The organism is Pseudomonas sp. 14A (genome assembly GCF_018132745.1).
In the GTDB taxonomy this organism is placed as follows: Bacteria; Pseudomonadota; Gammaproteobacteria; order Pseudomonadales; family Pseudomonadaceae; genus Aquipseudomonas; species Aquipseudomonas mercuritolerans.
On sequence record NZ_JAGRQJ010000007.1, the window covers coordinates 1 to 57,671 of the forward strand.

51 protein-coding genes are annotated in these 57,671 nt (G+C 58.7%); 12 read left to right on the top strand and 39 right to left on the bottom strand.

The genetic code is table 11. The features are described 5' to 3' along the window. Both PS14A_RS07480 and PS14A_RS07485 read left to right on the top strand, forming a co-directional pair. On the top strand, positions 1-679 hold a 679-nt coding region (locus PS14A_RS07480; protein WP_212615641.1), incomplete at its 5' end, for an RHS repeat-associated core domain-containing protein. Further along, the gene (locus PS14A_RS07485; protein ID WP_249121205.1) at positions 676-1,035 is read left to right on the top strand and encodes a hypothetical protein; all 360 of its coding nucleotides are present in this window, start codon (positions 676-678) and stop codon (positions 1,033-1,035) included. The genes PS14A_RS07480 and PS14A_RS07485, both read left to right, overlap by 4 nt. A 57-nt stretch (positions 1,036-1,092) precedes the next feature. Here the strand turns inward: PS14A_RS07485 and PS14A_RS07490 are convergent, their stop codons facing one another. Then, positions 1,093-2,871, bottom strand: a complete 1,779-nt coding sequence (locus PS14A_RS07490) for a bifunctional diguanylate cyclase/phosphodiesterase (protein ID WP_212615642.1) — start codon at positions 2,869-2,871, stop codon at positions 1,093-1,095. Positions 2,872-2,989: 118 nt separating this feature from the next. Beyond that, positions 2,990-5,074 (bottom strand): carboxy terminal-processing peptidase, encoded by a 2,085-nt coding sequence (locus PS14A_RS07495; RefSeq protein ID WP_161806099.1) that lies wholly within the window; start codon positions 5,072-5,074, stop codon positions 2,990-2,992. Positions 5,075-5,212: 138 nt separating this feature from the next. Between PS14A_RS07495 and PS14A_RS07500 the strand changes: the two genes are divergently transcribed. Beyond that, positions 5,213-6,175: a zinc-binding dehydrogenase gene (locus tag PS14A_RS07500; protein ID WP_212615643.1), complete on the top strand. Its 963-nt coding sequence runs from the start codon at positions 5,213-5,215 to the stop codon at positions 6,173-6,175. Between the two features lie 96 nt (positions 6,176-6,271). On the opposite strand, the gene PS14A_RS07505 is transcribed toward PS14A_RS07500, so the two are convergent. From PS14A_RS07505 to PS14A_RS07530, 6 genes are all read right to left on the bottom strand, one after another. Beyond that, positions 6,272-6,925 (bottom strand): HAD family hydrolase, encoded by a 654-nt coding sequence (locus PS14A_RS07505; protein WP_130888605.1) that lies wholly within the window; start codon positions 6,923-6,925, stop codon positions 6,272-6,274. Positions 6,926-7,036: 111 nt separating this feature from the next. Next, complete coding sequence (locus PS14A_RS07510) at positions 7,037-8,026, bottom strand: ABC transporter ATP-binding protein (protein ID WP_212615644.1); 990 nt, start codon at positions 8,024-8,026, stop codon at positions 7,037-7,039. Then, entirely contained in the window at positions 8,023-8,823 is an 801-nt protein-coding gene (locus PS14A_RS07515) for an ABC transporter permease (protein ID WP_123443861.1), read from the bottom strand. Before PS14A_RS07515 ends, PS14A_RS07510 begins: the two co-directional genes overlap by 4 nt. Then, positions 8,810-9,646, bottom strand: a complete 837-nt coding sequence (locus PS14A_RS07520) for an ABC transporter permease subunit (protein ID WP_212615708.1) — start codon at positions 9,644-9,646, stop codon at positions 8,810-8,812. The genes PS14A_RS07515 and PS14A_RS07520 overlap by 14 nt, the downstream gene beginning before the upstream one ends. A gap of 5 nt (positions 9,647-9,651) precedes the next feature. Further along, positions 9,652-10,458, bottom strand: a complete 807-nt coding sequence (locus PS14A_RS07525; protein WP_212615645.1) for an alkaline phosphatase family protein — start codon at positions 10,456-10,458, stop codon at positions 9,652-9,654. 132 nt (positions 10,459-10,590) lie between these two features. Beyond that, the gene (locus PS14A_RS07530; RefSeq protein WP_212615646.1) at positions 10,591-11,658 is read right to left on the bottom strand and encodes an ABC transporter substrate-binding protein; all 1,068 of its coding nucleotides are present in this window, start codon (positions 11,656-11,658) and stop codon (positions 10,591-10,593) included. Positions 11,659-12,009: 351 nt separating this feature from the next. Between PS14A_RS07530 and phnR the strand changes: the two genes are divergently transcribed. After that, on the top strand, positions 12,010-12,723 hold the full coding sequence (gene phnR, locus PS14A_RS07535) for a phosphonate utilization transcriptional regulator PhnR (protein ID WP_016773745.1): 714 nt from the start codon (positions 12,010-12,012) through the stop codon (positions 12,721-12,723). Between the two features lie 450 nt (positions 12,724-13,173). Here the strand turns inward: phnR and PS14A_RS07540 are convergent, their stop codons facing one another. The 10 genes from PS14A_RS07540 to minC all read right to left on the bottom strand — a co-directional run bounded on the left by PS14A_RS07540 (position 13,174) and on the right by minC (position 23,549). Further along, entirely contained in the window at positions 13,174-14,508 is a 1,335-nt protein-coding gene (locus PS14A_RS07540; RefSeq protein WP_212615647.1) for an amidohydrolase, read from the bottom strand. 63 nt (positions 14,509-14,571) lie between these two features. Continuing rightward, positions 14,572-16,725, bottom strand: a complete 2,154-nt coding sequence (locus PS14A_RS07545) for a mechanosensitive ion channel domain-containing protein (RefSeq protein WP_212615648.1) — start codon at positions 16,723-16,725, stop codon at positions 14,572-14,574. Between the two features lie 74 nt (positions 16,726-16,799). Next, the gene (locus PS14A_RS07550) at positions 16,800-16,976 is read right to left on the bottom strand and encodes a hypothetical protein (protein ID WP_016773747.1); all 177 of its coding nucleotides are present in this window, start codon (positions 16,974-16,976) and stop codon (positions 16,800-16,802) included. Between the two features lie 232 nt (positions 16,977-17,208). Then, complete coding sequence (locus PS14A_RS07555) at positions 17,209-18,498, bottom strand: M18 family aminopeptidase (RefSeq protein ID WP_016773748.1); 1,290 nt, start codon at positions 18,496-18,498, stop codon at positions 17,209-17,211. 89 nt (positions 18,499-18,587) lie between these two features. Further along, entirely contained in the window at positions 18,588-19,682 is a 1,095-nt protein-coding gene (locus PS14A_RS07560) for a hypothetical protein (protein ID WP_212615649.1), read from the bottom strand. Positions 19,683-19,775: 93 nt separating this feature from the next. Then, entirely contained in the window at positions 19,776-20,618 is an 843-nt protein-coding gene (locus PS14A_RS07565) for a hypothetical protein (RefSeq protein WP_212615650.1), read from the bottom strand. A gap of 152 nt (positions 20,619-20,770) precedes the next feature. Continuing rightward, on the bottom strand, positions 20,771-21,406 hold the full coding sequence (locus PS14A_RS07570) for an RluA family pseudouridine synthase (RefSeq protein WP_130911751.1): 636 nt from the start codon (positions 21,404-21,406) through the stop codon (positions 20,771-20,773). 169 nt (positions 21,407-21,575) lie between these two features. Next, complete coding sequence (gene minE / locus PS14A_RS07575) at positions 21,576-21,830, bottom strand: cell division topological specificity factor MinE (protein ID WP_003223146.1); 255 nt, start codon at positions 21,828-21,830, stop codon at positions 21,576-21,578. Further along, positions 21,830-22,642, bottom strand: coding sequence for a septum site-determining protein MinD (gene minD / locus PS14A_RS07580; protein ID WP_007913953.1), 813 nt, complete (start codon positions 22,640-22,642; stop codon positions 21,830-21,832). The genes minE and minD overlap by 1 nt, the downstream gene beginning before the upstream one ends. A 169-nt stretch (positions 22,643-22,811) precedes the next feature. Further along, complete coding sequence (gene minC, locus PS14A_RS07585) at positions 22,812-23,549, bottom strand: septum site-determining protein MinC (RefSeq protein WP_024012205.1); 738 nt, start codon at positions 23,547-23,549, stop codon at positions 22,812-22,814. Positions 23,550-23,666: 117 nt separating this feature from the next. On the opposite strand from minC, the gene PS14A_RS07590 reads away from it, so the two are divergent. Further along, complete coding sequence (locus PS14A_RS07590) at positions 23,667-24,599, top strand: lipid A biosynthesis lauroyl acyltransferase (RefSeq protein ID WP_041479319.1); 933 nt, start codon at positions 23,667-23,669, stop codon at positions 24,597-24,599. A gap of 35 nt (positions 24,600-24,634) precedes the next feature. Further along, positions 24,635-25,807, top strand: coding sequence for a patatin-like phospholipase family protein (locus PS14A_RS07595; RefSeq protein ID WP_212615651.1), 1,173 nt, complete (start codon positions 24,635-24,637; stop codon positions 25,805-25,807). Between the two features lie 91 nt (positions 25,808-25,898). Here the strand turns inward: PS14A_RS07595 and PS14A_RS07600 are convergent, their stop codons facing one another. The 8 genes from PS14A_RS07600 to puuE form a co-directional block, all read right to left on the bottom strand. Next, positions 25,899-26,684, bottom strand: a complete 786-nt coding sequence (locus PS14A_RS07600; protein WP_056784020.1) for an outer membrane protein OmpK — start codon at positions 26,682-26,684, stop codon at positions 25,899-25,901. Positions 26,685-27,055: 371 nt separating this feature from the next. Next, positions 27,056-27,841 (bottom strand): outer membrane protein OmpK, encoded by a 786-nt coding sequence (locus tag PS14A_RS07605; RefSeq protein WP_039763797.1) that lies wholly within the window; start codon positions 27,839-27,841, stop codon positions 27,056-27,058. 161 nt (positions 27,842-28,002) lie between these two features. Beyond that, a complete protein-coding gene (locus tag PS14A_RS07610; RefSeq protein WP_137216195.1) occupies positions 28,003-29,355 on the bottom strand; it encodes a nucleobase:cation symporter-2 family protein in 1,353 nt (450 codons plus the stop codon). A 171-nt stretch (positions 29,356-29,526) separates the two neighbouring features. After that, positions 29,527-30,840 carry a urate hydroxylase PuuD gene (locus PS14A_RS07615; protein WP_212615652.1) on the bottom strand — a complete coding sequence of 438 codons (1,314 nt, stop codon included), beginning with the start codon at positions 30,838-30,840 and terminating at the stop codon, positions 29,527-29,529. A 51-nt stretch (positions 30,841-30,891) separates the two neighbouring features. Next, a complete protein-coding gene (locus PS14A_RS07620) occupies positions 30,892-31,395 on the bottom strand; it encodes an ureidoglycolate lyase (protein WP_016773758.1) in 504 nt (167 codons plus the stop codon). A gap of 119 nt (positions 31,396-31,514) precedes the next feature. After that, on the bottom strand, positions 31,515-32,510 hold the full coding sequence (gene alc, locus PS14A_RS07625; protein WP_016773759.1) for an allantoicase: 996 nt from the start codon (positions 32,508-32,510) through the stop codon (positions 31,515-31,517). Between the two features lie 87 nt (positions 32,511-32,597). Further along, positions 32,598-33,113 carry a 2-oxo-4-hydroxy-4-carboxy-5-ureidoimidazoline decarboxylase gene (gene uraD / locus PS14A_RS07630; protein ID WP_212615653.1) on the bottom strand — a complete coding sequence of 172 codons (516 nt, stop codon included), beginning with the start codon at positions 33,111-33,113 and terminating at the stop codon, positions 32,598-32,600. Then, positions 33,110-34,036, bottom strand: coding sequence for an allantoinase PuuE (puuE, locus tag PS14A_RS07635; protein ID WP_024012213.1), 927 nt, complete (start codon positions 34,034-34,036; stop codon positions 33,110-33,112). The genes uraD and puuE overlap by 4 nt, the downstream gene beginning before the upstream one ends. Positions 34,037-34,456: 420 nt before the next feature. Between puuE and uraH the strand changes: the two genes are divergently transcribed. Further along, the gene (gene uraH, locus PS14A_RS07640) at positions 34,457-34,810 is read left to right on the top strand and encodes a hydroxyisourate hydrolase (RefSeq protein ID WP_137216198.1); all 354 of its coding nucleotides are present in this window, start codon (positions 34,457-34,459) and stop codon (positions 34,808-34,810) included. 152 nt (positions 34,811-34,962) lie between these two features. On the opposite strand, the gene PS14A_RS07645 is transcribed toward uraH, so the two are convergent. From PS14A_RS07645 to PS14A_RS07665, 5 genes are all read right to left on the bottom strand, one after another. Further along, complete coding sequence (locus PS14A_RS07645) at positions 34,963-36,831, bottom strand: hypothetical protein (protein WP_212615654.1); 1,869 nt, start codon at positions 36,829-36,831, stop codon at positions 34,963-34,965. 134 nt (positions 36,832-36,965) lie between these two features. Beyond that, a complete protein-coding gene (locus PS14A_RS07650) occupies positions 36,966-40,484 on the bottom strand; it encodes a calcium-binding protein (protein ID WP_212615655.1) in 3,519 nt (1,172 codons plus the stop codon). A 200-nt stretch (positions 40,485-40,684) separates the two neighbouring features. After that, positions 40,685-41,314: a LysE family translocator gene (locus tag PS14A_RS07655; RefSeq protein ID WP_212615656.1), complete on the bottom strand. Its 630-nt coding sequence runs from the start codon at positions 41,312-41,314 to the stop codon at positions 40,685-40,687. Between the two features lie 85 nt (positions 41,315-41,399). After that, a complete protein-coding gene (locus tag PS14A_RS07660; RefSeq protein ID WP_024012217.1) occupies positions 41,400-42,749 on the bottom strand; it encodes an NCS2 family permease in 1,350 nt (449 codons plus the stop codon). A gap of 298 nt (positions 42,750-43,047) precedes the next feature. Continuing rightward, entirely contained in the window at positions 43,048-43,494 is a 447-nt protein-coding gene (locus tag PS14A_RS07665) for a MarR family transcriptional regulator (RefSeq protein WP_130910490.1), read from the bottom strand. A gap of 81 nt (positions 43,495-43,575) precedes the next feature. On the opposite strand from PS14A_RS07665, the gene PS14A_RS07670 reads away from it, so the two are divergent. Beyond that, positions 43,576-44,742, top strand: coding sequence for a PLP-dependent aminotransferase family protein (locus PS14A_RS07670; protein WP_212615657.1), 1,167 nt, complete (start codon positions 43,576-43,578; stop codon positions 44,740-44,742). 58 nt (positions 44,743-44,800) lie between these two features. Here PS14A_RS07670 and PS14A_RS07675 read toward each other — a convergent pair whose 3' ends face one another. The 6 genes from PS14A_RS07675 to PS14A_RS07700 all read right to left on the bottom strand — a co-directional run bounded on the left by PS14A_RS07675 (position 44,801) and on the right by PS14A_RS07700 (position 51,535). Continuing rightward, the gene (locus tag PS14A_RS07675; RefSeq protein ID WP_249121206.1) at positions 44,801-48,346 is read right to left on the bottom strand and encodes a calcium-binding protein; all 3,546 of its coding nucleotides are present in this window, start codon (positions 48,344-48,346) and stop codon (positions 44,801-44,803) included. Positions 48,347-48,763: 417 nt separating this feature from the next. After that, positions 48,764-49,135 carry a glutathione S-transferase N-terminal domain-containing protein gene (locus tag PS14A_RS07680; protein ID WP_130910492.1) on the bottom strand — a complete coding sequence of 124 codons (372 nt, stop codon included), beginning with the start codon at positions 49,133-49,135 and terminating at the stop codon, positions 48,764-48,766. A 102-nt stretch (positions 49,136-49,237) separates the two neighbouring features. Next, positions 49,238-49,783: a GTP cyclohydrolase I FolE gene (folE, locus tag PS14A_RS07685; RefSeq protein WP_011062625.1), complete on the bottom strand. Its 546-nt coding sequence runs from the start codon at positions 49,781-49,783 to the stop codon at positions 49,238-49,240. 77 nt (positions 49,784-49,860) lie between these two features. Beyond that, positions 49,861-50,418, bottom strand: coding sequence for a Smr/MutS family protein (locus tag PS14A_RS07690; protein WP_016773770.1), 558 nt, complete (start codon positions 50,416-50,418; stop codon positions 49,861-49,863). A gap of 74 nt (positions 50,419-50,492) precedes the next feature. Next, a complete protein-coding gene (locus tag PS14A_RS07695; protein WP_130910493.1) occupies positions 50,493-50,813 on the bottom strand; it encodes a hypothetical protein in 321 nt (106 codons plus the stop codon). A gap of 131 nt (positions 50,814-50,944) precedes the next feature. Then, positions 50,945-51,535, bottom strand: coding sequence for a cysteine hydrolase family protein (locus tag PS14A_RS07700; RefSeq protein ID WP_016773772.1), 591 nt, complete (start codon positions 51,533-51,535; stop codon positions 50,945-50,947). 239 nt (positions 51,536-51,774) lie between these two features. Here PS14A_RS07700 and prmB point away from each other — a divergent pair, with 239 nt between their 5' ends. Next, positions 51,775-52,683: a 50S ribosomal protein L3 N(5)-glutamine methyltransferase gene (prmB, locus tag PS14A_RS07705; RefSeq protein ID WP_212615658.1), complete on the top strand. Its 909-nt coding sequence runs from the start codon at positions 51,775-51,777 to the stop codon at positions 52,681-52,683. Positions 52,684-52,775: 92 nt separating this feature from the next. Here the strand turns inward: prmB and PS14A_RS07710 are convergent, their stop codons facing one another. Together PS14A_RS07710 and PS14A_RS07715 are read right to left on the bottom strand one after the other, a co-directional pair. Next, positions 52,776-53,567, bottom strand: coding sequence for a hypothetical protein (locus tag PS14A_RS07710; protein WP_212615659.1), 792 nt, complete (start codon positions 53,565-53,567; stop codon positions 52,776-52,778). Between the two features lie 99 nt (positions 53,568-53,666). Beyond that, entirely contained in the window at positions 53,667-54,620 is a 954-nt protein-coding gene (locus PS14A_RS07715) for an alpha/beta fold hydrolase (RefSeq protein ID WP_212615660.1), read from the bottom strand. Positions 54,621-54,750: 130 nt separating this feature from the next. Between PS14A_RS07715 and aroC the strand changes: the two genes are divergently transcribed. The 3 genes from aroC to PS14A_RS07730 are packed head-to-tail and all read left to right on the top strand — an operon-like array spanning position 54,751 to position 57,645. Then, positions 54,751-55,842 (top strand): chorismate synthase, encoded by a 1,092-nt coding sequence (aroC, locus tag PS14A_RS07720; protein WP_024012223.1) that lies wholly within the window; start codon positions 54,751-54,753, stop codon positions 55,840-55,842. Between the two features lie 34 nt (positions 55,843-55,876). After that, positions 55,877-57,022 (top strand): MFS transporter, encoded by a 1,146-nt coding sequence (locus PS14A_RS07725; RefSeq protein ID WP_212615661.1) that lies wholly within the window; start codon positions 55,877-55,879, stop codon positions 57,020-57,022. Next, positions 57,019-57,645: a methylthioribulose 1-phosphate dehydratase gene (locus PS14A_RS07730; RefSeq protein ID WP_212615662.1), complete on the top strand. Its 627-nt coding sequence runs from the start codon at positions 57,019-57,021 to the stop codon at positions 57,643-57,645. Before PS14A_RS07725 ends, PS14A_RS07730 begins: the two co-directional genes overlap by 4 nt. The last annotated feature ends 26 nt before the right edge of the window (positions 57,646-57,671 follow it).

Below are 57,671 nucleotides of genomic sequence, written 5' to 3' on the forward strand. Positions count from 1 at the left end.
GCATCGGTATTACGACCCGAGATTGGGGCGGTATCTGACCCCGGACCCGGTGAAGCTCGCGGGTGGGTTGAATCAGTACCAGTACGTGCCGAATCCGACGGGATGGGTGGATCCGTTGGGGTTGACGTCCAATTGCCCGCCGCCGAATAAGCCTGGGTGTGAGGTTCCGGGTGGGATTGGTGGGGCTAAAGTGGATGATGGTGAACCTGCGCTGCCGAAGATGACGGCTCAGGAGCGTCGGGCGAGGATTGATGAATTAGCTGAAGAAAACGCATACCGACGTTTGCATGAAATGGAGAATCCACAAAATGGAGAGCATTTTCTGGAAAAGCACGGCGCCCAAACAACACTACGGTCGCAATTTGAAAGGATCATGACAGGAAAAAATCCAACGACTGGCGTTATAGAGACCTACACCGGTGGATCGCACCATGGAGAACCTAAAATTCCAAGCGCGGCTACTCATTTTTTCAGCCATAGAGATCAGCTGAACGCTATCTATAGAGCAAAACTTATATTCAGTCAGACTAATCTTCAAACATCTAGAAGGCCTATGGATATGGGAAAGATAATTGGGGAAGGTTATACCAGAGACGGCATTTATGGGCAGCAGAGGAAAGCCGTGGTTATTCTGAGAGCTAATGGCGATACCGTGACTTCATATGCGGATTTTGAATGATGAAAAAAACGTATGAAATTGTGGATATAAAAAACTTATTGTTTGTTTTTGATATAGAGAATACTACTGATGTCGAGAGGGAACGATTAATAGTTGAAAAAAATGTAAACGATTCGCGTCAGTTAAAAGAGCTTTTCGATACTGTGTTAAGGCATGAATTTTGTGAATACTCAGATGCAGAACAAGAATCGCTAATAAATACTGTCGAACATTTTTTGGAGAGAAACGACAATTTCGACCGTGTATTTAATCGAATGACAACTTATTTTGACGAAGAAATTACCGATAGGTCTAGTTTTATGAGACTTCTATTGGAGTGCTTAACAAAGTATCGGGATGAAACGGGCTGTGGCTAAAAATCTGCATTCTGGAGTGGCGCCTGGCAAGTAAGCACGCACTCTACTACGTCGAGCTTAACCGACTAACTGTGATGCCTTTGGAGACGCCGTAGGATCGAGCAAATACACACTAAACCCCACAACCCCCTTCGCATGATGCTTAGCCTGCGAGGCCATCTCCGCAAGCTGGCTGGCATCAAGCGCTGCACAAGCCTCAGGTCGCAGATGCACCACCCCGATCGATAACGACAACAACGCAAACTCCTGCCGCACTCCCTGTCTGTTCGGCGCTACAAAACAACCGGCTTCCAGATGCTCGGGCCGATAGAAGCGGCGGCATTGGCTCTGGAAGTCGTCGAGCAGTTGGTTGAGGCGTTTGCGCCAGTCTTCGGGGCCGAGGACGAGAAGGAAGTCGTCGCCGCCGATGTGGCCGACGAAGTCGCGGGTGGGGTCGATGCGTTCGTTGAGGCATTGGGCCAGGCAGAGCAGGACTTCGTCGCCACGGCCGTAGCCGTAGATGTCGTTGAAGGGTTTGAAGCTGTCGATGTCGACGTAGCAGATAATGGACTCGCGGGCCTGTTGCAGCAGGCGCGTGAGGCATTGCTGGATCGGTACGTTGCCCGGGAGCAGGGTGAGGGGGTTGGCGTAGCGTGCCTGCTGGATTTTCAGTTCGGTGATCAGCTTCAGCACGTCGATGACCCGGCCGAGGCCTAGATAGCCGCCGTTGAGGGTGATGATGAAGTCTTCTTCGATGCGCTGGCGGGCGCGGCTGGTGATCAGGCGGCTGACTTGCTGCAGTGACTGGCTTATTTCCACGGCGAGGAAATCATCGTTCATCAGACGGCTGATCGGTTTGCGCGCAAACAGGTCGGTGGCAAACGGTTTGAGCAGCGCGTCCGACAGCGAGTGGCGATGGACGATGCCGCAGGGCTGGCCTTGTTCGTCGAGTACCGCGAGCGAATTGAGGTTGGCCTGGCGGCGGAAGGCTTCCAGTACCGTCGCGGTGGGCGTATCGCGTTGCACGGCGGGCTGGTCGTTGAGCAGGGCGCTGAGGTCGCTGCCTTCGTCATTCAGCGCGACAGCGCTGCTATCGTGTTTGGGCATCAAGGCGCGAGCGTCGCGGGACGGATGTTCCTGAGGGCGGCCGAGCAGGTAGCCCTGCACCAGGTCGACGCCCATTTCAGTCAGCACCGCGAGTTCTTCCGGCAACTCGATCCCCTCGGCAATCACCTGCGCGCGGGACGCTTTGGCGATTTGCAGAATCGAACCGACAAACTCTCTTTTCAATGCATCCTGATGAATACCGTCGATGAAGTGCCGGTCGATCTTCACGTAATCCGGACGCAATTCCGACCACAGGCGCAGGCTCGAATACCCCGCGCCCAAGTCGTCCAGCGCAATGGAAAAGCCCATCGCCCGGTAGTGATGCAGAGCGGTTTGCAGCAACTGAAAGTCATCGATCGGGGTCTGCTCGGTGAGCTCGATTACCACTTGGCTCGGCGCAATGCCCAAGTCCTGCAACAGCTGCAACGTTCGTCCGGGTTGGTGCGCGGCCTCAAGCAAGGATTCCGGCGAAACGTTGAGGAACAGTTTGCCCGGCAACTGCTGCTCATTGAACCGGCGACAGGCGCTTTGTCGGCAGGCGATCTCCAGTTCGCTCAATCGGCCAGCCTGTCGCGCCACGGCGAACAGGGCAATCGGCGAGTGAAGAGGGCTGTTGGACGGGCCACGGGTCAGGGCTTCGTAGCCGAGAATACGTCGCTCGGAGAGGCAGATGATCGGCTGGAACAGGCTGTGTAAACCGCTTTGAGTCAGGATCGAGCTCAAGGCGCTCAGCTGTTCGGTCGTGGTCATGGCAGTCTCTGGCGATAAAAAAAGGACCGGGAGCGCTTGCTCCCGGTCCTTTATTGCACGACAGAATGATGACTGCTTGATGACGATCCGGGGATCGTCAGCACTAAATTGCCATCACTTACTTCTTGGCCACCTGATTGCTCAGTTTCAGGTAATCCAGCAGCACGCGCCCGGTTTCGCTCAGATAGGCATCGTCTTCCGGTTTGACCTTGTCCGGCTCGGCAGCGGCCAGTGCGTCTTCGTCTTCTTTCTTCAGCTCTTTGAGCGGTTCTTCGCCTTTGGCCTTGCGACGGATGTTCTCCATCGCCAGTTGCTTGGCGTCGATGTCGGCGTGCTGGGCGCGACGATCGGCTTCGTTGAGGCTGACGGTTTTTTCTTCCATCAGTTTCTGCGCCAGGGCCAGCTTGTCGCGGATGAACACGAACTCGGCATCCTTGTTGGTGCGCGCGTCATGTTCGGACTTCAGCTGGGCGAGGAACGGCTTGAACGGATCGGCCGCCGGTTTGATCGCCGCGCGTATGGTGTCCCACGGCATGGCTTCCGGCAGAGCGCTCTCGCCGATTTCCTTGGTGTCGATCAGCGATGGGTAGTCGATGTCCGGCAGCACGCCCTGATGCTGGGTGCTCTGCCCGGAGACACGGTAGAACTTGGCCAGAGTCAGTTTCAGTTCGCCATGGTTCAGCGGCTGAATGGTCTGCACGGTGCCTTTGCCGAAGGTCTGGCCACCGATGATCAGCGCGCGGTGGTAGTCCTGCATGGCGCCGGCGAAGATCTCCGAGGCCGAGGCGGACAGGCGGTTGACCAGCAGCGCCATCGGGCCTTTGTAGAACGCGCCCGGGTTTTCATCTTCGAGCACGTCGACACGGCCGTCGGCGTTACGCACGAGTACGGTCGGACCTTTGTCGATAAACAGGCTGGTCAGCTCGGTGGCTTCCTGCAGGGAGCCGCCGCCGTTGTTACGCAGGTCGATGACTACGCCGTCGACTTTGTCCTTCTGCAACTCGGTGAGCAGCTTCTTGACGTCGCGAGTGGTGCTCTTGTAATCCGGATCGCCGGCACGGAATGCCTTGAAGTCGAGGTAGAAGGCCGGGATCTCGATCACGCCAAGTTTGTAGTCCTTGCCGTCCTGTTTCAGGCTGAGGATCGACTTCTTCACGGCCTGGTCTTCGAGCTTCACCGCTTCACGGGTGATCGGCACGATCTTGGTGGTCTGGTCGTTCGGCGCATTGCTCGCCGGGATCACTTCCAGACGCACCACGGTACCTTTCGGACCGCGAATCAATTTGACCACTTCGTCCAGGCGCCAGCCGACCACGTCGACCATCTCTTTATTGCCTTGGGCAACGCCGATGATCTTGTCGGCCGGAGCGACCTGCTTGGTCTTGTCCGCCGGGCCTGCCGGCACCAGACGCACGACTTTCACTTGATCGTTGTCGCTCTGCAACACGGCGCCGATGCCCTCGAGGGACAGGCTCATGTTGATGTCGAAGTTTTCCGCGTTATCCGGCGACAGATAGTTGGTGTGCGGGTCGTAGGACATGGCGAAGGTGTTGATGTACGCCTGGAAGATGTCCTCGGCACGGGTCTGGTCCAGACGCGCCAACTGATTCTTGTAGCGCTTGGTCAGGGTTTCCTGGATCTGCTTCGGCTCTTTGCCGGCGATCTTCTGGCGCAGCACTTCGTCCTTGACGCGTTTGCGCCACAGGTCGTCGAGTTCCGCGGTGGACTTGAGCCAAGGCGCGTCCTTGCGATCGATCAGCAAGGTCTCCTTGGTGTTGAAGTCCATTTTGTCGACGCCTTTGTTCAGCTCGGCAAGGGCGAAGTCCAGACGCGCTTTCACGCGGTCCAGGTAGCGCTTGTAGATGGTGAACCCGGCGTTGAGGTCGCCGCTTTTGAGGAAGTCGTCGAACTGCGTCTTCCACTTGTCGAATTCGGCGATATCGCTGGCCATGAAATAGCTGCGCGATGGGTCGAGCAGCTTGATGTAGCTGTCGTAGATGATCACCGAGCGCGCATCGTCGAGCGGCGGCTTGCTGTAGTGGTGACGCTTGAGCAACTCGACGACGTTCAGGCTGGCGATGACTTCATCGCGATCAGGCTGCAACTTGTCCCAGCTGTTGGCTGCGAATGTGGTGCCCGACACCGGCAACAGGCCGATACCGATGAAAAGAGCGAGGGCGGTGCTGGGGAGCAGATGCTTCATGCTGATTCGACGCGGGGACAATTGATAACGCATATTAGGCCGTCTTTGAAGTCGCCGGTTCTTTGAGAGCCGGTCGCATAATGCAAAAAGCCCGGCGCTACAGCTTCGGGCTCAGTCCAGACTCACTATGGAGGCAGTGTGAAGGCATTGCAAGGCGTTGAAGGTCAAGTGGCATGGGTTGAAGAGCCGAGTCCTACCTGCGATGTAGGACAAGTCCGCATCCGGGTGGCGGCAGCCGGCCTCAATCGCGCCGATTTATTACAGAAGGCAGGGCTTTATCCGCCCCCGCCCGGTGCCAGCCACGTGCTCGGTCTTGAGTGCTCCGGGGTGATCAGCGAAGTCGGTGCGGGCTCGTCCTGGCAAGTCGGCGACCGGGTTTGCGCCTTGCTGGCCGGGGGCGGCATGGCTGAAGAGGTGGTCGTCGACGGACGGCACGTGCTGCCGGTGCCCGAAGGTGTTTCGCTGATCGAGGCGGCGGCATTGCCCGAGGTGTACGCCACCGTCTGGCTGAATGTGTTTCAACTTGCAGCGTTGAAACCCGGTGAGAAAATTCTCCTGCACGCCGGCGCAAGTGGAATCGGTTCAGCCGCCATTCAGCTGTGCAAAGCCTTCGGTAACCCGTGCTGGGTCAGCGTCGGTTCCGCCAAGCGCCTGGCTTACTGCGAAGCGTTGGGTGCGCAAGGCGGCGTGGTGCGCACCGATGATCTCGAAAGCCTGCGCGACTTCGGGCCGTTCGATGTCATCCTCGACCCGGTGGGCGGCAATTATTCGGCACTGAACCTCAAGTTGATGGCGCTGGACGGGCGTTGGGTGTTGATCGGTTTGATGGGCGGGCGCGAGGCGAAACTGGATCTGGCGCAGGTGTTGGCCAAGCGTGTGCAACTGCTCGGTTCGACGTTGCGCAGCCGTGACGATCAGTTCAAGGCCGATCTGCTCAGCGATCTGGGCCAGCATGTGTGGCCGCTGTTTGCCGAGGGCCGCTTGCGTCCGCAACTGGCCAAAGCGTTTGCAGTGAAGGATGCCGAGGCGGCGTTTGCCGAACTGGCGAGCAATACGGTGGCGGGCAAGTTGGTGTTGGTGATCAATGAGGGTTTGAGCTGACAGCAAAGCAAGGTCAAAAGATCGCAGCCTCCGGCAGCTCCTACAGAGGCACGCATTGCAAAAGTAGGAGCTGCCGAAGGCTGCGATCTTTTGCTTTTATTTCCAGAGGTGGATCGGCCAGCCGGCCTTTTCGGCGTGCTCAAGCAGCACCGGATCCGGATTGACCACGTGGGGGAAGTCCACTTTAAGCAACAACGGCAGATCGTTGCGCGAATCGGAATAAAAACTCGCGCCTTCGAGGTTTTCTTCTTCGGCGTCCAGCCATTCCAGCAAGCGGGTGATTTTGCCTTCGCGGTAAGTCAGGGTGCCGACGGTTTTACCGCTGTATGCGCCGTGGGCTACTTCCAGTTCGATGGCGAGAACCTCATCAATACCTAATCGTTCGCCGATCGGCTTGACCAGATGGATACCCGACGCCGAGATCACCAGAATCCGGTCACCGGCCTTGCGGTGGGCGGCGATGGTTTTGGTCGCATCGCTGAAGATGATCGGTTCGATGAAATCCTCCACCCACGGGCCAACCAAGTGCTCGATTTCCTCAGGGGTGCGGCCAATCAGCGGTTCGAGACTGAAGGCCATATAGTCTTCCATCGCCAGATGTCCGCGGCCGTAGGCATCCATCAGTTCCTTGTCACGCTGCATGAACGACTCGCCATCGACCCAGCCGAGGCGGACCATCTGCTCACTCCATAGCGAGGAACAGTCACCGTGAATCAACGTTTCGTCCAGATCAAAAATTGCCAAAGCCATCGGTTCTCTCCGAGAACAGCTTCAAGCCATGAGCTTCAAGCTGCAAGAATTGGAATCAAGTACGCCGCAGTCTACAACTTGAAGCTTGTAGCTCGAAGCTCGCAGCTGCTTTTAAGCTACTTCGCACAGGGCGCCCGGATCGATGGAAAGGGCCAGGCGCTGCCCATCTGGATGCAGATCGGCGGCGGAGCGGTTAAGCACATCGACCACCAGTTCCACGCCGCGTGCTTCGACGCGATAGCGAATGACGTTGCCGAGCAGGCTGTGGCTGCGGATCTGTGCGTCGAGTTCGCCGTCGAGGCTCAGTTCGATGGCTTCCGGGCGGATGGCGATGCGGTGGTTGACCGGCCGTTGCAACAGCTTTGAGGCGGCAGCGGCATCGAGCAGGTTGTAGTTGCCGATGAAGCCGGCGGCGAACACATCGACCGGCGCGGTATAGAGGGTTTCGGCGTCGCCGCTCTGGACGATCTTGCCCTGATTCATCAGGAATATCCGGTCCGACATGGTCAGCGCTTCTTCCTGATCGTGGGTGACGAAGATCGTGGTCAGGCCAAGTTCGCGCTGAATCTGGCGAATCTGTTCGCGCAGGTGTTTGCGTATCCGTGCGTCGAGGGCTGACAAAGGCTCATCCAGCAGCAACAAGCGCGGGCGGGTTACCAGTGAGCGGGCGAGGGCGACGCGCTGGCATTGGCCACCTGAAAGCTGATGCGGATAGCGGCTGGCGAAGTCGTGCAGCTCGACCAGTTTCAACACTTCAGAGACGCGCTTGTGGCTGTCATCGGCGTTGACCTTTTGCATACGCAGGCCGAAGGCGACGTTCTGTTCGACGGTCATGTTTGGGAACAGCGCATAGCTTTGAAAGACCATGCCGATTCCGCGTTTCTGCGGACTCAACGGCACGATGTCGACGCCCTCGAGCAGGATCTTGCCGCCGTCCACCGGGGTCAGCCCGGCGATGCAACGCAGCAAGGTCGACTTGCCGCACCCGGACGGGCCGAGGAGGGTGACGAACTCGCCTTTATTGATTTCGCAATCGATGTCGCTGAACACCGTGGTGCCGGCATAACTTTTCTGCAGGTGTTGGACGCTGACGTAGCTCATTCGCTTTTGTCCTTGTTCAAGATGTTGGCGATCCAGGTCAGGACCAGCACGAAAAAGAAATACGAAATGACCAGCGCACTGGTGAAGTGGCCGCTGCTGTTACGCATGTTGTTCAGGTACACCTGCAGTGTTTCGTAGCGGGTGCCGACGAGGATGTTGGCGAACACGAATTCACCGAAGAGGAACGAGAACGACAGCAGCAGCGCCACCATCAGGCCTTTGCGCAGATTCGGCAGCACCACCAGAAACGCCGCTTGAAAGGTGCTGGCGCCGAGCAGTTGCGCGGCGTCCATCAGGTCGCGCAGGTTGATCGCTTGCAGGTTGTTGGTGATCGCGCGGTACATGAACGGCAGCGCCACGGTGAAGTAGCAGCCGATCAGAATCCATGGCGTACCGACCATCGCCATCGGCCCGGAACCGTAGAGCTGCAACAGCCCCACCGAGGACACCACTGGCGGCACCGCGAAGGGCAGCAGGATTAGGATGTTCATCAGTGCATCGAGTTTCGGGAAGTAGTAATGCACGACGAACAGCAGCGGCAGGATCAGCAGCACCGACAGCACCAGCGCGCCGACACAGACAATCAGCGACTGACCGAATGCATGCAGAAAGCGCGGATCGCTCCACAACTGGATGTACCACTTGAAGGTGAAGCCACTCGGCAGAATCGTTGCCGACCAACTGCTGGCGATCGAGTAGACCAGCGTGCCCAGCAGCGGCAACAACAGGATGGCGAACAGCAGATAAACCACGACGCGGTGGTAGAGGCCGGCCGGGCCGGATTCAGCGCGAGACATGGTAGCTCCTCTTCAACAGCAGTTGATGCACGACGGTGACGATGGTCATCAGCGCCACGAGCACCACGGCCAGGGCGCTGGCCAGGTTCGGGTCAAGGGAAATGTCGCCGGAGACCATCGCCGCAATACGGATCGGTAGAACGTTGAAGTTGCCGGTGGTCAGCGCATAAACCGTGGCGTAGGCGCCGAGGGCGTTGGCCAGCAGGATCACGAACGTGCCGAGCAGCGCCGGGGTCAACACCGGCAGGCCGATGTGCCGCCAGAACTGCCAGCCGTTGGCGCCGAGCAGTGCGGCGGACTCGCGCCAGTCTTCCCGCAGAGCGTCGAAAGCCGGGTAGAGCAGCAACACACCGAGCGGGATCTGGAAGTAGGTGTAGAGGATGATCAGGCCGGTTTTCGAGTACAGGTTGAAGTCCTGAATGATCCCCGACTGCTTGAGCATGATGGTAATGCTGCCGTTGAAACCGAGCAGGATGATGAAGGCGAACGCCAGCGGCACGCCGGCAAAATTGCTGGTCATGTTGGCGAAGGCATTCACGAAGTTGCGCAGCTTCGAATCGACGCGGCGTAGTGAATACGCACCCAGCACGGCGATGATGATGCCGAATACGCTCGACCAGAAACTGATCTCCAGGCTGTACTGGATCGCCTGCCGATAGAACTTCGAACCGAAGATCTTGCTGAAGTTGGCCAGGCCCCAGCCGGACTCTTCCGGTTGCAGGCTGTTGATCATCACCCAGACCAGCGGGGCAATTTCGAAGACGATGAAGAACAGCGCGAAGGGCACCAGGCACAGCGCCGCGAGCCATTTACCGCGAGTCATGGCATTCACTTGAACAACTCCCGGCATACAGGTTTGTCATGGGGCACGCCGAGCAGTTCGCAGATCGTGCCGCAGAGCTCGGTCTGCTTCGGTGTGACGTCAGGGTTCAGGCTGAAGACCTCGCCGAGGACGAACAGCGGCACCTGACGTTCTTCCGCCAGCAGGCCGTTGTGCGAACGATCGTTGTTCATGCCGTGGTCGGCGGTCACCAATACCTGATAACCAGCGTCGAGCCAGCTCTGCAGATAATCGGCAAGGATGACGTCAGCCGAACGTGCGCTGTTGCGGTATTGCGAGCTGTCGAGGCCGTGCTTGTGTCCGGCGTCGTCGATGTTCATCGGGTGGATCAGGAGGAAATCCGGCGCGTGGCGCAGGCGCAGGCTTTCGGCGTCGGCGAACAGGTGCGAATCCGGATAATGATCGTTCCAGTAGAAGTGGCCGTACTGGATCGGCAGAGTCGGATCATTGGTGTGGCGGTCGCGCGCAGCCACGAACGGTGAGCGGTTATATAACTCGCTGACCCAGTGATACGCCGCAGCGGCGGTTTTCAACCCGGCATCGCGGGCGTAGTGATAGATGCTGCGCTGGTTGGACAAGCGCGAGACATTGTTATGGACGATGCCGCTGTCGATCGGCGGCACGCCGGTGAGAATACATTCGTAAAGCGGTCGGGACAGCGCCGGCAGTTCGCACTCCAGCTGATAGAGCGCCGCGCGTCCTGCGCCAACATAAGCCTGCAGATGCCCCATGGCGTGACACGCAACCTCGTAGTTGAGGCCGTCGAGCACGACAAGGATGACGGTGTGCTTCATAGGGGCAAGAACTCCGAAAACAAATCTGGAACCAATCTGTGTAGGAGCTGCCGGAGGCTGCGATCTTTTGATGTTGCTTTAAAGGGCAAGATCAAAAGATCGCAGCCTCCGGCAGCTCCTACAGATGAAGGATTACTTCATCTCGACGATGACTTCTTCGTTCCACTGTTGTGGCAGGGCTTTGGAGGTCTTTTCCCACGCATCGGCGTCCTTGACCGGCGTGACCTTCTTGTACTGCTCGTTCGGCAGCAGCTGGGCTTTCACGTCTTCCGGCAGTTGCAGGTGTTCGGCGCGGATCGGCCGGGCGTTGCCGCGGGCGAGGTTGGTCTGGCCGGCGTCGCTGAAGATGTATTCGCGGGTCAGCTTGGCGGCGTTGGGGTTTTTCGCGTACTTGTTGATGATCGTGGTGTAGCCGGAAATCACCGAGCCGTCAGACGGGATCAGCACCACGTAGTCATCCGGATTGGCCATCTTGGCTTTGTAGCTGAGGCCGTTGAAATCCCAGACCACGCCGACTTCGATCTCGCCTTTTTCCATGGTGGCGATGGTCGGGTTGGCCATCGACAGACGACCCTGTTTGGCGAGGTCGGCGAACAGCAGCAGGGCAGGCTTGATGTTTTTCTCGTCACCGCCATTGGCCAGTGCGGCAGCGAGGACACCGTTGGCAGCCTGGGCAGCAGTGCTCACGTCGCCGATGGAGACTTTGTATTTACCGGTTTTCAGGTCAGCCCATTTGGTCGGCACGTCGGAGCCGTTCAGCAGCTTCTTGTTGACGATGAAGGCGATGGTACCGGTGTAGGCCAGCGCCCAGTTGCCGTCCTTGTCCTTGGCCCAGTCCGGAATCTGATCCCAGGTGCTTGGTTTGTACGGTTGCACCACGCCTTGCTTGACCGCGATCGGGCCGAAGGCGGCACCGACGTCGCCGATGTCGGCGGTGGCGTTATCTTTCTCGGCGGCGAACTTGGCGATTTCCTGAGCCGAACTCATGTCGGTGTCGATGTGCTTCAAGCCGTAATTCGCAGCCAGGTCATCCCACGTGCCTTTCCAGTTGGCCCAGTTGTCGGGCATGCCGACGCTGTTGACGGCGCCTTCCGCCTTCGCAGCGGCTTCGAGGGTTTTCAGATCGGTGTCGGCCGCCATGGCGGCGGTGCACATAGCGATGGTCGAGCCTAACAGTGTTGCCAGGAAAAGCTGTTTCATTCCGAAGCTCCTTGGTCGTGTTCAACGCTGCGATTGCGGTTGGTGTTGGTCTAGGTCAGCAATACCTGAGCCAATTTAGGTCGGCTGGATGACATTTTGATGTCGATGGCCTAGTGGCTGATCTTTTATCTGCCATTGTCAGGAAGGTGCCAGACAAGCGTAGACCATGCCCAAAGGCCCGAGGGGTACGGGACTTGGCCGATGTATTGCAAGCCATGAACGCGACCGTTCGGTAGTTTTGTCATCTGTCGGTCATCTGCGCTGCCTAGGCTTGCAACATACGAAAGCGCTTGAATTGGCGTCCGAACTTGCCCCGAAACAGTGCTGGTCTAGTCCAGATAGGTAACGTTGATGCGCGATGAGGCAACGAAAGCGGTGACAGCGATTGGCCAGGTGCTGCAGGAGCAGATCGATCATGGTTTGCTGGCGGCCGGGAGCAAGTTGCCCGCTGAACGCAAGCTCAGCGAGTTGTTCGGGACGACGCGGATCACCGTGCGAGAGGCGTTGTTGCAACTGGAGGCGCAGGGGCAGATTTACCGTGAAGAGCGGCGCGGCTGGTTCGTGTCGCCGCCGCGTCTGGCGTACAACCTGATGCAGCGCAGTCACTTTCACGCGATGGTCAGTGCGCAGGGGCGTGAGCCGTCGACCGAGGTGATTTCGGCGCGGTTGCAGCCGGCTTCGGCGGCGGTGTGCGCGTGGTTGCAGTTGCCGGCCTTGTCGAGCGTGATTCAGATTTGCCGCTCTCGGCGCATTGATGGGCGACTGGTGTTGTATGTGGAGCATTATCTGAATCCGCAGTTTTTTCCGGGGATCCTCGAGTTTGATTTGAATCAGTCGATCACCGAGCTGTATGCGCGGCATTTCGATTTGCACTATGGGCGGGTGAGGTTCGAGATCGTGCCTACGTCTTTATCTGTCGATGCGGCGGCGGCTCTACGGGTGTCGGTGGGGAGTCCGGGACTGAGGATTGCTCGGGTCAATTATGATCAGCATGGGCGGTTGATTGATTGTGATCTGGAGTTTTGGCGGCATGATGCGATTCACGTAGGGGTTGATGTGGTTTGACCTTGGCGGCCTCTGGGCCGACCAGGTTGGTTGGGTTTTGCGTGAATATCCGTTTCTGCGGGTGTTGCTGGTTACGGTTCCGCTCTTACAGCGGGTCACTTTGGCAAACGCCCCAAAGTAACCAAAGGTCTGCGCCCTGACGTTCGGCCCGCTCGCTGGGGCTCGGGGTTCCTTCGCTCCGGGATCGATCCTGGCGCAGCGGCTCCGGTTTGCTTCGCTGCACCTACACTCGCTGTGTACGACTGCGTCGTACGGTCGCTGCGCTCCCACGCCCGGATCAATCCCTCCACTCAGCCTACCGACGGGCTCCGAGATCAAGATCAAAAGCGGTGCTCGAGCTAACGCTCATCGTGTGTAGGAGCTGCCGAAGGCTGCGATCTTTTGCTTTTGCTTTCGCTTTTCTGTGGGAGCGAGCCTGCTCGCGAAAGCGCCCCCACAGTCAACCCCTCTCTACTTGCCCACCCCCGCATTCCCATACAAATAATCCGTCGCCAACGAAGCCAATGTCCTGACTCCAACCACCAACGCCGACTCATCGACAAAGAACCCCGGATTATGATTCGGCGCAGCTTTGCTCATGTCCTGGTCCGTCGGGGTCACCCCGAGAAATACAAACAACCCCGGTGCTTCTTTGGCAAAGAACGAGAAATCTTCCGCCCCACCCACCAGCGGTCCCTGCACCACGTCATCCTTGGCAGCCCACTTCAACGTCGGCAGCATTTTTTCGGTCAGTGCCGGGTTGTTGATGGTCGGGTCGTATTTTTCGATGATGGTGACGTCGGCCTTGGCGCCGCCGCTTTCCGCGATTTTCTCGATGGTCTGGCGCACGTCGCTGTGCAGTTTCTGGCGGATGCCGTAGTCGTAGGAGCGGATCGTGCCGGTCATGTCGAGCGATTCGGGGATGATGTTGTAGCGGGTGCCGCCGTTGATGGTGCCGATGCTGACCACCGACGGGTAAGAGGAAATGTCGGTGCGGCGGCTGACCACGGTTTGCAGGCCGACGATGGTTTGCGCGCCGACGGTGATCGGATCGATGCCGTCCCACGGGCGGCCGGCATGGGTTTGTTTGCCGTGGATCTTGATGCGCAGGTCGTCGGAGCTGGCCAGGGTCGGGCCGGGGCGGTAGGCGATCTGGCCGGCGGGGACGCCGGCCCAGACGTGCAGGCCAAATACCGCGTCGGGTTTCGGCGATTTCATCACGCCTTCCTCGACCATCATCTTCGCGCCCCAGGTGTTTTTGCCGTCGGGAATAAAATCACTCGGACCTTCCTCGGCGGGCTGGAAGTAGAACACTACGGTGCCGGGCAGGGTGTCGCGCATGCCCGTCAGAATTTTCGCTGCGCTGAGCAGGATCGCGGTGTGGGCGTCGTGGCCGCAGGCGTGCATGACGTCGACTTCCTTGTCGAGATACGTGCCTTTGGCTTTCGAAGCGAACGGCAGGTCCGAGACTTCCTTGACCGGCAGCGCATCCATGTCGGCGCGCAGGGCCACGGTCGGGCCGGGCAGGGCGCCTTTGAGCACGGCCACTACGCCGGTGCGGGCGACGCCGGTTTTCACTTCCAGGCCCATGGCTTGCAGCTGTTTGGCGACCAGTTCAGCGGTGCGTTTTTCAGTGTTGCCAAGTTCTGGATGAGCGTGAAGGTCGCGGCGGGTTTCCAGCAGCTCCGGTTCGAGCTTCTGCGCCTGCTCGGCGATGCGCGTGCGGGCGCTGTCCATCGTCGCGGCGCTGGCGTGGCTGGCGACCACGGTGAGCAAAAAGGTCTGGGCAATGCGCGTCAGTTGCATGGGCTTCTCCTTGATTATTGTTGTTGGCTTCCTTGCCTGTGACTGCAACCGTGCTCCTGAGTGCTATTCCTTCGGCTGACCGCCACCGGCAGTAATCACCTGCACACTCATCCGCGGCGTCGCCAGATCCAGCCCCGCCTCATCCAGTTGCCGCTTCAGCGACAAATTGAACGCCCGGGAAACCTCCCACTGTTTGATCGGCGCAGTCTTGAACCGTGCCCGCAGAATCGCGCTGCCGGATTCGAAACTTTCTACACCCTGAATCTCCAGCGGCGACCAGATGTTGCGGCGCTGCAACGGATCGCTGCGCATCTTCTGGCCGACGTCGCGCATCAGTTTGATCGCGTCGTCGATTTCCATGTTGTACGGCACGGCCACGCGGAAGATGGCGTAGCCGAATTCCCGCGAGTAGTTCTTGATGCTTTTGATTTCGCTGAACGGGATGGTGTGGACGATGCCGTCGATATCGCGCAGGCGTACGGTGCGGATGGTCAGGCCTTCGACGGTGCCGAGGTGGCCGCCGACGTCGACGTAGTCGTCGATGGCCAGCGAGTCTTCGATGATGATGAACAGGCCGGTGATCAGGTCAGCGACCAGCGACTGCGCACCGAAACCGATGGCCAGACCGATCACACCGGCACCGGCCAGCAATGGCGTGACGTTCATGCCCATGTTCGCCAGCGCGACGATCAGCGCAATGATGAAAATCGCCACGAACAGCACGTTGCGGATCAGCGGCATCATCGTCTGTGCCCGGGCGTTGGCCAGGCCTTTGCGCGAGCGGGTGAGGGCGTGGTGCACGGCGGTGTCGGCGAGGATCCAGATCAGCCAGGAGAAAATCAGCGTGCCGATCAGGCTGAACAGTTTGACGCTGATGTCATGGCCATCGCCTTCGGCGAACGCGATCAGCGAATGGCCCCAGACGCGCAGGCCCAGTTCGATGAAGATCAGCCACACCAGCAAATGCGTCAGGGTATAGAAGAAGTTTTTCAGTCGCTCCGAGTACAGCGCATGGCGTTTCGGCCCGCGTTGTGGTTTCAGCGAATGACGGCGCACCAGGCCGTTGATGACCATGCACAACACCAGCAGAACCGTGCAGATCAGCGATTGGCGCAGCGCGGTGCTGGTGTCGCCGGCGGAGACGAATGTGGCGAACAGCGAGATGCCGACCAGCACCAGTGCCGGCACGTACCAGAAGGTGCCGAGGATTTCGATGGTGTCGCTGAGGGCGCGGCGGGTCAGGCGGCGTGACAGCGGTTGGTTGCGGATCAGATGCGCGATCGGTCGGCGGAATCGCAGAATGAACAGGCCGGTCGACAGCGCCGCGAGCACATTGGCAGTGGTCGCGGCCGTGTGCGCCAGATGCACGCCCAGGCTCTCGACCAGACGCGGATCGCTCAGCGCTTCGCCAAACGCGGCGAAACTGCCGATCAGCCACAGCGGCCGAAACGCCTGATGACGCAGAATGTACAGCGCGCGATGGCGGTGCGGGCCGTCGAGCAGGGAGAAGGCAATCACGCAGATCGCCGAAAAACAGGTGCCGACCACCAAGGCATAGGCCAGCACCATCGCCAGGCTTTTGCCCAGTGACGACGGCAGCACGTAGCTCATGTACACCGTGATCACCAACGCGATCAGCCACGGTCCAAGCTTGCGCAGGGCAAAACGCAGCATGTCGAGGGCCTTGGGGTGTTGCGGTAATTCTTCGGTGAGGCCAAAGCGCATGCGCACGCGGTGGCCAAGCCAGATCAGCGCGGCGGCGAGCAGGCTCCAGACCATCAGGATCACGGCGAAACCGAAGATGATCGGCAGCCATTCATTGGCCGGCAGCAGCTTGCTGGTCAGTTCGTCCTTGGCCAGATCGAATTCGTTGGACCAGCGGGTAATCGGGCTGTCGGCGCCGGAAAACTGTTTTTCGAAGTTGGCGAGGGTGCCGCCGATCAGGCCCAGCACGCCTTCTTCCGGGGTGGTCTGAGCTTTCTTCGTGGCGTCGCGCAGCTTCTTCAGATCACTGAGCAGTTGCGCGCGTTGCTTGTCGTTTTCCAGCGACTTGATCACTTCGTCCAGCGACTGGCCGAGGGGTTCCACGGCTTCAGGCTGCGGCTTGGAAGTGTTGAGCAGGCCGGGCAGACCGACCGCCTCGGCGGGCGCCAGCGGCAGCAGCGTCATCAGGCAGACAAGCAACAGACCGGGCAAAGCAGAAAGACGAGCAAACACCAGGGGACAACCTCGGAATAGGCGAATGCGCTGGAGTGTACGAGGCCCTTTGGCGCAATGCGAGCCGGGCTCGGTCATTCGTTCAGTTTGGCGAGGATCTTGTAGACCACCGTGGCGAGGATCATCAGCATGCCGATCCACATGGCGAACACACCGGCGTTCTTGTCGCGGAAGTTGAAGCCGATGGCCAGCAGGATCATTCCGCTGAGGATGGGAATGAGCATGGCGTGGAAGGAGGACATCGAGATCATGAAGACTGCCTTGTCTGTAGAGGATTCTTGCAGTCTAGGCGGGTTTTCGAGGCAGGGTGTGATGTAGCTCAGGAATGCAACAGGCCGAGAGGATTCTGCTGTCTGCACAGGCGCTTTCGCGAGCAGGCTCGCTCCCACGGGTTGATTGGCATTCCAAGGGGAGATGACTGGCTCCCACAATGAAATGCAGTTCAATTGTGGGAGCGAGCCTGCTCGCGAAGCTTGTCAGCCGTTACGGCAATTCACGACTGGCATAAAACGCGCTGAGCACTTTGACCAGATGCGCCAGGTCATGGCTGCCGCACAGTTCGCGAATCGAGTGCATGGCAAAGGTCGGCAGGCCGATGTCGACGGTGCGCACGCCCAGATGGCTGGCGGTGATCGGGCCGATGGTCGAGCCGCAGCCCATGTCGCTGCGCACCACGAAGCTTTGCACCGGGACTTCTTCGGCCATGCACAGGTGGCGGAAGAAACCGGCGGTTTCGCTGTTGGTGGCGTAGCGCTGGTTGCTGTTGACCTTGATCACCGGGCCGGCGTTGAGTTTCGGGCCATGGTTGGCATCGTGCTTGTCCGCGTAGTTGGGATGCACGCCGTGGGCGTTGTCGGCCGACACCAGCAGGGATTTCTGAATGGTGCGGACGAACTCGTCACCTTCCGGCAACAGGCGGCGCAGGGTCTGTTCGAGCATCGGGCCGTCGGCACCGCACGCCGAACACGAGCCGACTTCTTCGTGGTCATTACAGACCAGCACACAGGTTTCGTCGGTCTCGGCGGTGAGCAACGCTTGCAGGCCGGCGTAGCAGGACAGCAGGTTATCCAGGCGTGCACCGGCGATGAAATCACCGTTCAAGCCGATCACCGCAGCGCTTTGCGTGTCGTAGAAACTCAGCTCGTAATCCAGCACCACGTCGGCATTCAAGCCGTGTTCGCGGGCCAGTTGATCAGTGAGCACGGCGCGGAAATCGACGCGCTCGTCACCGGCAAATTGCGCCAGAATCGGCGGCAGTTCGGTCTGCGCGTTGATCGCCCAGCCCTGGTTGGCTTCGCGGTTGAGGTGAATGGCCAGGTTGGGAATGATCGCGATCGGTGCCTTGAAGTCGATCAACTGGCTCTCGACCTTGCCGTCACGGCGGAAGGTCACGCGGCCGGCGAGCGACAGATCGCGGTCAAACCACGGCGCCAGCAGCGCGCCGCCGTAGACTTCGACGCCCAGCTGCCAGAAGCCCTGACGCTGCAGTTCCGGTTGCGGCTTGACCCGCAGGCAAGGGCTGTCGGTGTGGGCGCCGACCAGACGGATTCCGTCGTGCAGTGGCGAGTTGCGACCCATCTTGATCGCGACGATCGAGGAGTCGTTACGGGTGACGTAATAGCGGCCGTTGGCCTCGGTGGACCATGGCTCGCGCTCGTCGAGGCGCACATAACCGGCGGCCTCCAGACGCTGAACAAGACTGGCGGTGGCGTGGAACGGGGTAGGGGAGGCCTTGAGAAAGTCGATCAGGCCCTGGTTCAACTCTGCGCGCATAAGAAACTCCAGACAGCAATGGGCGGCAGTTTAACGCATCGCTCAGGCCCGTTGGGCAAGTGCTTTCATTGCTGATCTGTGGAATGACGTCAGGGGTGCTGATCGATGCGCTTGCGCAGGTAGGCAATGATCGCTTGTTGATCATCCTTTCTGGCGGGTTTCGGCAGGTGCTTCGGCCAGCCCTTGCCGCTGCCGAAGAAGGCTTTTTGCGCGACACTGTCCCAGCGAAGGATCTCCCGCGACGCCGATTCCCACCATTCGTGACGGCAGATCTCGTAATACGGGTGGGCAGGTGCAGCGCTGCCGAACAGCAATGCCCGGCCGACTTTCTTCATGCCGCCGCGCTTTTTGCGCAGCTTCCACTTGATGCGCAGGCGCTCCCAGGTCGATGGAACGGGCTTGCTGCGCGGAACCTCGGAGCACAGCGCTGGCAGTTCGGGGTGGAAGGCCTCGCCATGGCGGGCGAAAAAGTGTTTCTGCATGGCGTGGAAGAAATTTTTGTCGGCGAAGTAGTGATAGACGAATTTCTTCGCTTCCTGGATCGGTTGGTCGCGCATGGCGAACGACAGTGCAATCTGTTCGATCGTATGGATGTCGAACGGGTCATGCGTCCACTCATCGATCAGTCGGATCGACTTGTCCAGCAGCGCTGAATCGCCATCGGTGATGCCGCACAAGCCGCTGTTGTAGAGCTTGAAGCTGTTCGTCGACGAGATCCCGTGGACTTGCAGGCAGCGCGCGAGTTTTTCGTAGTCTGCCCGGTTACAGACGTAACTCCAGTCGTATTCGAAGCGGTCCATCACGTAACGCCCGGGCGTGATCATGCTGAACAGCCGGTGCGGTGAACCGAGAAACAGCGTGTCGGTATCGACGAACAGGGTCTTTTCGGCGAGTGTCAGGCCCAGTGCAATGGCGCACGCTTTGCGGCGGTGGTGGTAGCCGTTGTCGCCCTGCCACTGGATCAGGGTCTGCTCGCTCAAAGTGACGGTATCGACCGGCCAGCCGGCATAGTCCTGCGGACGATCGGTCAGCACTCGGATGCACAGTGATTCACTTGGCTGCAGTTGTGCTAGGGCGGTGAGGATGCTGAATTTCGCCTCGCGCCGATAAACGTCTTTGTCACCATAGATCAGGTAGAGCAACTGGTGCGGTACTTTTTCCATGGGGGGGAAGGCTTCGCGCATAAGCGGCTCCATACGGCGGGGGCGCGAGTTTACCGTATTGCTCCGCTGATTTGCAGGCCAGACACTTGCTTCGAAGTGTTGCCGGAGAGGGTATCAACCGACGATCAATCTGCCCGTGAGGAAGACTTCACGCCGCTGCTTGCGACCGACGTATTCATGTTTGCTCAACTGGTAGACGGTCTCGAACTTGTCTTTCGACAAATCCGGCAGCGCACCGATGTATTGATCGACCAGGCGATCGTAGGCGGCTTCGGTAATGAACTTGTAGATATCCCGACGATAGAAGAAGCCGAGTTGAAAACCGAGTGTTTCACTTGCGTGCGCGGTCGGGCCGGCGAAGCAGTTTTCAAAGTCGATGGCTTTGAGTGGCCTTTGCGTTTGCTCGGGCAGCATGATGTTGCCCACCCAGAAATCCATGTGAGTGATGTTCTTGCTGGCGAGCGAGCTGAGCAGTTGGAACGCGTCGAGGATGAAAGCTTCGATGTTTTCGGGATTGCGTCTGATGCATTCGGCGCCGTCGATATGGCCTTCGAGCAGGTGAGTCAGGAGGAAAAATTCCTCGGTCAGGCCAAGTCGGCTGCGGGTATAGCCATAGCCTTTCAGTGGAGGCATCTCCACGCCCCGGCGCTGAGCTTCGAGGCAATTCATCAGTTCTTCGAGCGGCCAGTCGAAGCGCCCGTTGCGTTGCGGTTTGTTCAGGCTCACCCGCACCTTTGCCTTGAACGTGTCCAGTGGCTGGACTTTGGCGAAAAGTGGTGTTTCACAGTACGACAACGGTGCGCTGGCCCGGGTCAGTTTGCGCGCGCGACGTTTTTTTATCAGTTGCTCGAGGGCTTGGCGGGCCTGGATGCTGGGTGCTTCGCTCAGGTGCAGGGTGGTGTTACCGAATGCGCACACGATGGGGTATTCGGATTGAAGTGTTTTGTTGCAGAACACGGAAGAGGCCTCCTGCCTGATATCGAAGTGCCATGATTTTATATTTGATTACAATTTTATGACAGTTCTTTACGTCAATGTATTGCCGGTGGAATTCTGGCAGGACAAAAAAAGCCCTTCGCAAGGAAGGGCTTTCAAAGTATTCACGCATTTCAGAATGGCGCCGGGCACTCGAAGCGCAGGCGTTCGCCGCTTTGCGGATGAGTGAAACTGAGCATGCTCGCGTGCAGGCACAGACGTGGCCAGGCTGCCAGCGCTTGCTCGTGGGCATAGAGGCCGTCACCGAGCAGCGGGTGGCCGATCGACAACATGTGTACCCGCAGTTGATGCGAGCGGCCGGTGATCGGTGTCAGTTCGACGCGGCACCATTCTCCGCAACGCTCAAGGACTTTCCAGAAGGTCAGCGCGTGCTTGCCGAATTCGTGATCGACCACGTGCCGTGGCTTGGTCGGTGGATCGTAGCGCAGGGGCAGGTCGATGCTGCCACTGTCCAGTTCCGGCTGACCCCACGCCAAAGCGGTGTAGGCCTTTTCGGTTTCGCGGTCATGAAACTGCCGCGACAGTTCGCGATGAGTATCGGCATCACGGGCCAGCAGAATGATGCCGGAGGTTTCCCAGTCCAGGCGATGGACGATGCGCGCTTCCGGGTAGCCGTTTTCCTGCAAGCGGGTAATCAGGCAGTCCTTGTTGTCGTCAGCGCGACCGGGCACCGAGAGCAGCAGGGTCGGTTTGTCGACCACCAGAACGGCGGCGTCCTCATGGATGATGCGGATGTTGGACAGCGGCATTAAAACAGCCTCGTAACAAATGCCAACGGCGGCTCGGAGCTGCTGATAACCCTGTAGGAGCTGCCGAAGGCTGCGATCTTTTGACTTTGAAGATCAAAAGATCGCAGCCTTCGGCGGCTCCTACACGAGCATCAACAGTCCGAGCCGCCGTAGCGACTGCCAAATCGACTCAGCGATCGGGCAGGGTGATGTTGAGTTCCAGAATCGAGCAACTGCCCTGGCTTTCCAGTGCAACATGTACGTCGTCGTTGCCGATGTTGACGTACTTGCGGATCACGTCGACCAGTTCCTTCTGCAAGGCTGGCAGGTAATCCGGCGTGCTGCGCTGGCCGCGCTCATGCGCCACGATGATCTGTAGACGCTCTTTCGCTACCGAGGCGGTACTTGGCTTTTTGTTGGCACGAAAGAAGTCAAAAAGGTTCATTACCTACCTCCAAACAGGCGCTCGAAGAATCCCTTCTTCTCGACATCGAGGAATCGGTGGGCTTTTTCTTTGCCCAGCAGGCGGTCGACGGTATCGCTGTAAGCCTGACCGGCATCGCTCTGGTCGTCGAGGATGACCGGCACGCCCTGGTTGGAAGCCTTGAGCACCGCCTGGGATTCCGGGATGACGCCGAGCAGGGTCACCGAGAGGATTTCCTTGACGTCTTCAACGCCGAGCATCTCGCCCTTTTCAACACGCTCCGGGTGGTAGCGGGTGATCAGCAAGTGTTCCTTGATCGGGTCTTCGCCACGTTCGGCGCGGCGCGATTTGCTTGCCAGCAGGCCGAGCATGCGGTCCGAGTCACGTACCGAGGAGACTTCCGGGTTGGTCACGACGATCGCTTCGTCAGCGAAGTACATGGCCAGGTGTGCACCTTTCTCGATGCCCGCCGGGGAATCGCAGACGACGAACTCGAATTGTTCCTTGAGCTCCATCAGGACTTTTTCCACGCCTTCGACGGTCAGCGCGTCTTTGTCGCGGGTCTGGCTGGCCGCCAGTACGTAGAGGTTTTCCAGGCGCTTGTCTTTGATCAGTGCCTGTTGCAGGTTGGCTTCGCCGTTTACCACGTTGACGAAGTCATACACCACGCGGCGCTCGCAACCCATGATCAGGTCAAGGTTACGCAAGCCCACGTCGAAGTCGACGATTACTGTTTTGTGGCCGCGCAGAGCGAGACCGGTACCGATAGCGGCGCTGGTGGTGGTCTTACCCACACCACCCTTGCCGGATGTAACCACGAGAATCTTGGCCAAGGTGTTTCACCCCTAAGGAAGAAGGACTGTTCAGCCCCTGAAAAACATCTCTTGAAAACTACTGCAGTCGGACAGCCTTGGCTGGAATTTGGCTTTAGGCCTTTTTCCTACTTCGTTTGAGCCGTTTTCGCTACGTTTTAGAGATGCTTGGAAAATGCGGCAGTATCCGTTAAAGCCGAATGATGTTCAACACGTCGCCTGACAGGCTGACCTGGACGCCCGAGCCCCACATCGGATCGCGACGCAAATCCTCGGAGACCTTGTAATGACCGGCGATGGAGATCAGTTCAGCGCTCAATTGCTGACAGAAAATCCGTGCCTTGGTGTCACCTTTGACGCCGGCCAGCGCACGGCCGCGCATCGGGCCGTATACATGGATGTTGCCATCGGCAAGAAGTTCCGCCCCCGGACTGACCGATGAGACCACGACCAGATCGCCACCCTGAGCATATATCTGCTGGCCACCACGTACTGGCGTGGTGATTACGCGGGTCGGTTTGACGCTCGGCTCAGGCGGCTTTTCCGGCTTCTTTTTGACTTCGGCTTCCGGCGTCTCCAGTGGACGCTCGCGGGCACCCGAGGGCGGTAGCACAGGGATGTCGATGGCGATGGCAGCGGCGATGTCTTCGATGCGGCTGGCACGAATGGCCAGGGTACGCAGGCCGTGCTGACGGCAGACGCGCATCAGCCCCGGCAGATCAACCGCGCCCTGGTTCGGCGGCAGTTTGTCCAGCGCCAGGACCAGCGGTGCATTGCTGAAAAAATTCGGCGCCTGGGCGACTTTGGCGGCCAATTGCCGATCGAGGCTTTCGAGGTCGTTACGGGCCAGTTCCAGCACAGTGATGGCCAGCATGCTGCCCTTGAGCTGGAATACGGGATCTTGGTCTAACGGGTCGGTTTGGCTCATGTCGGCATACAACGGCTTGTCACTAAAAGTGCCGAGACTTATAACGAGAACGCCCGCGAGCCGCAAGCCGGGTCGAACGATGTAGAATGCGCGGCCACTGTATTTACGGAAGCTTTAATGGATCGCCCGCGTTTTCGAAAAGCATATCTTGCTCCGCGCTTCTGGCCGCTCTGGTGCGGCCTGGGGCTTTTGTGGCTGATCGTGCAGTTGCCGTATCCGGCGCTGCTGACCATCGGTCGAGTTTTGGGCGCGCTGATGTATCGCGTCGCCAGCGACCGGCGAACCATCGCCCGGCGCAATCTGGAATTGTGCTTCCCGGAAAAATCCGCCGCCGAGCGCAAACGCCTGCTCAAGGAAAACTTCGCCTCCACCGGCATCGCCTTTTTTGAAATGGCGATGAGCTGGTGGTGGTCGCGCGAGCGTCTGGCGAAACTGGCCCACGTCGAAGGCCTTGAACATCTGCAGAAAGCCCAGCGCGAAGGCAAAGGCGTGATCCTCATGGCCGCGCATTTCACCACCCTGGAAATCGGCGCGGCGCTGCTCGGCCAGCAGCACACCATCGACGGCATGTACCGCGAACACAAAAACCCCTTGTTCGACTTCGTCCAGCGCCGTGGCCGCGAGCGGCACAATCTCGATTCGCTGGCGGTGGAGCGCGATGACGTGCGCGGCATGCTCAAACTGCTGCGCTCGGGCCGGGCGATCTGGTATGCGCCGGATCAGGATTACGGCGCCAAGCAGAGCATCTTCGTGCCGCTGTTCGGCATTCAGGCCGCCACCGTCACTGCGACGACCAAGTTTGCACGGCTGGGCAAAGCGCTGGTGGTGCCGTTCACGCAGGAACGTCTGGCCGACGGCAGTGGTTATCGCCTGGTGATCCATCCGCCGCTGGAAGATTTCCCCGGCGAAAGCGAGGAGGCCGATTGCATCCGCATCAATCAGTGGGTCGAGAGCGCTTTGCGTGCCTGCCCCGAGCAATATCTATGGGCGCATCGGCGCTTCAAGAGTCGCCCGCCGGGTGAGCCGAAGCTTTATCCCAAGCGCCGTTGATTCACCCGTCCTGACAAGCATCCTGGAGTGTTGCGATGAGTCCTGTTGAACCGGTTACAGGTTTGATTCTTTCCGGCGGCGGGGCTCGGGCGGCTTATCAGGTCGGGGTGCTGGCGGCGATTGCCGAGTTGCTGCCGGTCGGCGCGGACAATCCGTTTCCGGTGATCGTCGGCACCTCGGCCGGGGCGATCAATGCGGTCAGCCTGGCCAGTGGTGCCATGGATTTTCGCGCTGCCATCGAACGCCTGACCCAGTTCTGGCAGGGCTTTCGCAGCCACCGGGTGCTGCGCAGCGACTGGCCCGGAGTCATCCATCAAGCCAGCCGCTTCGTCAGCCACAGCCTGCTCGGTCTCGGTCGACAGATGCCGGTGGCGCTGCTCAACAGTTCGCCGCTGCGCGAACTGCTCGAGGAAAAACTGCACCTGCCCGGCATCGCCGAATCCATCGCACGCAAGCAATTGCATGCGGTGGCGGTGACCGCGTTCGGCTACGAATCGGGGCAAGCGGTGACGTTCTATCAGGGCGGCGGCACCATCGACGCCTGGCTGCGGCATCGACGCATTGGTGTGCCGACGCAGCTGTCGGTTGATCACCTGTTGGCCAGTTCAGCGATTCCGCTGTTGTTCGCGCCGGTGAAAATCGGCGAGGAGTATTTCGGTGACGGCGCGGTGCGCCAGTCGGCGCCGATCAGCCCGGCGCTGCATCTGGGTGCCAGTCGCGTGCTGGTGGTGGGCGTCAGCGGCAACCCGCGCGGCGTTGATCCGCAGCAGCCGCTGGAGCGCGCCTACAGCGGCCAGCAACCGACGCTGGCACAGATCGGCGGGCACATGCTCAACAGCACGTTTATCGACAGCCTGGAGAGCGATATCGAGTTGCTGCAGCGTCTGAATCAGTTCAGTCATTTGCTCCCGGCCGGCACGCCAACCCGCGCGCTGGGTGTGGCGCCGGTGGAAGTGCTGGTGATTGCGCCGAGTCAGCCGATCGACGAAATCGCCGCGCGGCATCGCCAGGAGCTGCCAGCGGCGTTGCGCCTGTTTCTGCGCGGGCCGGGGGCGACGAAGACGAGCGGGGCGGGGGTGCTCAGTTACCTGCTGTTCGAGGCCGGGTATTGCAGCGAGTTGATCGAGTTGGGGCGGCGGGATGCGTTGGCCAAGCGCGAGGAGCTGTGCCGGTTTTTGCGGATATCTGAAGCGGTGGCTCCGGCCTGAAATCTGCGGTGAGGCCTTCGCGAGCAGGCTCGCTCCCACATTTGAACTCGGTCTGAATGTGGGAGCGAGCCTGCTCGCGAAGCTTTCAGGGTCAGAAGTGGAACTTGACCAGGAAGCTCGTGGTGCTCTGATCGGTCTTGAAGTACTGGCTGTCCTTGATCCCGTACTTGTCCGACCAGTAGTCGTACTCCACACCGACATACAACTGCTTCTCGCCGAAATTCAGCGCCTTGCCCAGGTCGTATTTGACCTGCGGGTTGAAGTGCAGGTTGGCGTGGTAATCGCCTTTGGAGTTGGAATCGTTGTCGACTACCCAGTCCATGAAGCCGTCGATGAGAATGTTCGATTTACCCACCGGAATGGTGTAGGACCACACCGGGGTGATCTGCCAGACATTGTCACCGGCGCGTGCGCCCTGGGTGTGACGCTGATAGAAGTTCAGCTGGAAGTAGTCGAAGCCCGGGATCGCCAGGTCGAAGCCCGGACCGATCAGGTACGACTCGGTATCGCCTTCACCGAACTCGTAGGTCATGGCCAGCAACACGTCAGTCACCGGGCCGAAGGCCAGTTTCTGATCGAAGATCTTGCCGAACGACAGGCGCGGGCTGAGCTCGCCGTAGTAGGTGTTGGAGCCGACGCCGCCATCATCCTTGCCGTTGTAGAAGATCTTGTCGATGAACAGGAAGTTGTCCCCATACTTCCAGGCATCGGCGTGCTCGAAGGTCACGGTCTGCTGAATGCGCGGGTTGACCTGGAAGTCCTTGCCATACAGGTAGGTCAGGCTGTTGTTCTGCCACTGCAGCAGGCCTTCGGCCATCGCCTGGCCGCCGGCGAACATCGATCCGGCCAGCATCAGGCTGGTGCACATACGTTTCATTCGGTTGCTCCCAAAGTAGGTGTTCCACGTTATTTTTTTAAGTTCGGCGCTCTGATGTGGCGCCTTTTTTCGTACCGCAAATTTCATCCGATCGGTCAGCTTTGAATGCTGGTAGCAAAAGCTGCGCCAAGGCTTTCGAAAAACCAAAAAACGCCCGTTCGGCTGCTGAAAAACAGTCGACGAGCGTGTTTTCGGGATGCCTCAGGACTGACCGCAGCCGGGATAAGTTGGCTTTTCGGTCAGAAATTGAATTCAGGCTTTTTTTTAGAGCGAATTCGGAAGGCCGCGGAGAATACTGGCTCCTCGGTCGGCGCTCAAGTGCCCCGCAACAGAGCACCGACGACAGGCATGGCGCACGGTTGCGGGCCATCTCAGAAGTGCACCTTCAACAGCAGGCTGGCGGTGTTCTGGTTGGTATCGAACGAGTGGCTGTTTTCAATGCCGTATTTGTTCTTCCAATAGCTGTACTCGGTGCCGACGTACACCTGCTTCTGGCTCCAGCCCATGGCTTTGCCGAGGTCGTATTTGATCTGCGGATTGATGTGCAGGTTAGCGTGGTAGGTGCCGCGTGAGTTTTCGTCGTTGTCGACGACCCAGTCGAGGTAGCCGTCGATCAGCACATCGGAATTGCCCAGCGGGAAGCTGTAGGACCACGCGGGGGTGATCTGCCAGACACCATCGCCGGGCCGCGGGCCTTCGGTCTGGCGACGAAAAATGTTCAGGGTGACGTAATTGAAACCGGGCACTTTCAGATCGAAGCCGGGACCGATCAGGTAGGCCTCGCTTTCGCCTTCGCCATACTCGTAGGTCATCGCCAGCAGCACATCCTTGATCGGGCCGAACTCGATCTTGCGGTCGAGGATCTTGCCGAACGACAGGCGCGGGGTGAACTCGCCGTAGAAGGTGTGCGGACCTTTGTTCGGGTCCTCCTTGCCGTTGTAGAAGATCTTGTCGACGAACAGAAAGTTGTCACCGTACTTCCACTTGTCGGCGTGCTCGAAGGTGACCGTCTGCTGATAGGACGGGTTGATCGCGAAGTTCTTGCCGTACAGATAGCTGAGGCTGTTGCTCTGCCACAGCAGCAGATCGCCGGCCATGGCCTGACTCGCGGCCAGCAGGCCGCCACTCAACAGAACGTTGCTTTGCGTGCGGATCATCTGTTGCTCCCTGTTGTTTTTATTGTTTGAGGCACAAGCAGTTGCGTAGTCCTGTGGGAGCGAGCCTGCTCGCGAAGCGGTTGGGTCAGTCGCCATCAATGTTGAATGACACAGCGCTTTCGCGAGCAGGCTCGCTCCCACAGGTGGTGTGGTGGTTTCAATCAGTGCGCATGGCAATCATTGATCGCCGCACGCTCCTTGCCGCCGAGGATGTTGAACAGCAGGTTCAGCGTCAGCGCGCTGAGGGTGGCCATGGCGATGCCGCTGTGGGTGATCGGGCTCATCCACAGCGGCAGGTGGGCGAAGAATTCCGGACGTACCACCGGGATCAGGCCCATGCCGATGCTCACCGCGACCAGCAGCTGATTGCGGCGGTCACCGATGTCGGCCTCCTGGAGGATTTTGATGCCAGTGGCAGCGACCATTCCGAACATCGCAATCGCCGCACCGCCGAGCACCGCCGGTGGGATCGATGCCACCAGAAACGCCGCTTTCGGCAGCAGGCTCAATACGATCAGCAGACCGCCGGCAACGATGGTCACCGAACGGCAGCGCACGCCGGTCATCTGCACCAGGCCGATGTTCTGCGCGAACGAGGAGTGGGTGAAGGTGTTGAAGAAACCGGCGAAAAACGACGCGCCGGCATCGCACAGCAAGCCGCGACGGAGCATGCGCGGGCAGACTTCCTGGCCGGTGATCTTGCCCAGCGCGAGGAACATCCCGGTGGACTCGACGAAAATGATCACCACCACCAGGCACATCGACAGAATCGGTGCCAGCTCGAATTTCGGCATGCCGAAATGCAGTGGAGTGACGAACTGAACCCACGGTGCGCTGGCCATGCCACTGAGGTCGACCATGCCGATCACGCCGCACAGTACATAGCCCAGGCACATGCCGATCAGCACGGAAATGTTGACCCAGAATCCGCGCATGAAGCGGTGCACCAACAGGATGGTGGCCAGCACCAGCGCAGCGATGGCCAGATAAATCGGCGAACCGAATTGCGCGGCGTCGACCCCGCCACCGGCCCAGTTCACGGCCACGGGGAACAGCGATAAACCGATCGAGGTGATGACCGTGCCGGTCACCAGCGGCGGGAAGAAACGCACGACCTTGGACATGAACGGCGCGATCAGCATGCCGAAGAAACCGGCAGCTATCGTCGCACCAAAGATGCCTTGCAGACCGATGCCGGGCATGCCGGCCATGGCCACCATGCTGCCGACCGCAGCGAAACTGGCACCCATCATCACCGGCATGCGAATACCCATCGGGCCGATGCCGAGCGACTGCACGATAGTGGCGATGCCGGCGACGAGCAGGTCGGCGTTGATCAGGAAGGCGATTTCTTCACGACTCAGGCCAGCGGCCTGTCCAATGATCAGCGGCACCGCGATGGCACCGCCGTACATCAGCAGAACATGTTGCAGACCGACCAGGATCAGTTGCAAAAGGGGCAAACGCTGAATGGCGGGTGCGTCGGGGATGCGCGCTTTGGACAGCTCGGACATGCAACACCTCGGATCTTTTTTATTCTTGTGATTAACAGCTGCCGGGTTGCTGGCAGCTGTTTCTTTGCATCAGGGGAAACCGCGTTGCGGCGGCCATTCGCGAGCAGGCTCGCTCCCACAGGGGCTCAAGGTGTCCTTGTGGGAGCGAGCCTGCTCGCGAAGCTTTTTCGCTTAGTTGGTCTGCGCTCCCTGGGCAATCCAGGCACCGATCAGGTCACGTTCCTGCTGGGTCATCTGGGTGATGTTGCCCAGTGGCATGATCTGCGTGGTGATGGCTTGCGCCTGAATGCGCGCGGCGTTCTGGCGGATCTGCTCGGGGGTGTCGAACATCACACCGGCCGGGGCTGCGCTGAACAACGGGCTGGTCGGCTTGGACGAGTGGCACACCGTGCAACGCTCTTGAATCACGTTGTGCACTTTGTCGAAACCGGGGCCGGCATTCGAGGCTTGCGCGGGCGCCGCCGCAGGGGCAGCGGGTGCCGCAGGTTGCGCCGCTTCGGCCGGTTTCGCGCCACCACCCAGTGCCGTTTCCGGCAGCGGTTGGTACTCGATTTTCGCCGGTGCCTTGGCCACTTCAGGTGCAGTCGACATCGGCGCCGGGCCAGTGACATAGGCCAGGCAGATCATGCCCACCGCTGCCACCGGCAGGGTCCAGGCAAACTTGTGGCTGTCGTGACGGGTGTTGAAGTAGTGACGCACCAATACCGCCAACACCGCGATCCCGGCCAGGATCAACCAGTTGTACTGGCTGCCATAAGTGCTCGGGAAGTGGTTGCTGATCATGATGAACAGCACTGGCAGGGTGAAGTAGTTGTTGTGTCGCGAACGCAGCAGGCCCTTGGCCGGCAGGGCCGGATCAGGCGTGCGGTTCTCGGCGATCGCCGCGACCAGTGCCCGTTGCGCCGGCATGATGATGCGGAACACGTTGCCGACCATGATGGTGCCGATGATCGCGCCGACGTGCAGGTACGCACCACGACCGCTGAACACTTTGCTGAAGCCATAGGCGGCGGCAATGATCAGCACGAACAGGATGAAACCGAGCAGGGCAGGTTTCTTGCCCAGGGCCGAATCGCAGAGGAAGTCGTAGACGAACCAGCCGACGATCAGCGAGCCGATACCGATGGCCACGCCTTCAGGACCGCTGAGGCCGCTGCCGGGTGCGACGAGGTAGAGCACCGGATTGGAGTAGAACACCACGCACAGCAGCGCGATCCCCGACATCCAGGTGAAGTAGGCTTCCCACTTGAACCAGTGCAGGTTGTCCGGCATGGACGGTGGGGCCAGTTTGTATTTTTCCAGGTGGTAGATGCCGCCGCCGTGGATCGCCCACAAATCACCGGCCAGGCCGGTTTTCGGGTTGACGCGGTTGAGGTTGTTCTCCAGCCAGACGAAGTAGAACGACGCGCCGATCCAGGCCACGCCAGTGATCATGTGAACCCAGCGCACGCTCAGGTTCAGCCATTCCAACAGATGTGCTTCCACAGTCTTTACCTCTCGCCTGTCACTCTTGTTGTCGAGTGATCAGACCTTCTCTTATTGGTGGGGGGCGAGGATCAACCGCTCATCCTCTTTGAAAAAATGCTCATCGCAGTTATTGCCTGTGCCACTGCGATCAACCACCAGGAAGTCATCCCGCTTTTCGATCGTCAGCACCGGGTGGTGCCAGACGCCGCGATGGTAATTGATGCCCTGCCTGCCGTTGGTGACGAAGGCGCGGACCAAGCCTGATACAGGTTCATCGCCAACTGGCGCGACCACGATCAGAAAGGGGTTGCCGAGCAGCGGAATGAAAGCCTGGCTGCCCAGCGGATGGCGTTCCAGCATGCAAACGGTCAGCGGCATGTCCTGCGCGTCGGCGCGGAAAATGCTGATGATTGCGTTGTCCTCAGGCGTCGCGGTTTCGACCGTCGCCAGTTTGTGGAAGCGCATGGTCGAACCGTTGTTGATCATGAAGTGATCGCTGCCGTCGGTTTCGATCACGTCACCGAAAGGGGCGAAGGCTTCTTTGGTCAGCGGTTCAATCGTCAATGTGCGCATGCTGTTCTTCTTTTCCAAATTCTGTTTTGTTGGTTCTGACGCTTTCGCGAGCAGGCTCGCTCCCACCTTTGGAATGCTATCCCCTGTGGGAGCGAGCCTGCTCGCGAACGGGTTCAACCTTATTTAGCGACCTTGCCGAGTACACGCAGGCGACTCACGCCACCATCCGGGAACACGTTCAGGCGGATGTGGGTGATCGGGCCGAGTGCCTTGATCTGCTCGACGAAGGTATGTTCGGCGTGCATTTCCAGCTTCTGGCTTGGCAGCAGTTCGCGCCAGAACAGCGACTGGGTTTCGATCTGGCTGTCGGTGCCGCCTTTCACGAACGCGCCCTGGATCGAGCAGGTGTCCGGGTAGTTGCCTTTGAAGTGCAGGGTGTCGACAACGATTTTTTCGATCTCGCCCGGATGACCCAGCGCGACGATCACCCAGTCATTGCCCGGCGTGCGACGACGTGCAGTTTCCCAGCCGTCGCCCATGTTGATGCCACGGCCCGGGTTGAGGATGTTGCTCATGCGGCCGAAGTGTTCGTCGGAGCAGGCGAGGGCGCGGCCACCGTTGAGGGCTGCTGCCAGGTCCACTTGCTCGTTGTCGCCCACAGCGGACCAGTCGCGGAACGGAATGCCGTACACACGCAGACGGGCAACACCGCCGTCCGGGTAGATGTTGAAGCGCAGGTGGCTGAACGCTTTGTCGTTGCTGATTTCGTGGTAGTGGTGGCTGTTGCCCTGCAACTCGACGGCCGACAGCACTTCGGTCCACTGGGTGTTTTCATCCGGCTCGCCCGAGGCCAGGAAGCACGCTTCCAGCGAGGCCGATGGCGGGTAGTTGCCGGTGAAGAATGAAGTGTCGATGTCCACGCCTTTGATCGAGCCCGGTACGCCCAGACGGATCACCGCGCTGTCGAAACCTTCGAAGCGCTTGCGGCGCGACTCCCAGCCGTCCATCCACTTGCCGTTGTCATCGAACACGCCCTCCTTCCATACGGCCGGGGTCGGTTGGAACAGACGATTGGCGTCTGCGAACCAGTCATCGGTGACCGAAATGATCTTGGTGCCCAGACGGGCGTCGGCCAGGTTGACGTATTTTTCGAAAGGTACGGCGTAAGCTTTCATTCTTCTTGTCTGCCTTTGATAAGTTGGCTGGGGATGCTCGCAGGGCCCTGGGCGTTTGCGCGTTCATTCACGCTCGGGCCAGGCTTGCTAAAGAGTCAGTAAACGGAACAGGGCGATCTTGTTGATCTCCGCCAGCGCGCATTTGAACTCGGCTTCCACCGAATTGTTGATGCGCGTTTCGAACGCCGCGAGGATCTGATGCCGGTTGCTGCCTTTTACCGCCATGATGAAGGGAAACTTGAACTTGGCTTTGTAGGCCTCGTTCAGCTCGGTGAAGCGCTGGAACTCTTCTGCCGTGCATTGGTGAATCCCCGCGCCCGACTGTTCTTCAGTACTGGCCGCGGTAAGCTGGCCCTGGACGGCAGCTTTGCCGGCCAGGTCCGGGTGAGCGTTGATCAGGGCCAACTGGCTGGCATGATCGGCGCTCAACAGGATATCGCTCATGCGCTGGTGCAGGGTTTCGATCTCGTCGATCGAAGCGTCCGCACCGAGGTCGTAGGCCTTTTCGGCCACCCATGGCGAATGTTCGTAGATGTCGGCGAAGGCTTTGACGAAAGCGTCGCGGCTCAGGGTCGACGGTTGCAGGGTTTGAAAGCGGCTCATTTTGCAGTCCCTTGGTACGGGTGGGTTTCTTGCCAGTGACGCGCGATGTCGACGCGACGGCTGAACCACACCTGTTCATGACTTTTGGCGTATTCGATAAAGCGCTTGAGCGAAGCGAGGCGACCAGGACGGCCGATCAGGCGGCAGTGCAGACCGATCGAAAGCATTTTCGGCGCCTCAGCACCTTCGGCGTAGAGCACGTCGAAGGCGTCCTTGAGGTATTCGAAGAAATCGTCACCCTTGTTGAAACCCTGCACTTGCGTGAAGCGCATGTCGTTGGTGTCGAGGGTGTAGGGGATCACCAGATGCGGCTTGCCGGTGGGGTTGTTCGGTTCCCAGTAGGGCAGGTCGTCGTCGTAGGTGTCGCAGTCGTAGAGGAAACCGCCTTCTTCCATGACCAGGCGACGGGTGTTCGGCCCGGTACGGCCGGTGTACCAGCCCAGCGGACGTTCGCCGGTCAGTTCGGTGAGGATGCGGATCGCTTCGAGCATGTGCTCGCGTTCCTGAGCTTCGTCCATGTACTGGTAGTCGATCCAGCGGTAGCCATGGCTGCAGATCTCGTGGCCGGCTTCGACCATCGCACGGATCACATCCGGGTGACGCTGGGCGGCCATGGCCACGGCGAAGATGGTCAGCGGAATATCGAATTCCTTGAACAGCTTCAAAATGCGCCAGACGCCGGCGCGGCTGCCATACTCGTAAAGCGATTCCATGCTCATGTTGCGCGCGCCCTGCAGCGGCTGAGCGGCGACCATTTCAGACAGGAAGGCTTCGGATTCCTTGTCGCCGTGCAGGATGTTGCGTTCGCCGCCTTCTTCGTAATTGAGCACGAAGGACAGGGCGATCCGGGCATTACCCGGCCAGTGTGGGTGAGGAGGGTTACTGCCGTAACCGATCAGGTCGCGTGGGTAGTCAGCGCTCACTGCAGTCTTCCTTCTTGTACGTTGACAGATTGGTGTGGCGGCCTGGCAGGCTGGCGTCACAGCGATGGGCTGATTGTATACAACTTTATTTACATTTTGTAAGCCTGAATTTTCGCATTTTTCACCGGCTGTCATCTTTTGCTGCTAACGGTTCAAGCCTGCAAGAAACCTGCCTGACCAGTCAGCTAATGAATAGAAGGTTCAATGATCAGGCGCTTTGCTGGTTGATCGGCGATAAACGCCCGGATGGCGGGGGTGAGGCGAAAAATGTCGTTTTTATTGTGTACAATTTTTTTCAAAAGTGTCTTAATCAGTCACTCGCCGCGGCGTTTCGTGCTCCGAAACGGTGCGGTCTCCTTTTCAACTGACTTCGGGAGGCGCGAAGTCTGACCGCTTGTTGCGGCCAGGCGCGCAGAATCAATGGGACGTTTGACAACACACGTTTTGGACGCTGCACACGGTTGCCCGGGCAGCTCGATCAAGGTCGAGCTGTACCGCGTTGAAGGCTCGCAGCTGGAATTGGTCGCCAGTGCGACAACCAACAGCGATGGCCGGGTCGATGCGCCGTTGCTGCAGGGCGATGATTACCGCAGCGGGGTTTATCAGGTGCAGTTCCATGCCGGCGATTACTACCGCGCCCGTGGCGTGCAACTGCCCGAGCCGGCCTTCCTGGACGTGGTGGTGCTGCGCTTCGGCATCAGCGCCGAGCAGGAGCACTATCACGTGCCCCTGCTGATTTCGCCTTACAGCTATTCCACCTATCGGGGCAGCTGACCCCCAAGCAGCTGCCCCCACCGGGAAGCGACTGCGCATATAGCTTCTTTGGTCTTTCGCCCGCTCACACTGCGGGCTTTTTTTATGCGTTTTTTTACCTACCGATCAATTGTGAACGCAGAGTCTGCGATCACGACGCTCGGGGGTGACCTTTAGCGCTCGCGAACGATGAACACCGAGTCGGGAACGCCGTCGACCTTCAGCACACCGCCGAGCAGCCAGGTCAGTTTTTTTTGTGCCGCGGCTTCGGTCAGGGCCTCAAAGGCTTCGGGGCCAACTCTGGCGGGAAGACCGGGCTGCGTCAATTCATCGGCCGGCGTAGGGGAAAGGTCTGAATGATCGACGGCGCCCTTCAGCAAGAACACCCGGTCATTTTGAGCACCCTTGAATACCAGCGTCGGCGCGCCGCGTTCATGCGGCACTGGATAGATGTCATACCCGCTGCGCCTCAGCAGCGCGCTGAGCAGGCGCTGCAGGTTCAGCTCTGTCGGGTCGGTCGTGTAGTGATGCCATTCAACCGGCGATCCCTGCGGATCGAACGTCAGCCGCAGCAACTCGGCGTCAGTCTGCGAGGGCAATCGAATCAGTCGTTTTCCAGCGCGCTCGGTATAAGGTGCCACCGCCAGCATGCTCACCGGGTCGGCGAACTCTGTGGCGTTGGCAAACGCAGGGTACTTCCATTGATTCAGAATGGTGTGAATGTTGACCAGCCCGGTACCAGTGATGGTTGAAGAATTGTCAGCAGTTTCGTACATCCTTATTGCCACCGCTCGCGCGGTGAGGTCGGACAAGCCGGGAAACATTTGCCTGACGGTTGCCCATAAGGGCTGTTGGAAAAGAAGGTCACCGGGATGAACTTCTCCCGGGTTGACGCCAAATCGATACGCCGCCACCGGTTGCAGGTGGGGCGCGGTTTGCAGCATGTTTTCGAAGGAGTTGAAGTCGGTTGGCATGAACTCGGGGTTAAGAACGAAAAAGATTTGCGGTGCCTTATTGGAGCCTACTGGCACAATGGGATAGTGCAGATGGCCCATTTGCACCGATGCCACTGGTGGGGTGTTCAACAGACCCCAGCGAATCCATGCAAGCTTAGCCTCTTCGTCCTGTGTGCCAGACGACGCTTGGGTTGGCTCTTCAACTCTTGCCCGCTTGCTTGGGCCGGCTATTGCTTCGGTGGGCTCAGCGCTGGCGGGATGGCCGGCATTCGCGGTCTCGGTCGATGCAGTGTGCAAGGTTTTCCGTCGCCAGAAGACCGTTCCGTAAATCTGTTCAAAAAATATCTCCGGCGCCTCACTCGTTGATGCAAATGCTTGCTGATATTCGCCGTTTTGGTTTTTGCGAACCATGACCGTGCCGTCAACCGTAGTGACGAAAGTCTGCTTGAGCTTGTTGTACCGCACTCCATTGGTGTCCATCTCAGCCGCAGTCAGTCTTTTTGCATCTTCGATGGAAATGTACGTCGGGGTTTGCGCCGCAGCGGATGTCTCACCCTGTTCGGGCGATGTTTGCCAGCCCGGACGCTGAATGCGCCAACTCGCCTGGCCGTCGATCTTCGCCAGCAGGGGGCCGGGAACGCCTGGCGCAAAAGTCAACGGCACGTAATATCGGCCTTGCTGATTCCGCTCGACAACAAAAAGGCCCTCGTCTGCGATTTGCGCATAAATGCGTTGATCAGGCCCGGTAAACAAGCCCGTGTTTTCCCCAAAAGGAGTCAACTCGTCGCGGCGACTCTGGGGCCAGGCGATCGCCCGGTTAGCGGCGTCAGGGGACGTGACAGCTCTGTCAGGCATCGGGGTCACAACCACAGCCGCCTGGCGAGTCTCCGGACCTTGTGTGGTTTGCGTGACTTGCGCAACCGTGGAGCCGGGGCGAGACACAAAAGCATCAACCGTTGCCGTTATGGCGCGGCTGGAGGTTGTCTCTACGGTTCGTGTGGTTGTGGTTGTGGATGTCGTTGTCGTTGTGGTTGCAGATATATCGGTTATTGGGGGTGTTGCGAATTTCTTGGGCGGTTTGGCCATTGGAAAAACTCGTGTAAATGAAGGCGTGAAGCGCCAGGAGGCGCCCCAATGCCAAGTGAGCACAGGCGTTCACAGGCGGAGAGACCCGGCTGCGAAAACCTCGGAGTAATCGATGACGTCGGCCTGATGCCGATTCAGGCCGCAGTCATCGACGGTTGTGGTTTGAAGAGATCGGGGCGCAAATGGACGCACTGGTGCAGAACCCACAGTTCTGATGACTCGATGCGCGACCTGTCCTTGCTCAGCACCCACCCGTACGCAGGGAATTTGTAATTCACTGCCTGCCCGTCGGCGGCCGCGACGATATGTCGGCCGCGCAGCTCCTCGTTTGCCAGGGCGAGCAGTGCTTCGGGCAATACTCTGGATGCGTCGGGCTCGGTAAAAAAACGGCCGTCAAGTCCATCCAGGTAGACCCGGTCGAAAGACAGGTCGACGGTATGCACAACCCCGTACTCGGTAATCACCTGAATCTGGTCGATCAGGTCTTCACTTCCATAAACGGGCAAGTGGATAACGCAGGTACCGATACGCAACTGGTTATTTTCCAGGGTGATATCGACCTTGCCGAGTTTCGTCGCGTCCAGCTCCCAGGTGGATGAACGAGGCAGTCGGATTTCAGCCGTGGCCAGAGCGCCGGGTGTCGAGAGCCTGATTATCATGTCGGCCGCCAGATGCATGAGATAGGTCGCGCCGTGGCCCTCGAAACATTCCATCGCAGTCTGGCCAGAGTAGGAGAACAGCTGCGCACATTCGGAGTGCGCGCTCATGTTGTGAGCTTCGTTTTCCGGCAGGTCGTAGAAGTAGTCGCCTTTGCGCATCGTCAATGGCAGCGGAGCTTCCTGAACCCATTTTGTGAAAGCATGGTGTTGGTAGGTCTGGCCCTCTGGTATCACATGGCTCTGCGACGAAAGAGTCGCATTGGCAGCGACCCCGTCGCTGAAGACAAGCAGATATCGCTGATTCGGGGTGCAAGCCATGGTGCGCAGGATTTTTTCCATGTTCATGGGGTCGCTACCGCCCCTGGCGAAGGAAAAATTGGCCAGGCCCAAGGTTTTTGCACCGAAGTGATAAACCAGATTACATCCGGCCACCAGATCGTTTTTGGCATCCGACTGGCGTGCTGAATAATGCTCTTCGACTTTCGTCAGTTCATTGCTGGCATAGTCAAGATAAAGTCTGGTCACTGCGTCATCGCGTTTCACCGAATAGAAATCGATGCTCTTCGCGGAGCGAGGAATGTAGTAACTGTGATCATTCTGATCATTGATCAGATAATGCGAGTCAAAAAGAATGGTTGCTTTTGGCGGGTTCCCATGTTTGATGACCGTTATCTCGATATCGACGAGGTCATCGCTTTCAATTTGTTCGGGAAGTATTGGCTGGAGATAGAAAGCATCACGGGTGATGAACGTCAGCAATTTGTTCTTCAGCTGATATTGGGCGAGCTCTTGTTTGTATACGCCGTCAATGGTGACGATGTTTTGCGGGGTATCGAAGAAGTCGAATTTTGAGGTAATGACCAGCGAGCCCTTGTCGATACTCCAGCTTTCGATCAAATCCTTGTTCCAGTTCAACATAATGAAAGACTGATCATTGCCATCTTCATCAATAGAGAAACGACCGCTTTGATGCTCAATGAAATACTCGTCGATACCCGCTTCTCCCGAAGCAGTTGCACCGCGGTGCAGCAGGTAAATCTGGTCGTCGCCTGCACCGGCCTTGATTGTGTCGTAACCGCGTGACTTGATGACGTTACGGTCGTCGGTGCCTGTGACAATGCTGGCGGCAGAGTCCACGGTCTCAACGTTCTCGATACTTTCGATCAAACTGTGAAAAGAGTATCTGACGCCGTCTTCAGCGCTGATATCCGGCTGCATTGTATGCAGCGTACCTGCGGGCAAGTCGACGTCGAAGCCGATGTCGGGTCTGCGCGGATTATGCAGGATGCCGCCGAGCGCCAGCGTGTCGTTACCTGCTCCACCCCTGAGCGTGGAATGCTCGGCTACGTCTGCTGGCTGGCGGAGCAGATCCGCAGCTCCCTCGAAGACGAAGCGGTCATCGCTGGTGCCTCCCGTCAGTTCCTTTCTTCCGGACCTGTAATGGAAACTGTTGGGTTTGTTTTCGACCCCACGAATCGAGTCGCGCCCGTCGCCTATAAGCCACAGAACACCCTTGTTCTGCGCCGTAATACCGAGCTCGGCGCCGGGAGTGTCAGAATTGACGCCGGCGCGGGCGTCAATCGAGTCATCGCCGCCCTTGATCACCGGGACATTGATCCATTCCCAGGCATCCTGTTTGGTCCACCAGTTACGCTTCCACACCCGTGTTGGCTTGAGCTGAACGTCAACCGTGCCGTTGACAATGGCTTCGATACTGTCCTTGAGCGCGCCATCGAGCAATTTCCTGGCGGTTTCCTTTGCCTGCCGAGTGTGCTGGATCATGGCTGTCGCCCGAGAGTAGCGATCCTGAATATCCTCGTCGAGATCCATCATGCAGAACGAAAACCAGCCCGAGCGCCAGCGCTCATCGACACTCAGCTCGATGTAGTCATCAATCTCGTCAACGATTCTCACGGCCCCGTAGATTTGTGAACCGATCGCCAGAATGGCGCCGGCTGCGAGTCCGGCAGGGCCCGCGAAGGCGAATCCGGCCATCGCCGCCGCGCCCAGAATGATCGTCATGGCTGCACTCGCAACGCTGAGACCGGCGCTCACATAGTGATCCATGGCCTCCTTGCCGGTTGCGCTTTCGGCGGCGTTCAACGATCTGACTGCGGTGAAGATGTCGAAGGGCAAGGTAAACGCGCCGCCAATCAGGCCTCCGGAGCGCCCGAGCCTGACGGCAAATCGGGTTTTGGCAAAGTCGCGGTAGGCGTTCTGGCCTGCATTGAGCATTTGAGTAGCGATACGGTTAACCGCCACATCACTTGCAATGGAGGCGCCCTCCGAAGCAATACCGACACTGTTTATCGCCACCTCGGTTTTATTGTCGGCCTTGATGGCATCAACGATCCCGCGCAGGCCCATGAAGATGCCAAATCCCTGAATACCCACACTTGAGCCGAGTGTGGTGTAACTCTTGATCGCTGCTACCCAGCGCGGGTGGTGTTTTGGCAATCGTGCGTGACGCAGGTCGAGTTTTTGCGCCGAGTTCAAAAGCTTTGCCAGTTTTGTTCGGTATGGAAATTGATCCGTGTCGCTCGGCGCGGGATCGCGAATGAGAGGCGGGGCGGTCAACGGTCGCCGGCTGGCCATTTCGAACAGCAGCGTGGACAGTAAATAACTGTCCCGCCCCGTATAGGAAGTTATATAGCGCTCTATATTCGGAGCGCTGAACTGCAAAGTATTGATGAACGAGTGGCGCGGACGCCGAAAGAACGTATTTTTACCGTTTAGCGGTTGGCCATCGAAGGTCGCCCCGAGCGCGTTCAGCGACACTCGTGTTATTGAAACTTCACCCAGTTGCAAAGGCCCGAACAGATCGTCTACAAGTTTCAGTTGAGTTGCTGCAGTGGCCGAAATGTCGATGGTCGAATCCGTGTGGGCATTGGTTGCGAAAACCATGTCAGTGATCACGGCTCGGTCGCCGCGGGGATTATTGTTCGGCTCTGGTACGGAAGTGAGGATGATTGATTTTTTAATAAGACTGGCCATTTGAACATCCTTGTTCTGGCGTGAAATCATTTAAGCAGATGCGGATCTTACGGCGAAGTTTGATGGGCTGTATATCGCAGGGTTGTTGCGGTGTATTGCGTGTCGTTGATCAACTTGTCTGAAAGTTGCTGGAGCATAAAAGCCAGCCTTTTTCGAATCCATTCGATCGGGATGGCTTGATATGGAGATCGCAGTACCGATCAGTGACTGCTCAGTAGAGAAGCCGCGCCGGCCCCGCCGAACAGACCTGCACTGATGCGGTTGAACCAGCTCTGGCCCTTGCCGCTACGCAGATAGCGGGCGGCACCGTGCGCGCCCAGACCGTAAGCCAGTTTGCAGCACAGATCGAGCGCCACCCAGGTCACGATCATGATCAGCAGTTGCGGCAAAAACGGCTGGTTGGCGCCGAGGAACTGCGGCAGAAACGCGGCGAAGAACAGGATGTCCTTCGGATTGCTTGCACCCAATACGAAGGCGCGCCCGAACAGCGTACGGAAGCGCGGTACCGGGGCAGCTTGCGGCACTTCGGCGCCCACCGACGGCTGGCGCGATTGCTGCCAGCTCTGCCAGGCGAGATAGAACAGGTACAGCGCGCCGACGATTTTCAGTGCGCTGAACAACTGTTCAGAGGCCAGCAGTAACGCGCCAAGCCCCAGTGCCGAAGCGCTGAGCAGGCAGATCGAGGCGATCACACCGCCCAGGAAAGCGGGGTACGAGCGGCGCAAACCGTAATTAAGACTGTTGCTGATCATCAGCAACGACAGTGGCCCCGGGATCAGGATCACCACCAGTGCGGCGCCACTGAACAGCAGCCAGGTTTCCAGACTCATCGCTTTGCTCCTTTGTTGTTATCGAGATGCACAAAAGCCCCACCCGCAAGGGTGAGGCTGGTTTGAAACCTGAACCGCGCAGCGCTTACAGGAAGATGAACTTGGCGATGAAAATCGCGCAGAGCACCCACAGGCTGACGGAGATTTCCTTGTACTTGCCGGTGCCGGCCTTCAACGCCACGTAGGTGATGAAGCCCAGCGCGATGCCGTCGGCAACCGAAAAGGTCAGCGGCATCATGATCGCCGTGACGATTGCCGGAATGGCGTCGGTCGCTTCGTCCCATTCGATGTGGGCCATGCCACCCATCATCAGCATTGCCACATAAATCAGTGCACCTGCGGTGGCGTAAGCGGGAATCATGCCAGCCAGCGGGGCGAAAAACATTGCCGCTATAAATAGCACACCCACGGTAACGGCGGTAAGACCAGTCCGACCACCAGCGGCCACGCCAGCGGCGCTTTCCACGTAACTCGTCACCGGAGGCACGCCGACCACGGCGCCGAATACGCTGGATGCGCTGTCGGCCTTCATGGCTCGGGAAAGGTTCTCGATGCGACCGTCCGCGGCGACGAGATTGGCGCGCTGGGCCACGCCCATCAACGTACCCGCCGTGTCGAACATATGCACGAAAAGGAAGGCCAGCACGACGCTGATCATGCTGACGTTGAACACGCCAGCGACGTTCATCGCCATCCAGGTCGGCGCCAGGCTCGGTGGGGCAGACATGATGCCCTCATAGTGCACCAGGCCCAGACCCCAACCGGCGAGAGTGACGGTGATGATGCTGATCAGGATTGCACCGAAGACGCGGTGGTAACTGAGGATCGCGATCATCAAAAAGCAGATCGCGGCGAGCAGCGGGCCAGGTTCACGCAGCGAGCCGAGTTTGATCAGCGTCGCCGGGCTGTCGACGACGATACCGGCAGTCTTCAGCCCGATCAGGCCCAGGAACAGACCGACACCGGCGCCCATCGCAAAACGCAGGCTGACCGGAATGCTGTTGAGCAGCCACTCGCGAATCCGTGAAAAGGTCAGGAACATGAACAGCACGCCCGAAACGAACACTGCGCCGAGCGCGGTTTCCCAGTTGTAGCCCATGGTGCCGACCACGGTGTAGGTGAAGAACGCATTGAGGCCCATGCCGGGTGCGAGGCCGACCGGCCAGTTGGCGTAGAGCCCCATCAACAGGCAGCCCAATGCGGCAGCGATGCAGGTGGCGACGAACGCCGCACCGTGATCGATACCAGCGTCGGCCATGATGTTCGGGTTGACGAAAATGATGTAAGCCATGGTGATGAAGGTTGTCAGACCGGCAATCAGCTCGGTCTTCACCGTGGTGCCATGCAAGCTGAGTTTGAACAGACGCTCCAGCAGGCCATTGCGTAATGGCGGCGTGAGCTCGAGCGGCGGTGCTTCGGATTTGCGGCTTTCCACAGCGAGTACTCCTCAAGAGTTTTATTGTTATTTCCAGGGCCGGACCCATGAGGGGTGGCAGCGGCCCTTTGAGGCATACGCGAATTTGTTGACCGTGTAGTCAGGAACTCGCACGCAGTGGATTATGCTTTTGTGTACAAATAAAGCAAATATTGTTTTTTGTTTTGTTTCCGAAAATTCCGTCGATAGTGATATATCACTTTGAGGATCCCATCGCTGGCAAGCCAGCTCCCACAGGTTTTGTGGACATCCACAGATCATTGTGGGAGCTGGCTTGCCAGCGAAGAGGCCCGAATAGTCAATCGAGATGTGTCTGACCGTTCCCGAGCGCCAAATTCACCGCCAGCCAGCCATTCACCGCCGCTTCCCCAGCCTCGGCAAACACCCGCTCAAGCAATTTCACCTGCTCACGCCGCAACGCTTGCTCGAATTTCAAACCTTCCGCCGTCAGCTCCAGCAGACGTTTACGCTTGTCCGTCTGCGAAGCGACGCTGTCGACCAGGTGCATTTCCTGCAACTGGCGCAGGGGCATGTTCAACGCTTGTTTGCTCACGCCGAGCAGGGCCAGCAGCTCTTTCACGCTCAGGTTCGGATAGCGCGCGATGAAAAACACGATGCGCTGATGCACCCGTGAGAGGCCGCGGCGCTCGAGCATTTCATCGGCCTTGGCGGTGAACGCCTGATAGCCGAAGAAAAACGCTTCCATGGCCTGTTGCTGAATGGACGGGTTTTTAAGGTCAAGCATGTTGACGTACTCGCTCAGGCTGTCGTAGTTTCAGTCAACCAGTTTGACTCATTTTTCGCATCCCTCGCTACGGTGACCTCCATGGCTTTTTCCGAACGTGTCTCGCGCCTGAAAAGTTCTTTGATCCGAGAAATCCTTGCCGCCGCTCAGCGTCCGGAGGTGATGTCATTCGCCGGCGGTCTGCCTGCTGAAGCAATGCTGCCCAAAGTGCAATGGGCCGAGATGCCGTTATCCCTTGGCCAGTACGGTATGAGCGAAGGCGAGACGGCTTTGCGCGAGGCCTTGGCGGCAGAGGCGAGGGCGCTCGGTCTCAACTGTGAGGCGAGTCAGGTACTGGTGGTCAGCGGCTCCCAGCAAACCCTGGATCTGGCCGCCAAGCTCTACATCGACAAGGGCACGGAGATTCTGCTGGAGGCGCCAACTTATCTGGCCGCGTTGCAAATCTTCCAGCTGTTCGGCGCCGATTGCCTGACTGTGCCGCAGGAAGCCGACGGCCCCAACCTGGCGCAATTGCGCAGTCGGCTGGAACAGCATCACCCAGCCTTCATCTACCTGATACCGACTTTCCAGAATCCCTCTGCGGTGCGCTATAGCGAGGCCAAGCGCGCAGCGGTCGCCGCATTGCTCGACGAATTCGGCGTCACCCTTATCGAAGACGAGCCGTACCGCGAACTGACCTTCGATGGCGGCAGTGCCAACCCGATTGCCGCGCGATTGAAGAAAGCCAGCTGGATCTACACCGGCACCGTGTCGAAAACCTTGCTCCCTGGCTTGCGTGTCGGTTATCTGATTGCCAGTGCGGATCTGTTTGCGCATCTGCTCAAACTCAAGCAATCGGCGGATCTGCACACCAATCGCATCGGTCAGTGGCAGACGCTGCAATGGATCGGCACAGAGCAATATCAACAGCACTTGGGCCAACTGCGGGATTTCTATCGGCAGCGTCGCGATGCTTTTCAGTCAGCGCTGGAAAGACATTTTGCTGATCTGGCGGACTGGAACATGCCGCAGGGTGGACTGTTTTTCTGGCTGACGCTGAAGCAGCCGCTGGATACGCGAACATTGCTCAACGAGGCGTTGGCCAATGACGTAGCGTTCATGCCGGGCGAGCCGTTCTTTCCAGAGCCGGACAACCATCACGGGCATTTGCGTTTGAATTTCAGCCACATTGATCCGGTGCGGCTGGACGAAGGGTTGAAGCGCTTGGCCGCCGTGGTGCGGCAGGCGAATCTGGAGAACGTGGCCTGAAAACAACAAACCGGCCCGAGGGCCGGTTTGTTCAGCACTGATGCCGATTGGCCAGCGGTCAATTATCGGGGAAGTCTAATGGTGGCGCCGGTGGTTTCCTGTGATCGCAGAGGTTCAGTACCAGTTGCGAATAAGATATTTCTCGAGATTTGTTATTGTCCAGAATCCACTTGCGGTTCGTGAGGTTGTATTTCAACCTGCCTCTAGTGCCGTCGGCCATTGCAATATTGCGTACGTACAGATCGCGTTGAGCAATCGCAGAAAACTCTTCGGGCAGCTCTGCGGTAGTAGGCGGCTCAAAGAATGAGGCGTCGAGGCTGTCGACATAAACCCGATCGAACGCCAGATCCACGGTATGTACCACACCTTTTGGCCCTATGACGAAAATCTGATCGATGAGATCGTCAGGGCCGTACTCGGGCAAATGAATTGTGACCGTTCCGATGTACAGCTTGTTTCCGGCCAGCTCGATTGCGAAGTTTTTGATCTGGGTGGCATCGATCTGCCACGTGGACGAATTGTTCAATCGAACTTTCGCAGTTGCCAAACCGTCTGGAGTGGAGATACGCAACACTCTGTTCTCAAGCAAATGCACTAAATAGATACCACCTTTACCTTCAAGGGAGTCGATGGCAATTTGTTCGGCTACAGGCTGCACATTGACACAACTTTCGCGAAGGTCCAGTTCCTTGGGGAGTGTGAAGGGGATTTCAAAAACTGCATCGGGGTTTGTCTTGAGCGGAAAGTCCAGGGTGTGACTGGTCAGCGTATTGGCGGTCACGCTGTGCTCGTAGTGTGTCGGAGGCACGGCGTACTTCTCTTCAAGAGTGAGTCTATGGGATATGCCATCACGAAATATCAGAATATAGCCATGGGTGGAGACGTTGGCGGCAGCGCTCTTCAGGGCAGCATCCAGCGTTGTTTCTGCGTGCTGGCTGACGCCCGCAATCTGCAACAGGCTCTCGCCGAAGTAGAACAGAAAATCGCAAGAGACATTGACCTTGTTCTTGTCTGCCGCTTCATTCATCAAGATCGACGGAGTCGTGGCAAAGGCAACATGTGCACTGGTCATCTCGGCATAGTCGTAATCAAGAAAGATGCGGGTGCCGTAATTGGGGTGGGGGAGTCTGCCTGTTATGAATCGAGTGCTCTGGTTGTAACGCTGAACATAGTAATGGGTGTTCTTGTGGGTGGGTACCTCGCAGTCACTCGAGTGGACAATAGTCATTGGTCCAGGGTATCCGTCCTTGATCTTGTAAGTGTTTACCCTGAGCGGATTGTCATGTTCGATTGTTTCAGGCAAGTCCGGTCTCAGTTGATAATGATCCCCGGTAATGATGGTAAATTTGTCATTGTGCAAAACTCGACGGCCATCCTCGACTTTATATATGTTCTCAAGGGCTATGGTGCTTGTACGGCCGTATGGAAAGTCAAAGTTCAATGTGACCACCAGCCGACACTCGTTCACTTCCCATTTTTCGATCTGGTCCATTCGCCAGCCCAGCGAAATTTCACTTTCATCTGCACCATCTTCCGAGATGATGACCGAGCCCTCCGCCAATTCCACATGGTAGTAATCCACTCCAGATTCCCCCGATGCCTTGGCGTTTGCGTTGTACAGATAAATCAAGTCGTTACCGGCACCGGCATCGATAATGTCCGCCCCCCTTGACTTGATCACATTGGAGGCCCCGGTGCCTGTGACGACAGTTCTTCCCCCTTGCAACGTCTGCAGGTTTTCAATGCTTTCGAGCAGTGCCTTGAAAGAGTACGTCTCGCCATCCACCACAGACGGGTCCCGATTCGGCGTGTAGATTTGCAAGGTTCCTGCCGCAAGATCGATGTCGTAGCCGCGGCCAGTGATCGGATGCCACTGTGTGCCTTCCATTATCAAGGTGTCGTTGCCGGTGCCACCTTTCAGTCGGGAAAACTCACTGCTTGCAATGTGTCTTACCAAGTCGTCCGCTGCATTCTGGACAATGAACTTGTCGTCTTTATCACCTCCGGTAATGTTCTTTATTCCTTCGGTGTAATAAAAATCATTGGGCTTTGCCTTGACGCCAGTGATCGTGTCTTTACCACTGCCCAACATCCATCGAATGCCTTTGTTTTCGCCCGCCGTCCCCAATATGGCGCCGGGTGTCTGAGCCGTTACCCCGTCCCGAGCATCAATCGTGTCGTCAAGGCCGACCACTTCGGGAACATGGACAATCGGCATGCTTTGAAGCCCCCACCAATGCTTCACATGCTGGCGTGTTTTCTTCATGCGATGTTCATAGCTTCCGTGCACGATGGCTTCGGGGGTGCCTTTGCGCGTATCTTCGAGCAGCTTTTTCGCGTTTATTTGCAGTTGCCTGGCGGTTTCGATCTTGGCTTTGGCCAGTTCGTAGCGGTTCTTGATGTCCTGGTCTATGTCCATGAACGGTACGAAGGAAAACCATCCGGTGCGCCACCGCTCTTCAACGGTGAGTTCGATATAGTCATCGATTTCATCGACCATGCGCACGGCACCGTAGACTTGAGATCCTAACGCCATCATCGCACCCGCCGCGAGGCCGACCGGACCGGCGAAGGAGAAACCCGCCATTGCAGCGCTGCCGAGAATGACGGTCATGGCGGCACTGGCGATGTTCAAACCGAAACTGACGTAATGATCCATGGCTTCTTTGCCGGTTGTATTGCTGGCGGCATTGAATTCTTTGACGGCGCCGATGATGTCGAACGGCAACGTGATTGCACCGCCGATAAGCCCGCCCGAACGACTGAGGCGCAGCCCGGTGCGGGTTTTGGTGAAATCCTTCATTGCGCCACCGGCTTTTTCGATCATGTTCTGACCGCATTTGGTGATGGCTACGTCTGTGACGATCGACACTCCCTCCGAGCCGAGCGCAAGGCTGTTGAAGAGGATTTCAGTCTTGTCATCCTTCTTCACGGCGTCGTGAATCCCACGGATTCCCATGAAGATGCCGAACGCCTGAATGCCGACACTGGCGCCGACCATGGAGTTGTTCTTGACGATGAGCCAGCTCGGATTCTTGCGCTTGGTTGAATAGGTCAAGCGTATATCCAGGGTCTGGGCCGATCTCAACAGGCGAGTCATTTTTTTCGCGTATCCGCTGTCCTCGACGCTTGTCCCGATCTCCTCTCTGAGGACTGGCGGGGCAGTTGCCGGTCGCAGATTGGCGAGTTCGAACAGAAATGAAGGAAGCAGATAATCGTCACCGAAAGTCGAGACCTTCATGCGCTTTTCGATTTCGGCATAACTGAGCTGCAGAGAGTTGGTGAAAGATCGCCTGGGTATGCGGAACTGAGTGTTATGGCCGGTAAGCGGCTGGCCATCAATCGTCGCTCCCAGGGCGTCCAGAGCTCGGCGTGTTACGGTGTACGAACCTATCTTGAGCGGGCCGTACAGATCGTCGAGCATCTTGAGTTGGCCCGGCTTTCGCTGGCCGGAAGAGGTAGACGTTTTTCCTGACTTGTCATCCTCTATCGCTTCAAAATCTATTGTTGTAGCCGTACGTTCAACAGGTTGCGTGCCGATGTACGATACCACCATGGTGTCGTCGTCGGCATAGGTGTTGTTGGCTACAAAGGGTGTGGACATTAGAACTTCCTTGTTCGGTTTCATTGATACTTGCGCAGCGGTGTTCTGAAAGAAATAGCACTTTCTTTAATGCGGGCAAGAACTTGTTGTATTGAGGCTTGATATTAAGGCTATGTTCAAGCTCGCGGTTTTCAGTACGACATGCTCATTACTTGCAGCAGTGGCCATACATGCTGAAATCTGGAGTTGACATCACTTCGCTCTGGCGAATCCATTGCCGTTGATTGTGCACCGGTTGGGTTGGGCACAGTGTCGAATTTTTATAACAGCAAGTTAAATCTCATAAAAGGTTTGGCGGGCCGTAAGTCGGTAATTCGTGATGTCAGTAACCTTCTGCAAAAAAAAACCGGCTCGAGGGCCGGTTTATTTTAAATTCGGATTTGAAGCGAGTTGATATTTTTTATCGCTGCACCAACATCACACCGCAGCAAATCGCCTATCCAGATAATCGATAATCGCTTTCGATTCATACATCCAGACAGTCTGCCCATTTTCTTCAATGCGCAGGCAAGGCACTTTGATCCTGCCGCCCTGGTTCAGTAAAGTCTGGCGATCCTGCTCGTTGTTCTTCGCGTCTTTCAGAGCCACTGGCACATTCAAGCGATGCAGTGCACGGCGGGTTTTCACGCAGAACGGGCACGCGTGAAACTGATACAGCGTCAGATCTTTCGCGGCAGCGTCTACCTGAGCCTGAGCGGCGGCGGGTCGTTTTTTCTTGCCCGGACGGGTGATGAAGTCGATGAAGATAACCAGTTGGCCGAGGCCGACACGAAGCGCTTTGACGAACACGTTGAAAGCCTCACGGTGCTAATAAAGAAAGGCGCGCAGCTTACCCGATTTTTCACGGGCGAAAAAAACCGGCGATCAACGCCGGCTCTTTTCTGTTGCGAATTACTTGATGAGGCTGAGAAATTCGCTACGGGTTGCTGCGTTTTCGCGGAATTCCCCGAGCATCACCGAAGTGATCATCGACGAATTCTGTTTTTCGACACCGCGCATCATCATGCACATGTGCTTGGCTTCGATCACCACGGCCACGCCCAGCGCGCCGGTGACTTGCTGCACTGCATCGGCGATCTGGCGGCTGAGGTTTTCCTGGATCTGCAGGCGGCGCGCGTACATATCGACGATCCGCGCGACCTTCGACAGGCCCAGCACTTTGCCGCTCGGGATATAGGCGACGTGCGCCTTGCCGATGAACGGCAGCAGGTGGTGTTCGCACAACGAATACAGCTCGATGTCCTTGACCAGCACCATTTCGCTGTTGTCGGAGCTGAACAGGGCACCGTTGGTGACCTCTTCGAGCGTCTGTGCATAACCGCGGCAGAGGTACTGCATGGCTTTGGCGGCACGCTTTGGCGTGTCGAGCAGGCCCTCGCGGGACACGTCCTCGCCCAATTGGCCGAGAATCGCGGTGTAATTCTGTTCCAGGGACATGAAACTACCTGTGGGGATTTTCGCAAAGGGCAAGGGTACGGTGGCGGACACAACCCTGCAAGTTCGGTGTGACGGCTTTATTCGTCGCGGCCTTCCATCATCGTCCGTTTCAGCATCACATAAACCGCGCCGGCGCCGCCGTGGCGGGCCTGGCAGGAGCAGAAACCGAGCACTTGCGCATGCTGGCGCAGCCAGGTGTTGACGTGGCTTTTGATCATCGGCCGCTTGCCATCCAGGCGCACAGCCTTGCCATGAGTCACGCGCACACAGCGGATTTCGAATTTGGTCGCTTCGGCGAGAAAGGCCCAAAGGGTTTCGCGGGCCTTTTCCACGCTCATGCCGTGCAAGTCGAGACTGCCTTCGAACGGGATCTGCCCGACCTTGAGCTTGCGCATCTGGCTTTCCTGCACGCCGTCGCGGGACCACATCAGCTCGTCTTCCGGGCCGACGTCAATCACGAACTGGTCGGAGAGGCCATCAATGATGGTGGTGTCGCTGCGCACGGTGGCGGACTGACGCAGCTTGGCGATCTGCGCGCGGTCAGCCTTGGGTTTGCCGGTGTCGGCGCGGTCGTGCTTGATCGGCTTGACGCCCTGGATCGCACTTTTGAACAGAGAAAAATCGTCGTCTTGCATGTCAGCCTCCGCGAAGGGCGGCCAGTTTACCCAAGTCGACAGAAAACGGCCCGGCAAAAAGCCAGGCCGTTGGGTCAGTCGTGTTTTTTCATCAGATGCGGGGACATATTCAGTTCCCGCGATTGCCGTGCGCGACGGCGGCAGCGGCGCCACAGGGCAACGCCGAAGTACAGAAACAGCAAGCCGACCGCGAGCATGATTGCCGAGCCCAGCGGTGATGCGTTCAGGTCACCCAGCGCCGGCGGGCGGCCGAGCAGGCTGGCGGCGCCGGCCATCGCCAGCAGCACGCCGAACGTCGCCAGAATGGCCGAGATCGCCGCGCCAAATCGAAAACGCCAGGTGCTTTGGCCTTTGGGCCGCAAACGGCGTGCGTCAAATCCATCGGATAACTTCATTCCGACCTTCCTCAATGGTATCGGCCCTTCGACCGGGAGTTGACCGGGTTGTTCCTGAGGCTATGGCATTTGCGGCAAATCAGCGGATATAGCGGATGAGCGGCGCCAATGCACCGCTCACAAGGGCAGGATCAGATCAAGTCCTGAGTCTTGGCCAGCGTGGCGAAGTTGTCAGCCATGATCGCCATTTCCGCTTCCTGTACGCGTTCGGCGCTGAGCACGCCGCCCTTGAAAGGCAGATCGCGGGTCGCGCAGGCGTCTTCAACCAGGGTGCAGCGGAAACCGAGGTTCTTCGCCGCGCGCACGGTGGTGCTGACGCTGGAGTGACTCATGAAACCGCAAACGATCAGGTCCAGCGAGCCGAGATTCTGCAGGCGCTCGAGCAGTTCGGTGCCATGGAACGCGCTCGGCAGCAGTTTGCCGATAATGGTTTCATCGCCTTGCGGTTCGAGACCGGGGATGAATTCGCCACGTTCGCCCTGCGGGTCGAACAGGCCACCAACGGTGCCGAGATGACGCACGTGCACGATCGGCCGACCGGCGGCACGGGCTGCGGCAACCACTTGTTTGATGTTCGCGACGGCCGCGTCCATGCCGCTCAGGGCCAGCGGGCCACTGAGATATTCTTTCTGGGCATCGATGATGACCACGGTGGCATGGCTCAGTGTGGCCGCTGCGTAACCGCGGCCGCTGAGTTGAAACATCGTTTTTGGAACGGACATTCTGGGGCTCCTCGGGGTGGGGCTTTTGCGACATTGTCCTCTGGCTGAGCGGTTCTGTGAATCGCTACCATCGTAGGCGCCGTCGTTCTTGGCCTGCAGCCTTGTCAAGTTACACGTTCCGTTCAATGCCTGATGCAAAAAAAAGAAATCTCCTACCGTTGCCGCGCGGTTTTTCCTGCGTCGTCGTCGCGCGTTTTGGCTGCTAGAATCGCCAGTCGTTTTTTCTGGAGTTCTACGCCGTGATCACTTCCCGACTTCGTACCCTGCGCGACCACATCCGTTGGGCCGTCAGCCGCTTCCATGGGGAGGATCTGTTTTTCGGCCACGGCACCGACAACGCCTGGGACGAGGCGCGTCAGCTGGTGCTGGGCGCTTTGCACCTGCCGTGGGAAATCGCCGACAGCTATCTCGATTGCGCGCTGGAGGACGACGAACTGGTCAATCTGCAGCGCCTGCTCAAGCGTCGCATCGAAGAACGTATTCCTACCGCCTATCTGCTGGGCGAGGCGTGGTTCTGCGGTATGTCGTTCATCGTCGACCAGCGCGTGCTGATCCCGCGTTCGCCGATCGGTGAGCTGATCGAAAACCGCTTTGCGCCGTGGATCGGCAACGAACCGGCGCGGATTCTCGACCTGTGCACGGGTTCCGGCTGCATCGGCATTGCCTGCGCTTACGAGTTCCAGAATGCCGAAGTGGTGCTCGCGGACCTGTCGTTCGAAGCGCTGGAAGTGGCTAACCAGAACATCGAGCGCCATGGCGTCGATGAGCGCGTCTACACCGTGCAGGGTGATGGCTTCGATGGTTTGCCGGGTCAGCGTTTCGATTTGATCGTATCGAACCCGCCCTACGTCGACGCGGAAGATTTCGCCGACATGCCGGACGAATATCAGCACGAGCCGGAACTGGGCCTGGCCTGCGGAGATGATGGTCTGAATCTGGTCCGGCGCATGCTCGCCGAAGCGGCGGATCACCTGACCGAGAAAGGTTTGTTGATTGTCGAGGTGGGCAACAGCCAGGTGCACGTCGAGGCGTTGTACCCGGAAGTCGATTTCGCCTGGCTGGAGTTCCAGCGTGGTGGGCATGGCGTGTTCATGCTGACAGCCGAGCAGTGCCGCGCGCATCAGGCCCTGTTCGCCTCCCGCGTCTAAAGGCTTCGCGAGCAGGCTCGCTCCCACAGGGAAATGCATTCCAGGGTGGGAGCGAGCCTGCTCGCGAATGGCCGCGACGCGGTCTCAAGCCCTCAGCGGTGCGTAGCAATCCAGATCAACAACCCCGCCTGAAACACCGCAAACGCCACCAGACACGTAATGGTGAAGCGCAACCCGGCATCTTCACGCTTGAACTTGCTGACTTTCTCTTCCTGTTTTTTCAGCTTCACTTCCTGCTCGGCCAGATTCTGCTCGGCCTGCTGCAGCATCTGCGCGGCTTCAAGAATCTCGACGATCTGCAGCTTTTCGCTGTTCCAGTCACCCAGCAGGTCACCGACCTGCACAGCCTTGATGCTGCCTTTCAAATGCTGGGCATCGGCGTAAGCCACATCGAAACCGTGTACGCGCAGGAAATGGTCGCGGCGCAAGCGAGTGTCTTCGTTGAGTGCATCCTTGTTGTTCAGGTCCATGCCGTCGACGGTGTAGCCGGACCAGCGCTTTTTCGCCCAATTGATGCCTTGCGCAGCCATGAAGCGGCCGATACCGCGATTCAGCGGTTCGATCTGCAAGCCACTGTCGGGACCGAAACTCACACGTTTGCTCGCATGGTCGACCCACACATCGAGATGGTTTTGTTCTTTGCGCACACGCTGGTTGGGCAGTTTGATCGCCATGCGCATCAGGCTGCGTTCTTTGCTGTTGCGCTCGGCGTAACCGAACTCGACAAAGCGCAACGGCCGGCCGCCGGTGTTGCGGTCGGTCTGCAGCGGCGCCAGGCGGAGCATCTTGTGGTGCTCGGCCTGAACCTCCGCCCACGGCAGTTCGACCGCTGGTGGCGCGTCTTTTTCGGCGGTGGTGTCAGTTGAAGTCTGGGTTTCAGTCATAACGGCGAGATCCTGTCCAAGCCCTGCTTGCCGCCAGACGTTGCGCTGGCGACAAAGGCTTATCGGCCGTTTTCTGTGAGGCTGGAGGGTAAAACGCAGTTAACTTGCACGAATTCCGTCAATAAATTCGATGACGGCGGCGCCCAGTTCGGCGGCCAGGGGCAAATTCGGGTCCTTGTAGGAGGCCAATTGCCGCTTCATGTCGTTGTGGACGATGCGCAGCACATGGTTCATGCCTTCGATCACCGTCAGTTGCGCGTCCGGTTTCGCTGCCTTGAGCAGCTTCGCGTCCTCGGTGCCGACCTGAATGTCGTTGCTGCCCTGGACGATCAGTGCCGGCATTTTCAGCTGGGCAAAGGTTTGCGCCGGGTCCTGACGGAACAGCGAAATCAGGTACGGCTGCACGCTCGGGCGAAAGATCACCTGCAACGGTTGCGGCACGTTGTCATCGGCGTGGCCAGCCTTGAGGCTGTCGAGCAGTTCGTTGCTGCGCAGCATCAATGGTGGCGGCAGGCTGCGCGCCAATTGCTCGCGAATCACTTCATCGACCGGCCGCGCGCTGCCGGACAGCGAGATCACCGCCGCTGCGTCCAGGTTCGGCGCAGCGAGGCTGGCAATCAGCGCGCCTTCGCTGTGGCCCAGCAGGATCAGTTTGCCGAAACGCGGATCGGCCTTGAGCTTCTGCCCCCAGGCCACGGCGTCCGCCGCATAGCCCTCGACTGACAGCTCACGTTCATCGGGAGCGGCCGCCAGACTCGCCGCGACGCCGCGCTTGTCGTAGCGCACGCTGGCGATGTTGTGTTTGGCCAGCACCCAGGCCAAGCGCTTGAGGCTGTCATTGCGCCCGCCGTCGGGGTTGTTTCCGTCGCGATCTGTAGGACCCGAGCCAGAAATCATCAGAACAATCGGCACCGGGTTGTCGGACTTGGGCAGCAACAGCGAGCCGAAAAGTTCGCCGCTGCCGGTGTCCAGAGTGACCGGGCGCTGTAGGACTGTCGCTTGGGCAAAGCCGGTAAAGAGGGTAAGACTCAAGATCAGAACTCGCAGCATCATCACGCCATCATTGGTCAAGGTGCCGGTTGGACTCGCCAGCACCACTAAGGTTCGAGGATGAACTACTCGGTTAGCCTGCGTATACTGGCGCGCATCAAGAATTCGGGTTTGATTTCACGGAGCGTCCTGCATGTCCGGCAATACCTACGGCAAGTTGTTCACTGTCACCACCGCTGGCGAAAGCCATGGTCCGGCGTTGGTCGCCATTGTCGACGGCTGCCCGCCGGGCCTGGAGATTTCCCTGGAAGATCTGCAGCGCGACCTCGATCGCCGCAAGCCGGGCACCAGCCGCCACACCACCCAGCGCCAGGAAGCCGATGAAGTCGAAATCCTTTCCGGCGTGTTCGAGGGCCGCACTACCGGTTGCTCGATCGGCCTGCTGATTCGCAACACCGACCAGAAGTCCAAGGACTACTCGGCGATCAAGGACCTGTTCCGCCCGGCCCACGCCGACTACACCTATCACCACAAATACGGCGAGCGCGATTATCGCGGAGGTGGCCGCAGTTCGGCGCGGGAAACCGCCATGCGCGTAGCGGCCGGTGCGATCGCCAAGAAGTATCTGGCCAGTCAGGGCATCGTCATTCGCGGCTACATGAGCCAGCTTGGCCCGATCGAAATACCGTTCAAGACCTGGGATTCGGTCGAAGAAAACGCTTTCTTCAGCCCTGACCCGGACAAGGTCCCGGAGCTGGAAGCGTACATGGACCAATTGCGCCGCGATCAGGACTCGGTCGGGGCGAAGATCACCGTGGTCGCCGAAGGCGTGATGCCGGGCCTTGGCGAACCGATTTTCGACCGCCTCGACGCCGAACTGGCCCACGCGCTGATGAGCATCAACGCAGTCAAAGGCGTCGAGATCGGCGCCGGTTTCGCCTGTGTCGCCCAGCGCGGCACCGAGCATCGCGATGAACTGACGCCGGAAGGATTCCTCAGCAACAACGCCGGCGGCATCCTCGGTGGCATCTCGTCCGGCCAGCCAATCGTTGCGCATCTGGCATTGAAACCGACCTCGAGCATCACCACCCCGGGCCGCTCGATCGACGTGAATGGCAACCCGGTAGATGTGATCACCAAGGGTCGTCACGACCCATGCGTCGGCATCCGCGCGACACCGATCGCCGAAGCGATGATGGCCATCGTGCTGATGGATCACCTGCTGCGCCACCGTGGGCAGAACGCCGATGTGCGCGTGAGCACGCCGGTGCTGGGCCAGCTCTGATGGCTGCGCTCAAAGCCGTCGCGGCATAACCGGCGTGGCGGCGCTTCCTTACTGGCGGCTGTCCAGTTTCTATCTGTTCTATTTCGCCTTGCTCGGTTCGACAGCGCCGTTTCTGGCGCTGTACTTCGATCACCTCGGCTTCAGTGCCGCGCGCATCGGCGAGCTGGTGGCGATTCCGATGCTGATGCGCTGCGTGGCGCCGAACATCTGGGGCTGGCTCGGCGATTACACCGGCAGGCGTCTGGCCATCGTGCGCTTTGGCGCGGTGTGCACGTTGCTGACCTTTTCGCTGATCTTCGTCAGCCAGACCTACGCCTGGCTGGCGATGGTCATGGCCCTGCATGCGTTCTTCTGGCACGCGGTACTGCCGCAGTTCGAAGTCATCACCCTGGCGCATCTGCAGGGGCAGACCTCGCGCTACAGCCAGATTCGGCTGTGGGGCTCGATCGGTTTCATCATTGCCGTGGTAGTGCTGGGGCGGCTGTTCGAATGGCTGAGTCTGGACATCTACCCGGCGGCGCTGGTGCTGATCATGGCCGGTATTGTCCTGAGTAGCCTGTGGGTGCCGAATGCGCAACCGGCGCAAGGCAACCGGCCGGCGGGCGAGGGCTTTCTCAGGCAATTGCGCCATCCCGGCGTGTTGGCGTTTTATGCCTGCGTCGCGCTGATGCAGGTCAGCCACGGGCCTTATTACACCTTTCTGACTCTGCACCTTGAACGCCTCGGTTACAGCCGTGGCGTCATCGGCATGCTCTGGGCCGTCGGTGTGGTGGCGGAAGTGCTGATGTTCATGGCCATGAGTCGCATTCTGGCGCGCTTTTCCCTGCGCCGGGTGCTGCTGGCGAGTTTTCTGCTGGCGGCGTTGCGCTGGGTGCTGCTCGGTTCGTTTGCGGAGTTTCTCTGGGTGCTGTTGTTCGCCCAAGTGCTGCACGCAGCGACTTTCGGCAGCTTTCATGCGGCTGCCATCGCTTTCGTGCAACGTAGTTTCGGCGCCCGCCAGCAAGGCCAGGGCCAAGCGCTGTATGCCGCGTTGGCCGGCACCGGCGGGGCGCTCGGCGCGCTGTATTCCGGCTACAGCTGGAATGCCCTTGGCGCGACATTGACCTTTAGTATTGCCAGTCTCGCAGCGCTTGCCGCTGCCGTTATCATTGCCACATGTATGCAAGAGGACAGGCCATGAGCCCTAGCCGTGAACAGCTCGCCCAGCAGATCGTTGACGCCGGGCGTTTTCTATATGGCCGTGGCTGGTCGCCAGCCACCAGCAGCAACTATTCGACGCGCCTGTCGCCGAGCGAGGCGCTGTTGACCGTATCGGGCAAGCACAAGGGCCAGTTGGGTGTGGATGACGTGCTCGCTACCGATCTGTCCGGCAATAGCCTGGAGCCGGGCAAGAAACCCTCCGCCGAAACCTTGCTGCACACCCAGCTCTACAGTTGGCGCGCGGAGATCGGTGCGGTGCTGCACACCCATTCGGTGAATGCCACGGTGCTGTCGCGCCTGACTCCGCAAGACTTCATCGAGTTCGAAGATTACGAATTGCAGAAAGCCTTCAGCGGCATCTCGACTCATGAATCGCGGGTGCGTGTACCGATTTTCGACAACGATCAGGACATTGCGCGCCTCGCCGCCAAGGTGCAGCCTTGGCTCGACGCCCATCCTGATTGCGTCGGTTATCTGATTCGCGGCCATGGTCTCTACACCTGGGGCGCGCAGATGAGCGACGCGCTGCGGCAGATCGAGGCCTTTGAATTCCTGTTTGAATGCGAGTTGAAAACCCGCAGCGTCATGAACCGCCAAGGCTGAGTTCACCAGAAACAGCCCGTTTGCCT

Coding starts and splice junctions, on each gene's coding strand:
- PS14A_RS07495 (WP_161806099.1), bottom strand. CDS start 5,074: ATGAAGCATCTGCTCCCCAGCACCGCCCTCGCTCTTTTCATCGGTATC.
- PS14A_RS07540 (WP_212615647.1), bottom strand. CDS start 14,508: ATGCAACTGACGCGCATTGCCCAGACCTTTTTGCTCACCGTGGTCGCC.
- PS14A_RS07695 (WP_130910493.1), bottom strand. CDS start 50,813: ATGAAGTTATCCGATGGATTTGACGCACGCCGTTTGCGGCCCAAAGGC.
- folE (WP_011062625.1), bottom strand. CDS start 49,783: ATGTCCCTGGAACAGAATTACACCGCGATTCTCGGCCAATTGGGCGAG.
- PS14A_RS07570 (WP_130911751.1), bottom strand. CDS start 21,406: ATGCCGCTGTCCAACATCCGCATCATCCATGAGGACGCCGCCGTTCTG.
- PS14A_RS07530 (WP_212615646.1), bottom strand. CDS start 11,658: ATGAAACAGCTTTTCCTGGCAACACTGTTAGGCTCGACCATCGCTATG.
- uraH (WP_137216198.1), top strand. CDS start 34,457: ATGGGACGTTTGACAACACACGTTTTGGACGCTGCACACGGTTGCCCG.
- PS14A_RS07590 (WP_041479319.1), top strand. CDS start 23,667: ATGGATCGCCCGCGTTTTCGAAAAGCATATCTTGCTCCGCGCTTCTGG.
- PS14A_RS07525 (WP_212615645.1), bottom strand. CDS start 10,458: ATGAAGCACACCGTCATCCTTGTCGTGCTCGACGGCCTCAACTACGAG.
- PS14A_RS07550 (WP_016773747.1), bottom strand. CDS start 16,976: ATGATCTCGATGTCCTCCTTCCACGCCATGCTCATTCCCATCCTCAGC.
- PS14A_RS07670 (WP_212615657.1), top strand. CDS start 43,576: ATGGCTTTTTCCGAACGTGTCTCGCGCCTGAAAAGTTCTTTGATCCGA.
- PS14A_RS07690 (WP_016773770.1), bottom strand. CDS start 50,418: ATGCAAGACGACGATTTTTCTCTGTTCAAAAGTGCGATCCAGGGCGTC.
- PS14A_RS07645 (WP_212615654.1), bottom strand. CDS start 36,831: ATGGCCAAACCGCCCAAGAAATTCGCAACACCCCCAATAACCGATATA.
- minC (WP_024012205.1), bottom strand. CDS start 23,549: ATGAGCCAAACCGACCCGTTAGACCAAGATCCCGTATTCCAGCTCAAG.
- PS14A_RS07505 (WP_130888605.1), bottom strand. CDS start 6,925: ATGGCTTTGGCAATTTTTGATCTGGACGAAACGTTGATTCACGGTGAC.
- alc (WP_016773759.1), bottom strand. CDS start 32,510: ATGAAAGCTTACGCCGTACCTTTCGAAAAATACGTCAACCTGGCCGAC.
- PS14A_RS07595 (WP_212615651.1), top strand. CDS start 24,635: ATGAGTCCTGTTGAACCGGTTACAGGTTTGATTCTTTCCGGCGGCGGG.
- PS14A_RS07610 (WP_137216195.1), bottom strand. CDS start 29,355: ATGTCCGAGCTGTCCAAAGCGCGCATCCCCGACGCACCCGCCATTCAG.
- PS14A_RS07560 (WP_212615649.1), bottom strand. CDS start 19,682: ATGCGCGAAGCCTTCCCCCCCATGGAAAAAGTACCGCACCAGTTGCTC.
- PS14A_RS07700 (WP_016773772.1), bottom strand. CDS start 51,535: ATGTCCGTTCCAAAAACGATGTTTCAACTCAGCGGCCGCGGTTACGCA.
- PS14A_RS07515 (WP_123443861.1), bottom strand. CDS start 8,823: ATGTCTCGCGCTGAATCCGGCCCGGCCGGCCTCTACCACCGCGTCGTG.
- PS14A_RS07715 (WP_212615660.1), bottom strand. CDS start 54,620: ATGATGCTGCGAGTTCTGATCTTGAGTCTTACCCTCTTTACCGGCTTT.
- PS14A_RS07675 (WP_249121206.1), bottom strand. CDS start 48,346: ATGTCCACACCCTTTGTAGCCAACAACACCTATGCCGACGACGACACC.
- PS14A_RS07730 (WP_212615662.1), top strand. CDS start 57,019: ATGAGCCCTAGCCGTGAACAGCTCGCCCAGCAGATCGTTGACGCCGGG.
- PS14A_RS07655 (WP_212615656.1), bottom strand. CDS start 41,314: ATGAGTCTGGAAACCTGGCTGCTGTTCAGTGGCGCCGCACTGGTGGTG.
- PS14A_RS07510 (WP_212615644.1), bottom strand. CDS start 8,026: ATGAGCTACGTCAGCGTCCAACACCTGCAGAAAAGTTATGCCGGCACC.
- phnR (WP_016773745.1), top strand. CDS start 12,010: ATGCGCGATGAGGCAACGAAAGCGGTGACAGCGATTGGCCAGGTGCTG.
- uraD (WP_212615653.1), bottom strand. CDS start 33,113: ATGAGCCGCTTTCAAACCCTGCAACCGTCGACCCTGAGCCGCGACGCT.
- PS14A_RS07490 (WP_212615642.1), bottom strand. CDS start 2,871: ATGACCACGACCGAACAGCTGAGCGCCTTGAGCTCGATCCTGACTCAA.
- PS14A_RS07555 (WP_016773748.1), bottom strand. CDS start 18,498: ATGCGCGCAGAGTTGAACCAGGGCCTGATCGACTTTCTCAAGGCCTCC.
- aroC (WP_024012223.1), top strand. CDS start 54,751: ATGTCCGGCAATACCTACGGCAAGTTGTTCACTGTCACCACCGCTGGC.
- PS14A_RS07605 (WP_039763797.1), bottom strand. CDS start 27,841: ATGATCCGCACGCAAAGCAACGTTCTGTTGAGTGGCGGCCTGCTGGCC.
- PS14A_RS07600 (WP_056784020.1), bottom strand. CDS start 26,684: ATGAAACGTATGTGCACCAGCCTGATGCTGGCCGGATCGATGTTCGCC.
- PS14A_RS07650 (WP_212615655.1), bottom strand. CDS start 40,484: ATGGCCAGTCTTATTAAAAAATCAATCATCCTCACTTCCGTACCAGAG.
- PS14A_RS07665 (WP_130910490.1), bottom strand. CDS start 43,494: ATGCTTGACCTTAAAAACCCGTCCATTCAGCAACAGGCCATGGAAGCG.
- PS14A_RS07485 (WP_249121205.1), top strand. CDS start 676: ATGATGAAAAAAACGTATGAAATTGTGGATATAAAAAACTTATTGTTT.
- PS14A_RS07710 (WP_212615659.1), bottom strand. CDS start 53,567: ATGACTGAAACCCAGACTTCAACTGACACCACCGCCGAAAAAGACGCG.
- minE (WP_003223146.1), bottom strand. CDS start 21,830: ATGAACCTTTTTGACTTCTTTCGTGCCAACAAAAAGCCAAGTACCGCC.
- PS14A_RS07520 (WP_212615708.1), bottom strand. CDS start 9,646: ATGACTCGCGGTAAATGGCTCGCGGCGCTGTGCCTGGTGCCCTTCGCG.
- PS14A_RS07620 (WP_016773758.1), bottom strand. CDS start 31,395: ATGCGCACATTGACGATTGAACCGCTGACCAAAGAAGCCTTCGCCCCT.